Origin of the sequence: Aeromonas sp. (assembly GCF_050252055.1) — a bacterium.
GTDB classification, from domain to species: domain Bacteria; phylum Pseudomonadota; class Gammaproteobacteria; order Enterobacterales; family Aeromonadaceae; genus Aeromonas; species Aeromonas caviae.
This window is the reverse complement of the sequence record NZ_JBFWLQ010000004.1, coordinates 55,138-111,340: the sequence shown is the minus strand read 5'-3', so window position 1 is coordinate 111,340 and position 56,203 is coordinate 55,138. Positions and strand designations below refer to the sequence as shown.

The 56,203-nt window shown below is 62.0% G+C and carries 55 protein-coding genes and 1 tRNA gene (2 of these 56 running past the window's edge); 38 read left to right on the top strand and 18 right to left on the bottom strand.

Going from position 1 to position 56,203, the window contains the following annotated elements:
* Positions 1–285, top strand: partial view of a class II fructose-bisphosphate aldolase gene (gene fbaA / locus AB7E19_RS08645; protein WP_010675658.1) — the 3' end only. 795 nt of this gene lie to the left of the window's left edge; the window shows 285 of its 1,080 coding nt (coding positions 796–1,080); its start codon lies beyond the left edge, outside the window; the stop codon is at positions 283–285.
* Positions 286–438: 153 nt separating this feature from the next.
* A complete protein-coding gene (locus AB7E19_RS08640) occupies positions 439–1,740 on the top strand; it encodes an FAD-binding oxidoreductase (RefSeq protein WP_322131378.1) in 1,302 nt (433 codons plus the stop codon).
* 18 nt (positions 1,741–1,758) lie between these two features.
* On the opposite strand, the gene AB7E19_RS08635 is transcribed toward AB7E19_RS08640, so the two are convergent.
* The 3 genes from AB7E19_RS08635 to cutA all read right to left on the bottom strand — a co-directional run bounded on the left by AB7E19_RS08635 (position 1,759) and on the right by cutA (position 4,401).
* Positions 1,759–2,184 (bottom strand): hypothetical protein, encoded by a 426-nt coding sequence (locus tag AB7E19_RS08635; protein ID WP_039040544.1) that lies wholly within the window; start codon positions 2,182–2,184, stop codon positions 1,759–1,761.
* A 124-nt stretch (positions 2,185–2,308) separates the two neighbouring features.
* Positions 2,309–4,087, bottom strand: a complete 1,779-nt coding sequence (locus AB7E19_RS08630) for a protein-disulfide reductase DsbD (protein ID WP_322131377.1) — start codon at positions 4,085–4,087, stop codon at positions 2,309–2,311.
* Complete coding sequence (cutA, locus tag AB7E19_RS08625; protein WP_322131376.1) at positions 4,084–4,401, bottom strand: divalent-cation tolerance protein CutA; 318 nt, start codon at positions 4,399–4,401, stop codon at positions 4,084–4,086. Before cutA ends, AB7E19_RS08630 begins: the two co-directional genes overlap by 4 nt.
* A gap of 183 nt (positions 4,402–4,584) precedes the next feature.
* Between cutA and AB7E19_RS08620 the strand changes: the two genes are divergently transcribed.
* A complete protein-coding gene (locus AB7E19_RS08620) occupies positions 4,585–4,926 on the top strand; it encodes a hypothetical protein (RefSeq protein ID WP_010675652.1) in 342 nt (113 codons plus the stop codon).
* 70 nt (positions 4,927–4,996) lie between these two features.
* Here AB7E19_RS08620 and AB7E19_RS08615 read toward each other — a convergent pair whose 3' ends face one another.
* Positions 4,997–5,434, bottom strand: a complete 438-nt coding sequence (locus AB7E19_RS08615) for a PACE efflux transporter (protein WP_039040541.1) — start codon at positions 5,432–5,434, stop codon at positions 4,997–4,999.
* A 124-nt stretch (positions 5,435–5,558) separates the two neighbouring features.
* Between AB7E19_RS08615 and AB7E19_RS08610 the strand changes: the two genes are divergently transcribed.
* Positions 5,559–6,440: a LysR family transcriptional regulator gene (locus AB7E19_RS08610; protein ID WP_322131375.1), complete on the top strand. Its 882-nt coding sequence runs from the start codon at positions 5,559–5,561 to the stop codon at positions 6,438–6,440.
* A 7-nt stretch (positions 6,441–6,447) separates the two neighbouring features.
* Here the strand turns inward: AB7E19_RS08610 and ygfZ are convergent, their stop codons facing one another.
* A complete protein-coding gene (ygfZ, locus tag AB7E19_RS08605) occupies positions 6,448–7,359 on the bottom strand; it encodes a tRNA-modifying protein YgfZ (protein ID WP_322131374.1) in 912 nt (303 codons plus the stop codon).
* A 113-nt stretch (positions 7,360–7,472) separates the two neighbouring features.
* Between ygfZ and AB7E19_RS08600 the strand changes: the two genes are divergently transcribed.
* Together AB7E19_RS08600 and AB7E19_RS08595 are read left to right on the top strand one after the other, a co-directional pair.
* Positions 7,473–7,742 carry a succinate dehydrogenase assembly factor 2 gene (locus AB7E19_RS08600; protein WP_010675648.1) on the top strand — a complete coding sequence of 90 codons (270 nt, stop codon included), beginning with the start codon at positions 7,473–7,475 and terminating at the stop codon, positions 7,740–7,742.
* A 58-nt stretch (positions 7,743–7,800) separates the two neighbouring features.
* A complete protein-coding gene (locus tag AB7E19_RS08595) occupies positions 7,801–8,172 on the top strand; it encodes a protein YgfX (RefSeq protein ID WP_043154867.1) in 372 nt (123 codons plus the stop codon).
* A 120-nt stretch (positions 8,173–8,292) separates the two neighbouring features.
* On the opposite strand, the gene nadB is transcribed toward AB7E19_RS08595, so the two are convergent.
* A complete protein-coding gene (gene nadB, locus AB7E19_RS08590; protein ID WP_048208412.1) occupies positions 8,293–9,900 on the bottom strand; it encodes an L-aspartate oxidase in 1,608 nt (535 codons plus the stop codon).
* A gap of 181 nt (positions 9,901–10,081) precedes the next feature.
* Between nadB and rpoE the strand changes: the two genes are divergently transcribed.
* The 10 genes from rpoE to pdxJ all read left to right on the top strand — a co-directional run bounded on the left by rpoE (position 10,082) and on the right by pdxJ (position 18,946).
* Positions 10,082–10,663 carry an RNA polymerase sigma factor RpoE gene (gene rpoE, locus AB7E19_RS08585; RefSeq protein WP_010675645.1) on the top strand — a complete coding sequence of 194 codons (582 nt, stop codon included), beginning with the start codon at positions 10,082–10,084 and terminating at the stop codon, positions 10,661–10,663.
* Between the two features lie 22 nt (positions 10,664–10,685).
* The gene (locus AB7E19_RS08580) at positions 10,686–11,273 is read left to right on the top strand and encodes a sigma-E factor negative regulatory protein (protein WP_041211670.1); all 588 of its coding nucleotides are present in this window, start codon (positions 10,686–10,688) and stop codon (positions 11,271–11,273) included.
* Positions 11,274–11,294: 21 nt separating this feature from the next.
* Entirely contained in the window at positions 11,295–12,275 is a 981-nt protein-coding gene (locus AB7E19_RS08575) for a MucB/RseB C-terminal domain-containing protein (protein ID WP_427934968.1), read from the top strand.
* A gap of 90 nt (positions 12,276–12,365) precedes the next feature.
* The gene (locus AB7E19_RS08570) at positions 12,366–12,827 is read left to right on the top strand and encodes a SoxR reducing system RseC family protein (protein ID WP_039040538.1); all 462 of its coding nucleotides are present in this window, start codon (positions 12,366–12,368) and stop codon (positions 12,825–12,827) included.
* Positions 12,828–12,986: 159 nt separating this feature from the next.
* Positions 12,987–14,780 (top strand): translation elongation factor 4, encoded by a 1,794-nt coding sequence (gene lepA / locus AB7E19_RS08565; protein ID WP_042016225.1) that lies wholly within the window; start codon positions 12,987–12,989, stop codon positions 14,778–14,780.
* A 3-nt stretch (positions 14,781–14,783) separates the two neighbouring features.
* Positions 14,784–15,707, top strand: a complete 924-nt coding sequence (gene lepB / locus AB7E19_RS08560) for a signal peptidase I (RefSeq protein WP_010675640.1) — start codon at positions 14,784–14,786, stop codon at positions 15,705–15,707.
* Positions 15,708–16,379: a ribonuclease III gene (rnc, locus tag AB7E19_RS08555; protein WP_010675639.1), complete on the top strand. Its 672-nt coding sequence runs from the start codon at positions 15,708–15,710 to the stop codon at positions 16,377–16,379.
* Positions 16,380–16,440: 61 nt separating this feature from the next.
* Entirely contained in the window at positions 16,441–17,340 is a 900-nt protein-coding gene (gene era, locus AB7E19_RS08550) for a GTPase Era (protein WP_041211854.1), read from the top strand.
* A complete protein-coding gene (recO, locus tag AB7E19_RS08545) occupies positions 17,341–18,051 on the top strand; it encodes a DNA repair protein RecO (RefSeq protein ID WP_039040537.1) in 711 nt (236 codons plus the stop codon).
* Positions 18,052–18,208: 157 nt separating this feature from the next.
* The gene (gene pdxJ, locus AB7E19_RS08540) at positions 18,209–18,946 is read left to right on the top strand and encodes a pyridoxine 5'-phosphate synthase (RefSeq protein ID WP_043154814.1); all 738 of its coding nucleotides are present in this window, start codon (positions 18,209–18,211) and stop codon (positions 18,944–18,946) included.
* Positions 18,947–19,087: 141 nt separating this feature from the next.
* Here pdxJ and AB7E19_RS08535 read toward each other — a convergent pair whose 3' ends face one another.
* From AB7E19_RS08535 to barA, 3 genes are all read right to left on the bottom strand, one after another.
* Positions 19,088–19,978: an N-acetylmuramoyl-L-alanine amidase gene (locus AB7E19_RS08535; protein ID WP_322131371.1), complete on the bottom strand. Its 891-nt coding sequence runs from the start codon at positions 19,976–19,978 to the stop codon at positions 19,088–19,090.
* A gap of 32 nt (positions 19,979–20,010) precedes the next feature.
* The gene (locus tag AB7E19_RS08530; protein ID WP_010675634.1) at positions 20,011–20,496 is read right to left on the bottom strand and encodes a DUF1456 family protein; all 486 of its coding nucleotides are present in this window, start codon (positions 20,494–20,496) and stop codon (positions 20,011–20,013) included.
* A 64-nt stretch (positions 20,497–20,560) separates the two neighbouring features.
* A complete protein-coding gene (gene barA, locus AB7E19_RS08525) occupies positions 20,561–23,281 on the bottom strand; it encodes a two-component sensor histidine kinase BarA (RefSeq protein WP_045521991.1) in 2,721 nt (906 codons plus the stop codon).
* A 269-nt stretch (positions 23,282–23,550) separates the two neighbouring features.
* Between barA and rlmD the strand changes: the two genes are divergently transcribed.
* The 14 genes from rlmD (at position 23,551) to rpoS (ending at position 38,434) form a co-directional block, all read left to right on the top strand.
* Entirely contained in the window at positions 23,551–24,873 is a 1,323-nt protein-coding gene (gene rlmD, locus AB7E19_RS08520; RefSeq protein ID WP_427934962.1) for a 23S rRNA (uracil(1939)-C(5))-methyltransferase RlmD, read from the top strand.
* Between the two features lie 349 nt (positions 24,874–25,222).
* Positions 25,223–27,433 carry a GTP diphosphokinase gene (gene relA, locus AB7E19_RS08515; protein ID WP_010675631.1) on the top strand — a complete coding sequence of 737 codons (2,211 nt, stop codon included), beginning with the start codon at positions 25,223–25,225 and terminating at the stop codon, positions 27,431–27,433.
* Positions 27,434–27,603: 170 nt separating this feature from the next.
* Positions 27,604–28,401 (top strand): nucleoside triphosphate pyrophosphohydrolase, encoded by a 798-nt coding sequence (mazG, locus tag AB7E19_RS08510; RefSeq protein ID WP_427934960.1) that lies wholly within the window; start codon positions 27,604–27,606, stop codon positions 28,399–28,401.
* A 141-nt stretch (positions 28,402–28,542) separates the two neighbouring features.
* The gene (pyrG, locus tag AB7E19_RS08505) at positions 28,543–30,180 is read left to right on the top strand and encodes a glutamine hydrolyzing CTP synthase (protein ID WP_039041042.1); all 1,638 of its coding nucleotides are present in this window, start codon (positions 28,543–28,545) and stop codon (positions 30,178–30,180) included.
* A gap of 89 nt (positions 30,181–30,269) precedes the next feature.
* Positions 30,270–31,571 (top strand): phosphopyruvate hydratase, encoded by a 1,302-nt coding sequence (eno, locus tag AB7E19_RS08500; protein WP_421260530.1) that lies wholly within the window; start codon positions 30,270–30,272, stop codon positions 31,569–31,571.
* 177 nt (positions 31,572–31,748) lie between these two features.
* On the top strand, positions 31,749–32,066 hold the full coding sequence (ftsB, locus tag AB7E19_RS08495; RefSeq protein WP_010675628.1) for a cell division protein FtsB: 318 nt from the start codon (positions 31,749–31,751) through the stop codon (positions 32,064–32,066).
* Positions 32,059–32,790, top strand: a complete 732-nt coding sequence (gene ispD, locus AB7E19_RS08490; RefSeq protein WP_010675627.1) for a 2-C-methyl-D-erythritol 4-phosphate cytidylyltransferase — start codon at positions 32,059–32,061, stop codon at positions 32,788–32,790. The genes ftsB and ispD overlap by 8 nt, the downstream gene beginning before the upstream one ends.
* Positions 32,791–32,848: 58 nt before the next feature.
* Entirely contained in the window at positions 32,849–33,331 is a 483-nt protein-coding gene (gene ispF, locus AB7E19_RS08485; protein ID WP_143237093.1) for a 2-C-methyl-D-erythritol 2,4-cyclodiphosphate synthase, read from the top strand.
* Positions 33,324–34,382, top strand: coding sequence for a tRNA pseudouridine(13) synthase TruD (gene truD / locus AB7E19_RS08480; protein ID WP_103244682.1), 1,059 nt, complete (start codon positions 33,324–33,326; stop codon positions 34,380–34,382). Before ispF ends, truD begins: the two co-directional genes overlap by 8 nt.
* Positions 34,363–35,124 (top strand): 5'/3'-nucleotidase SurE, encoded by a 762-nt coding sequence (surE, locus tag AB7E19_RS08475; RefSeq protein WP_041211067.1) that lies wholly within the window; start codon positions 34,363–34,365, stop codon positions 35,122–35,124. Before truD ends, surE begins: the two co-directional genes overlap by 20 nt.
* A gap of 4 nt (positions 35,125–35,128) precedes the next feature.
* Complete coding sequence (locus AB7E19_RS08470) at positions 35,129–35,746, top strand: protein-L-isoaspartate(D-aspartate) O-methyltransferase (RefSeq protein ID WP_010675623.1); 618 nt, start codon at positions 35,129–35,131, stop codon at positions 35,744–35,746.
* Positions 35,743–36,324 carry a YqaA family protein gene (locus AB7E19_RS08465; protein ID WP_069651888.1) on the top strand — a complete coding sequence of 194 codons (582 nt, stop codon included), beginning with the start codon at positions 35,743–35,745 and terminating at the stop codon, positions 36,322–36,324. Before AB7E19_RS08470 ends, AB7E19_RS08465 begins: the two co-directional genes overlap by 4 nt.
* A gap of 9 nt (positions 36,325–36,333) precedes the next feature.
* Positions 36,334–37,404: a LysM peptidoglycan-binding domain-containing protein gene (locus tag AB7E19_RS08460; RefSeq protein WP_427934955.1), complete on the top strand. Its 1,071-nt coding sequence runs from the start codon at positions 36,334–36,336 to the stop codon at positions 37,402–37,404.
* A gap of 46 nt (positions 37,405–37,450) precedes the next feature.
* On the top strand, positions 37,451–38,434 hold the full coding sequence (rpoS, locus tag AB7E19_RS08455; RefSeq protein ID WP_010675620.1) for an RNA polymerase sigma factor RpoS: 984 nt from the start codon (positions 37,451–37,453) through the stop codon (positions 38,432–38,434).
* A gap of 73 nt (positions 38,435–38,507) precedes the next feature.
* Here rpoS and tsaD read toward each other — a convergent pair whose 3' ends face one another.
* Positions 38,508–39,521, bottom strand: coding sequence for a tRNA (adenosine(37)-N6)-threonylcarbamoyltransferase complex transferase subunit TsaD (gene tsaD / locus AB7E19_RS08450; RefSeq protein WP_045521978.1), 1,014 nt, complete (start codon positions 39,519–39,521; stop codon positions 38,508–38,510).
* A 179-nt stretch (positions 39,522–39,700) separates the two neighbouring features.
* Between tsaD and rpsU the strand changes: the two genes are divergently transcribed.
* The 5 genes from rpsU (at position 39,701) to AB7E19_RS08425 (ending at position 44,602) form a co-directional block, all read left to right on the top strand.
* Positions 39,701–39,916, top strand: a complete 216-nt coding sequence (rpsU, locus tag AB7E19_RS08445) for a 30S ribosomal protein S21 (RefSeq protein WP_005309452.1) — start codon at positions 39,701–39,703, stop codon at positions 39,914–39,916.
* Between the two features lie 15 nt (positions 39,917–39,931).
* Entirely contained in the window at positions 39,932–40,375 is a 444-nt protein-coding gene (locus AB7E19_RS08440; RefSeq protein WP_010675618.1) for a GatB/YqeY domain-containing protein, read from the top strand.
* An 89-nt stretch (positions 40,376–40,464) separates the two neighbouring features.
* Complete coding sequence (gene dnaG / locus AB7E19_RS08435; protein ID WP_427934952.1) at positions 40,465–42,252, top strand: DNA primase; 1,788 nt, start codon at positions 40,465–40,467, stop codon at positions 42,250–42,252.
* Positions 42,253–42,435: 183 nt separating this feature from the next.
* Positions 42,436–44,331 (top strand): RNA polymerase sigma factor RpoD, encoded by a 1,896-nt coding sequence (gene rpoD, locus AB7E19_RS08430; RefSeq protein WP_263639565.1) that lies wholly within the window; start codon positions 42,436–42,438, stop codon positions 44,329–44,331.
* A 194-nt stretch (positions 44,332–44,525) separates the two neighbouring features.
* A tRNA-Ile gene (locus tag AB7E19_RS08425) sits at positions 44,526–44,602 on the top strand.
* A 47-nt stretch (positions 44,603–44,649) separates the two neighbouring features.
* Here AB7E19_RS08425 and AB7E19_RS08420 read toward each other — a convergent pair.
* The 6 genes from AB7E19_RS08420 to purH all read right to left on the bottom strand — a co-directional run bounded on the left by AB7E19_RS08420 (position 44,650) and on the right by purH (position 52,415).
* On the bottom strand, positions 44,650–45,120 hold the full coding sequence (locus AB7E19_RS08420; RefSeq protein ID WP_427934950.1) for a tetratricopeptide repeat protein: 471 nt from the start codon (positions 45,118–45,120) through the stop codon (positions 44,650–44,652).
* A gap of 147 nt (positions 45,121–45,267) precedes the next feature.
* A complete protein-coding gene (locus tag AB7E19_RS08415) occupies positions 45,268–47,844 on the bottom strand; it encodes an alpha amylase C-terminal domain-containing protein (RefSeq protein ID WP_427934949.1) in 2,577 nt (858 codons plus the stop codon).
* Between the two features lie 266 nt (positions 47,845–48,110).
* Positions 48,111–48,665, bottom strand: a complete 555-nt coding sequence (locus AB7E19_RS08410) for a cytochrome b/b6 domain-containing protein (RefSeq protein ID WP_103243703.1) — start codon at positions 48,663–48,665, stop codon at positions 48,111–48,113.
* On the bottom strand, positions 48,646–49,020 hold the full coding sequence (locus AB7E19_RS08405) for a cytochrome b562 (protein ID WP_010675612.1): 375 nt from the start codon (positions 49,018–49,020) through the stop codon (positions 48,646–48,648). Before AB7E19_RS08405 ends, AB7E19_RS08410 begins: the two co-directional genes overlap by 20 nt.
* Before the next feature lie 406 nt (positions 49,021–49,426).
* Complete coding sequence (gene purD, locus AB7E19_RS08400; RefSeq protein ID WP_275873640.1) at positions 49,427–50,716, bottom strand: phosphoribosylamine--glycine ligase; 1,290 nt, start codon at positions 50,714–50,716, stop codon at positions 49,427–49,429.
* Between the two features lie 106 nt (positions 50,717–50,822).
* Positions 50,823–52,415: a bifunctional phosphoribosylaminoimidazolecarboxamide formyltransferase/IMP cyclohydrolase gene (purH, locus tag AB7E19_RS08395; protein WP_010675610.1), complete on the bottom strand. Its 1,593-nt coding sequence runs from the start codon at positions 52,413–52,415 to the stop codon at positions 50,823–50,825.
* A 432-nt stretch (positions 52,416–52,847) separates the two neighbouring features.
* On the opposite strand from purH, the gene zntR reads away from it, so the two are divergent.
* From zntR to AB7E19_RS08380, 3 genes are all read left to right on the top strand, one after another.
* On the top strand, positions 52,848–53,285 hold the full coding sequence (gene zntR, locus AB7E19_RS08390) for a Zn(2+)-responsive transcriptional regulator (RefSeq protein ID WP_041211075.1): 438 nt from the start codon (positions 52,848–52,850) through the stop codon (positions 53,283–53,285).
* Complete coding sequence (locus tag AB7E19_RS08385; protein WP_010675608.1) at positions 53,275–53,811, top strand: dihydrofolate reductase family protein; 537 nt, start codon at positions 53,275–53,277, stop codon at positions 53,809–53,811. Before zntR ends, AB7E19_RS08385 begins: the two co-directional genes overlap by 11 nt.
* A gap of 107 nt (positions 53,812–53,918) precedes the next feature.
* Positions 53,919–54,137: an alternative ribosome-rescue factor A gene (locus AB7E19_RS08380; RefSeq protein ID WP_042016330.1), complete on the top strand. Its 219-nt coding sequence runs from the start codon at positions 53,919–53,921 to the stop codon at positions 54,135–54,137.
* Between the two features lie 225 nt (positions 54,138–54,362).
* Here AB7E19_RS08380 and hemW read toward each other — a convergent pair whose 3' ends face one another.
* A complete protein-coding gene (gene hemW, locus AB7E19_RS08375; protein WP_427934944.1) occupies positions 54,363–55,508 on the bottom strand; it encodes a radical SAM family heme chaperone HemW in 1,146 nt (381 codons plus the stop codon).
* Between the two features lie 132 nt (positions 55,509–55,640).
* Positions 55,641–56,203, bottom strand: partial view of an RdgB/HAM1 family non-canonical purine NTP pyrophosphatase gene (gene rdgB, locus AB7E19_RS08370; RefSeq protein ID WP_010675605.1) — the 3' portion only. 34 nt of this gene lie beyond the right edge of the window; the window shows 563 of its 597 coding nt (coding positions 35–597); its start codon lies beyond the right edge, outside the window — the gene reads right to left on this strand; its stop codon occupies positions 55,641–55,643.

Genomic DNA, 56,203 nt, shown 5'->3' with positions numbered 1-56,203 from the left:
GGTGGCTCCGGCTCTACCCTGGAAGAGATCCGCGAATCCATCTCCTACGGCGTGGTGAAGATGAACATCGACACCGACACCCAGTGGGCGACCTGGGAAGGCGTGCTGAACTTCTACAAGTCCAACGAAGCCTACCTGCAAGGCCAGCTGGGCAACCCGGAAGGTGCCGACAAGCCGAACAAGAAGTTCTACGATCCGCGCGTATGGCTGCGTGCCGGTCAGACTTCCATGATCGCGCGTCTGGAGAAGGCCTTCTCCGACCTGAACGCCATCGACGTACTGTAATTCGCAGCACCTTGATTGCATGAAAAGGCGCCCTTCGGGGCGCCTTTTGCATTTCTGTGATCCTGACGGGCTGGATTGGGGATGGGGGGCTGGGTATTATCGATGACACCCGTTTAATTTAGTAAACGAATGCAACCAGGCAGGATGCTGAGCATGCAGACAGGAAGACAGGGACATCAGGAACACACGGCCTCCTATTACGCGGCCACTCGCAACGACCATCGGCAGTGGCCCGAGCTCAGTGGTGAGCTGGATGCGGACGTCTGCGTCATCGGTGGCGGTTTCACCGGCCTCAACACCGCCATCAACCTGGCCGATGCCGGTTACAAGGTGGTGCTGCTGGAGGCCAACCGCATCGGTTGGGGAGCGTCGGGGCGCAACGGCGGCCAGCTGATCCGCGGCATCGGCCACGATACCAGCCAGTTTGCCCGCTGGATTGGCGAGGCGGGCGTGCGGGAGCTGGATCTGATGGGGATCGAAGCGGTGCAGCTGGTGCGCGAGCGGGTCGAGCGTTTCAATATCGAGTGCGATCTCACCTGGGGCTATTGCGATCTCGCCACCAAGGCGCGTCACCTGAAGGGGTTCGAGGAGGATGCCGAGCACCTGGCGAGCCTGGGTTATCGGCACGCACTGAAAATGGTGGCGCGGGAGGAGATGCACACCGTGGTCGGGTCGGATCGCTATATCGGCGGGATGATCGACATGGGGTCCGGTCACCTGCATCCTCTCAACCTGGCTCTCGGCGAAGCGCGTGCGGCAGCCAGTCTCGGGGTCTCCCTGTTCGAACACTCAAGGGTGACCCACATCGATTACGGCGAGCGGGTCGAGGTGACCACGGCCCACGGCCGGGTCAGCGCGGACTACCTGGTGATCGGCTGCAACGCTTACCTGGGCGACCTCCAGCCCGATCTCGGGGGCAAGGTGCTTCCGGCGGGCTCCTACATTCTCGCCACCCAGGTGCTGGAGAAGCGCCTGCGCCTGCGCTTGCTGCCACAGAACATGGCGGTGTGCGATCAGAACGTGGCGCTCGACTACTATCGGCTGTCGGCGGACGGTCGCCTGCTGTTTGGCGGGGCCTGCAACTACTCGGGCCGTGACCCTCGCGACATCAAAGCCTTCATGCTGCCCAAGCTGCTGCGGGTCTTCCCCGAGCTCGCGGGTACCGCCATCGAGTTCCAGTGGGGAGGCATGATAGGCATAGGCGCCAACCGGCTGCCCCAGATAGGCCGCCTCGAGCAGCATCCCAACGTCTTCTATGCCCAGGCCTATTCGGGCCATGGCCTCAATGCCACCCACATGGCGGGCAAGCTGGTGGCGGAGGCGATCAAGGGGGAGAGCCGGGGCTTCGATCTCTTCAGCCGCGTCCCTCACATGACCTTCCCGGGTGGCCCGGCGTTGCGCTCTCCGTTGCTGGCGCTCGGGATGCTCTGGTATCGGCTGAAGGATCTGCTCTAAGGGGAGGGGGGCTCGGGATTATCCCTGCTGCGTCGCGTCTGGCTCGGCCAGGCGCCAGCCCTGCTCCGTCTTCATCATCCAGACCTGGGTCTCCTGCGCCAGGGCCTGGCCTGCCTCGAAGTCGCCATATTTGCGCTCGAGCTCCATCAGTCCCATCTCCTGCTGGAAGGGGCCGACCCTGTCATAGACGAGATCCTCGTCGTGCAGCACCTGCAACTGATCCAGTCCCTGCTTGAAGTGGAGCTGGTAGCTCACCTTGACCAGATAGACCCCCTCCATCCGCTCCTCCTTGCCGAGCACGGCGAAGTCGCGGATGTCGAACAGGTCAGCATCCGTGCCCGCCTGCAACCTGGCGGTGACCTGGCTCTGGATGGTCTCTTCACCGGGACCTGCGTTGCAGCCATAAAGCCAGAGGGCCAGCAGGGGGATGAACCACTTTTTCATCAAAACTCCGGACGAACGAGACGGGAAAGCGCAAATATTGCCACGGCGTCGGTCATATACAAGGGATTGCCGGAAAAATGGCGGTCAAACCGGGGGCCCACACGGTTGCACGGGCCACCCGGTATCAGCGCAGCTTGTCCAGCTGGCCGAGAAATTCGGCAGGCCCCATGAAGCCGGTCACCCGCTGGCCGTTCACCTCGTTGCCATCGCGATCGAAGAAGATGAGGGTCGGCAATCCCAGCACGTTGAGGCCGTTGAGCAGATCCACATCGGCGTCGTCGTTGGCGGTGACGTCCGCCTGCAGCAGCACCATCTCGCTGAAGCGCGCCTGCACATCGGGGTCGCTGAAGGTCTTGTGCTCGAACTCCTTGCAGGCCACGCACCAGTCGGCGTAGAGATCCAGCAACACCGGCTTGCCGCGGGCGGCGGCAAGCTGCACCTTGAGATCGTCCAGGGTCTTGATGCGAATGAAGCGGGGGGCCTGGGTCTGGGCGGCGGCATTGGCCCCCTCGGGTGGCAGCAGCAGATCCTTGCCCACCACCACAAGGCCCATCATCGCCAGCAGCAGGGCGAAGCCGCCGAGGCTCTTGCCCACCGAATGGGCGCGATGCTGGTTGTGGTGATAGAGATAACCGCACAGCACCAGCCCCCAGCCGAGCCAGAGCAGGGTGGCGACGAGGTCGCTCAGGAGCCTTGAGAGCAGCAGGATGGGCACAGCCAGCAGCGCAAAACCGAAGAGTTGCTTGATCACATCCATCCAGGCGCCGGCCCTGGGCAGCAGCTTGCCGCCAGAGGTGCCGAGCAAGAGCAGCGGCAGCCCCATGCCCAGGGAGAGGGCATAGAGGGCCGCACCGCCGAGCCAGAGGTCGCCACTCTGGGCCACGTAGATAAGGGCCCCGGAGAGCGGCGCCGTGGTGCAGGGGGAGCAGACCAGTCCCGAGATCATGCCCATGATGGCAACGCCGGCCACGGATCCGCCCTGCTGGCGGTTGGAGAAGCCCGAGAGACGGGTTTGCAGGCTGCTCGGCAGTTGCAGGGTGTAGAGCCCGAACATGGAGAGGGCGAGCAGCACGAACATCACCGAGAGGCTGATGAGCACATAGGGGTGCTGCAGGGCCGCCTGGAACTGCAGGCCCGCCGAGGCGACGACGAGCCCGAGCAGGGTATAGGTGACCGCCATCCCCTGCACATAGACAAAGGAGAGCAGGAAGGCGCGACGGGTGGAGAGGCGATGCCCGGCCCCGGCGATGATCCCGGTCAGGATGGGATACATGGGGAAGACGCAGGGGGTGAAGGCGAGGCCGAGACCAAGGGCGAAGAAGGCGGCGACGCTGATCCAGAACCCCTGGCTGCCGAGGGCGGCCGCCAGCCTGTCCTGCTGGCTGCCCGGCACGTCGGTGCCCTGAAGGCTGGCCACCGCTTCCGCCCGGGCGGGGGCGGCGAGGGGCTCGACGGCGATCCGCTTGTCGGTCGGTGGGTAGCAGAGTCCTTCGGTGCAGCCCTGGTAACTTAGGGTGAGGCTGGCCGCGTCCCCGACCCGGGTCAGTGCCACGGGGATCTGCACCTCCTGGTAATAGACCCGGCTCTTGCCGAAGAAGTCATCCTTGTGCTCGGTGCCGGGGGGCAGGACGGGCTCGTCGAAGGCGAGGTTCTCTCCCTTCACACGGATACTGTGGCGATAGAGGTAGTAGCCGTCGGCGATGCGTATCCGGAGCAGCAGCCGATCACCCTGTTGTTCGCTCTCGAGGGCGAAGGCCTGATCCACCTTGAGGAATCTGGGCTGGGTCTCGATGCCGAGGCTGCCGAGCAGATCCTGGCTGCTGGCCCGGGCGGGGGCCGTCGTCAGGACGCAGAGCAGGCCCAGCAGCATCAGCAGGAAGGAGAGGGGGCGAGAGGCGGTCATGAGGTCTCCTGTGTCAACCAATCGAGATAGGCAGGGTGGCCCTGGCTTGCGGGGAGCGCCAGGATCTCCGGTACCTCGTAGGGATGGTGGGCGAGAATGCACTGGCGCAGGGGTTCGAACAGCGCGGCCCGACTCTTGATGACGAGCTGGATCTCCCAGGTTCGCTCCGTCTTGCCCTGCCAGCGATAGACGGAGGTGACCCCGGGCAGCTGGTTGATGCAGGCGGCGAGGCGCTGATCGAGCAGCTGCTCGCAGAGGCGGTCTGCACTGGTCTCGTCGGGGCAGGTGCAGAGCACCAGAATGGCGTCGGTCATAGGGATGGACGGTCTCGGCAACGGGGCGCACGGGCCCCCTGGATCAGCCGTTACTATACCGGGCCGGGGGGCAAATAGCACCCGGCCCCCCGCGCCCGGAATAAGTCATGCGCCCGAGATGGACGCTGTGAAAAGGACAGGGCAGAATGAGCGGGCTTGTTCCAATTCTACGTAAGGAAATGTATGACCCAACAGAATGAGCAGCAGAGAAACCGCATGTTGAGCCTGTTGCGTGAAGGGGAGCGCCGCATGCTGGTGCAACTGGCCGGTCTGCTGCGTACCAGTGTCGACGAGATCAATGCGGAGCTGGAAAAAGAGGAGCTGTTGTCGGCGTTGGAGCAACCCATCACGGTGGAGTACCTCAACGGCGTGGTGCAGCATCATCTGTTCGAGCGCCTGCACAAGGGGGACATGGTGGCGGCCCAGCGCATGCTGAACCAGTACCAGAGCGACCTCGAAGCCATGATGCGCCAGGAAACCAGGCAGGACGATACCCCGCCGGAAGAGGTCAAGGCCCAGGCCTGACCCCGCGAGGCCCTCTTCAGCACCATCATGCCGTCGCATGATGGTGCCTCGCCCTTACCCCTCGAATCGCTTATCCCAGTGCCTTCTGCACCTGTCCCATGGGAATGGGGAACACCTTGTCGTAACTCCAGTTGTAGACGAAGGCATAGACCAGGTAGAAGAGCACGAAGCCCATATCCAGCACCAGCGCCTCCAGCAGGCCGATGTCGAGCCACCAGGACATCACCGGCAGGGCCACGATCAGCAGGCCCCCCTCGAACCCCAGGGTGTGCAGCACCCGCTGCCACAGCGCCTTGTGGGTGTGGCCCTGATAGCGCAGCAGCAGCTTGTCCACCCCGATGTTGTAGACATAGTTCCAGACGGTGGCGACCACCGAGAAGAACAGGGCCAGGGGGCCCATGTGGTTGAGCCCGACGCCGGTCACCCAGCTGGCCAGCGGAGCGGCGATCAGCAGGCCAATCAATTCGAAGCCGATGGCGTGGCGCAGGCGGTCACGGGTCGTACGCATGGTCTGTCTCTCTCTTTGGTCAGGGAATGGCGGCAATGTATCGCCAAAACCGGATAGATTCACGTTGGTATCTATCGCTAAAATAGATAGATGTGACGACACAACAGCACGGCGGAGCAGGCTCATGACCCCTTCACTGGAACACTTCAAGGCATTGCTGGCGACGGCCGAGACCGGGTCGTTCTCGGCGGCTGCGCGCAGGCTGGGCAAGGCCCAGTCGGTGGTGAGTGCCGCCATCGCCAACCTGGAGATCGATCTCGGCCTTGCGTTGTTCGATCGCAGCGGCCGCTATCCCGTGCTGACCGAGGCGGGTGCCCGCATCTGTCAGGAGGCAGGGGTGCTGCTGGCCCAGAACGAGCGACTGCAGGCCATCGCAGGAGAACTGGCCAACGGCGTCGAGTCGCGCCTCACCCTGGCCATCGACGATGACTCCCACCTGCCCTGGCTTGGTTCCCTGCTGGAGGAGTTCGCCAGCCGTTACCCGGCGGTGGAGCTGGAGCTGCTGTTCCCGCTGATGGAGGACGTGACCGAGCTGCTCAAGAGCGGCCGTGCCCAGCTCGGCATCAGCTATCAGAAGGCGCACCCCGAGCGGGAGCTGGTCTCCCGCTCCCTGGGGACGGTCACCATGCCCCTGGTGGTCTCTCCGGATCACCCCCTGGCCCACAAGACGCCGTTGAAGGAGAGCGACCTGCAAGGGGCTCGCCAGTTGATGGTGACCGGACGGCGGGAGGGGACGGAGCGCCATCGCTTCCGCCTCTCGGCGCAAGTGTGGTGGGTGGAGGGGGATCTCGGGATCCTGGAGCTGGTGAAACTGGGGCTGGGATGGGCGGCGGTGCCCGAGTTTCTGCTGCACCGGCCCCTGGCGCGGGGGGAGCTGGTGGTGCTCAAGCCGGACTTCATCGCCGAGGCGGAACTGGCGCTGGAGTTGCAGTGGTATCGCGCCCGCCCGCTCGGGCAGGCGGGGCGCTGGCTGCAGGAGGCACTGCTGGCGCGGGTGCCTCGTTAGGGGGGATTCAGTCGATCAACGCATAGGGCAGGGGTTGCAGACCGAGGCTGGAGCCCTCTTCCAGCTTGAGGCGGAAACGGGCGTCGGCCTCGGTATCCTTGGGCAGCACGGCAGTGAGCCACACCTGACCCTGCTGCTGCCAGGCGTTGAGCACCAGACCGCTGCGGCGCCAGTTGTCACCGAGCTGGATCTCCAGGGTGTCACCGCTGGCCACCTGCGTTGCGGCAGTGCCGCTCAGCACGAAGAGGGCGCGGTTGTTGGCGCCGCGATACTTGGCGCGTGCCACCGTCTCCTGCCCCATGTAGCAGCCCTTGTTGAAGCTGATGCCATCAAGGGCTTGCAGGTTCAGCATCTGGGGGATGTATTCCCCCTGATGGACCGCTTCCAGATGGGGGAGACCGGCTTTGATCTCCAGCCCCCACCAGAGTCCTTCGTCGCCCACCGGCAGGTTCAGGGCCAGCGGGGATGTGCTCGCCAGCAGCCAGCGGTCCGCCTCCACCCTGACTGCCATGCCGCCCTCCACCAGACCGGTGCCGGTCAGCGCGAAGTGCTGTGCCATCCAGTCGTCCGCCCCCTGACCGGCCAGTCCGGTCAGGCTGCCCTGAAACTCGCCGATCTCGACCTTGGCAAAGATCGCAAACTTCTTGAGCTCCGGCAGCTGGCGGGCCAGCACCGAGGGCTTGGTCAGCATCAGCAGGCTGTCTTCCAGGCAGAGCAGGCGAAAATCGCTCCACAGCTTGCCCTTGGGATCGCAGTGGCCGCCGAGGGTGCTCTGGCCCGGTTGCAGGGCGTTGACGTCGCAGGTGACCTGACCTTGCAGATACTTGGCGCGATCCGGGCCGCCGAGGCGGGTGATGGCCAGATTGGTCAGGGAAAACAGGGTCGGCTCGGCAGGAAGAAGAGGGGTCGGCAGGCTCACGATGGGATTCCAGAGACAGAAAGTATGTGACCTGCATGGTAAAGACGTAAGGAATGTTTGTCAGCCGGAAAATCCTGCTGCTACCATTCCCCGGTCTTTGTAAGGAGAGTTCCATGTTGAACCCAAGTGAGAAGTCCCGCCTGAAGTGGGCCTGCCGTCGCGGCATGCTCGAGCTGGATGTGATCTTTATGCCCTTCTTTGAGCACGAGTTCGATGGCCTCGGCGAGGCCGAACAGCGCACCTTCATCCGCCTGCTGGAGTGCGAGGATCCCGAGCTGTTCCGCTGGTGCATGGGTCACGGCGTGCCCGAGGATCCCGCTTTTGCCGCCATGATCCCCCTGATCCTCGAGCGCAACCAGGCCCGCCACGACAGCCTGCGCTGAGCCCGACTCGCGACCGCCACCCCTCATGGCCAGCCTCGCGTCTCCCCAGCGGGTAGTGATGCCCGTGATCGCCTCCCGCCAGCAGCGTCTGCTGCTGTGCATCCTGTTTCTGTTGCTGCTCTTGCCCGTCGCCAGCCTGATCCAGGGCTGGCAATGGGGGCTGTTCCTCCCTGTCTGGGGGCTGAGTCTGTGGCGCGCGTTGCGCCGCCATCCGGCGGCGAGCGGCGTGCTCGTCTGGGATGGGGAGTGGCTCGAGTGGCAAGGGGCGCGCCATCGGCTGGATCCCCGCAGCCGCATCCTGCCCGGGGTGCTCTGGTTGCGGCTGAAGACGGTGGAGGGCTCCGAGGGGCAGCTCTGGCTCTTCTCCGATGCCCTGGCCCCTGCACACTACCGCGCCCTGGCCCGCGCCATCCACCTCGCTGTTCGCTAGGGGCGTCTCTCTCTACCTGCTACATCTGCCGCTCATAGCAGATGACCCCGCCTGGGCGGGGTCATCTGGGGGAGGGCATACGCCCGAATCGAACACAACGGCCTTATTCCTGATCCGGCATCATTCCCGATCCGGGGTCAGCACGGTCGGCTTGGAGTCCGGCTGCATGTCCGGATAATCCAGGTTGTAGTGCAGACCGCGAGACTCCTTGCGCTCCAGGGCGCAGTTGACGATAAGCTCGGCCACCTGCAACAGGTTGCGCAGCTCCAGCAGGTTGTTGGAGACCCGGAAGTTGGCGTAGTACTCCTGCACCTCCTGCTTGAGCAGATCGATGCGACGCTTGGCCCGGGCCAGGCGCTTGTTGGTGCGCACTATGCCCACGTAGTCCCACATCATCAGCCGCAGCTCGTGCCAGTTGTGCTGGATCACCACCTGCTCGTCCGAGTCATCCACCTGGCTCTCGTCCCAGGCCGGCAGGCTGGGGGGCGCCACGCTGGTGGGCAGCTTGGCCAGGATGTCGGCTCCCGCCTGGTGGGCATAGACCACGCATTCGAGCAGGGAGTTGGAGGCCATGCGATTGGCGCCGTGCAACCCGGTATAGGTCACCTCGCCGATGGCATAGAGGCCGGGGATGTCGGTCTGGCCGTTGTTGTCGATCATCACGCCGCCACAGGTGTAGTGGGCCGCCGGGACGATGGGCATCGCCTCCTTGGTGATGTCGATACCGACCGCGAGGCAGCGCTCATAAATGGTCGGGAAGTGCTTGATGATGAAATCCGCCGGCTTGTGGCTGATGTCCAGATACATGCAATCCGCCCCGAGGCGCTTCATCTCGTGGTCGATGGCGCGGGCGACGATGTCCCGCGGGGCCAGCTCGGCCCGCTCGTCAAACTCCGGCATGAAGCGGCTGCCGTCGGGACGGCGCAGGTAGGCCCCTTCGCCACGCAGCGCTTCGGTCAGCAGGAAGTTGGGGTCGTCCGGGTGGAACAGGCTGGTGGGGTGGAACTGGTTGAATTCCAGGTTCGCCACCCGGCAGCCGGCGCGCCATGCCATGGCGATGCCATCGCCAGAGCTGACGTCCGGGTTGGAGGTGTACTGGTACACCTTGGAGGCCCCGCCGGTGGCCAGTGCCACGAAGCGGGCGCGGATCACCTCGACCTGCTCGGCGTTGCGATTCCAGACATAGGCTCCCAGTACCTTGTTGCCCGGCAGACCCAACTTGCGGGTGGTGATGAGATCGACCGCGTTGAAGCGCTCCATCAGCTGGATGTTGGGGTGGGCGCGCACCTGGTCGATCAGGGTGAGCTGCACCGCCTTGCCGGTGGCGTCGGCCGCGTGGAAGATGCGGCGATGGCTGTGGCCCCCTTCCCGGGTCAGGTGATAGTGGGATTCCCCCTCGGCATCCTCTTCCTGATCGAAGGGGACCCCTTGCTGAATGAGCCACTGGATGGAGTCGCGGGCGTTGCGGGCTGTGAACTCCACCACCGCCGGGTCGCACAACCCGGCGCCGGCGTTGAGCGTGTCGCTCACGTGGGATTCGATGCTGTCGGTCTCGTCGAACACGGCAGCGATGCCTCCTTGCGCATAGAGAGTGGCCCCCTCACTGATGGGCCCCTTGCTCAGAACCAGGACTTTGGCCTGGTCTGCCAATCGCAACGCGAGGGACAGACCGGCGGCACCGCTGCCAATGATGAGTACGTCGCAAAGGTATTCAACACTTGCTTTCATAAGTATCATTGGCCTGGATTAAGAACTGGCCCCATGGTAGCCCAAGGGGGGTTGTGATGCAGCCCGCATCACATTTTTTTCAATGCAAGCGAACTTTCCCTGATTCCTCCTGTCTGAACTTGTGCGCTTAGAAGGGGCCGGAAAAGAAAAACGATAACCTGATGGGGGTTTTACGGCTCTGATGAGCGACCAGAATCTACTGGACGAACAGCTGGTTGAACGGGTCCAGCGTGGCGATAAAAATGCATTCAACCTGTTGGTACGCAAGTACCAGCACAAGGTGGTCAACCTGGTGGCCAGGTATGTCAACAATCCGGGCGATGTACCGGATGTGGCGCAGGAGGCATTCATCAAGGCCTACCGTGCGTTGCCGACATTCCGTGGCGAGAGCGCGTTTTACACCTGGTTGTACCGGATTGCCGTCAACACGGCCAAAAACTACCTGACGTCACAGGGGCGCAGACCGCCCAGCAGTGATGTCGAAGCGGACGAGGCTGAATATTATGGTGGTGGTGAAGCCCTGCAAGAGGTGGCCACCCCGGAAAACCTAGCGCTGACCGACGAGATCAAGCGTACCGTGTTTACCGCCATAGAAGCCTTGCCAGAAGATTTGAGAACGGCGATCACCCTTCGTGAAATGGAAGGGCTGAGCTACGAGGAGATTGCGGAGATCATGGATTGTCCGGTGGGTACGGTGAGATCCCGCATCTTCCGGGCGAGGGAAGCAATCGATAAAAAGCTGCAACCTCTGATCGAGCATTAACTGGGGAAAGACAGGCAAACTTATGGCAAATAAAGAGCAACTTTCAGCCCTGATGGATGGCGACCTTAGCGAAATCGAGGTACTGAACGAGCTGGGAACGGATCCCGCTCTGCAGGATACCTGGTCGCGTTACCATCTGATCGGTGATGCCATGCGGGGTGACCTGCCGGTCAATCTGCAACTGGATCTCAGCGACAGTATCATGCTGGCGCTGGAGGATGAACCCGCCATACTGGCGCCCAAGCCGGCACAGCCTGCTGCGCCCCAGGTGCAGCCCGCCGGCAAGGTGATCCCCTTCGTTCGCCGCTTTGGCCAGCAAGTGGGGCAGTATGCCATTGCCGCCTCCGTGGCTGCCGCCGTCATCTTCGGCGTGCAGCAGTACCAGGGCAAGGATGGTGTACCGACCAGTCCGGTGCTCAATACCATACCCGTGGGTGGCAGTGCTGCGCCGGTGAGCGTGCACTATCCCCAGGATGGCAGCCGGACCGGTGTGCGTCAGCAAGGTCTGAGCGAGCAGCAGATGCAGGAGCAGCGCGAGCGCATCAATGCCTTCCTGCGCGACCATCAACTGCAACAGCGTCTGCTGCAAGACAAGCAGATTCAGGAATAACGCATTTTTAGGGATCAGATCGTGCGCCAGCCCAGCCGTATCCTGCTGGCCTCTCTCCTGTTGATTTGTGCCAAGGCCTCGGCCGACGATCTGTCGGCCGAGGCCTTGTTGCAGCAGATGCAGAGTGCCGTTTCGCAACAAAACTTCGAATTGTCCATGGTCAAGGCCCGCCAGGGGCGCCTCGAGCCTATCCGTTTCAGCCACGGGATCATCGATGGCAAGGAGGTGGCTCACTTGAGCTATCTCGACGGCAAGGCCGTGGAGTTCCTGCAACGGCAGAACGAATACACCTTCTTCGAAAACACCCATGAACCCTACACCCTCAAGGGGGCGCGTTTCCCCGGGGTCTGGTCGAGCCTGGTGAGGATGCCGCTGCCCCGGGTGATGGAGAGTTATGACCCCGTGCTGGCGGGCCGCAGCCGGGTGGCCGGCCTGGTGGCACAAGTGGTACGGCTGGTGCCCAAGGAGGCGGACAAGTACGGCTTCGTGCTCTGGATTGACGAACAGAGCCATCTGCTGCTGCGGGTGGACATGGTGGATCGGGAAGGAAATCTGGTGGAGCAGGTGCTGGGGGTGGATCTGGACAGGCAATCTGCGCCGGCCCCCTGGCTGGTCACCCTGGCACGCAGCAAGCTGCCGGATGCGCTGGCGCTGGAAGATGCCTATCCCGCTCCCCAGCAGACCCTCAACTGGCACCTGACCTGGTTGCCCGATGGCTTCAAGGTGCTCTCTCAGGATCGGCATCAGCTGGTCAGCACCAGTCTGCCGGTGGATTACATGATGCTCTCCGACGGGCTGGTGGATCTCTCCGTCTATGTTTCCCGGGTCGATCCCAAGCAGGCGGTGCGCCAGCAGTTGATTCGCCAGGGGGCCACCTCGCTGGTGAGCTTCGTCAACGAGGTCGGGGTAGAGATCACCGTGGTGGGCGAGGTGCCCGCCGAAACCGCCAAGCGCATCGCCGAGGCCGTGCAGCCGCTGGCCCGCAACGAGGCGGTGCAGTGAGTCTTTGCCGTGAGACTTGCCCTGAGGGTGCCGCCGTGTTGAGATCCGGAGCATCCACCGCCCCCTGTGAGGAGTCATCAGGTGAGTAACATGAGTGAAGAGCTGGCCACAGTAGTGGCCATCGACGGCAATCACGCCTGGGTGGAGTGCGAGCGGCGATCCGCCTGCAGCGGTTGCCACCAACAATCCAGCTGCGGGACCGGCACCGTCGCCAAGGCCTTTCCCATGAAGGCGCAGCGGCTGCGGGTCGCCCTCACCGGCGATGTGGCGGTGGGCCAGCAGATCCGCCTGGGCATCCCTCAGGCCAGCATCCTGCGCGGTGCGGCTCTGGTGTACGTGCTGCCGCTCTTCTGTCTGCTGCTGGGCGCCCTGCTCGGCCAGCTTTGGCTGGTGCCGCTCTTGTCGGCGGGAGAGGGGGTGACCATCCTCTGCTGTCTGCTGGGCGGCGCCATCGGATTTTTACTGGTTCGTTACTTTTCTGACCGGCTCGAGCAGGGGGAATACGGTCCCCGCATGCTCGGGGTGGTGCTCAATACCCGTCATCTCTCTTGAGGGGCCGGGTCTGGCGGAGGGCATCCAGGTGCCCAACGCCCGCCAGACAAGGCGCTATTTGTGGGGCCCGCCGACTAAAGATTGGCCGTCGACCGGGTTATCCCGTAAAATCCTGCCCTCATATCCGACCCTAACTTAATTTTGAGTGATTCTTGCTCGATGAAACACATTCGTAACTTTTCGATTATTGCGCACATCGACCACGGTAAGTCGACCCTGTCGGACCGTCTGATCCAGACTTGCGGCGGCCTGTCCGATCGCGAGATGCAGGCCCAGGTGCTGGACTCCATGGATCTGGAGCGCGAGCGCGGCATTACCATCAAGGCACAGAGTGTGACCCTGAACTACCAGGCACAAGACGGTAACACCTATCAGCTGAACTTTATCGACACCCCGGGCCACGTGGATTTCTCCTACGAGGTTTCTCGCTCCCTGGCTGCCTGTGAAGGGGCACTGCTGGTGGTGGATGCCGGTCAGGGGGTTGAGGCACAGACTCTGGCCAACTGCTACACCGCCATGGAAATGGAGCTGGAAGTGGTGCCGGTGCTGAACAAGATTGACCTGCCGGCCGCAGAGCCCGAGCGGGTTGCCGAGGAGATCGAGGACATCGTCGGCATCGACGCGGTGGACGCGGTGCGCTGCTCCGCCAAGACCGGCCTCGGTGTCGATCTGGTGCTGGAAGAGATCGTCGCCAAGATCCCGTCCCCGGAAGGGGATCCGGAGGCGCCGCTGCAGGCGCTGATCATCGACTCCTGGTTCGACTCCTACCTCGGGGTCGTGTCGCTCGTGCGGATCAAGAACGGTTCCCTGAAGAAGAACGACAAGATCAAGGTGATGAGCACCGGTCAGGTGTGGGGTGTAGATCGTATCGGTATCTTCACCCCCAAGCAGGTGGACACCGACGGCCTGGGTTGTGGCGAGGTAGGTTGGGTCGTCTGCGGCATCAAGGACATCCACGGTGCGCCGGTGGGGGATACCCTGACCCTGGCCAAGCACGGTGCCGAGAAGGCGCTGGCCGGCTTCAAGAAGGTGAAGCCCCAGGTCTATGCGGGCCTGTTCCCCATCTCCAGCGATGACTACGAGTCCTTCCGCGATGCGCTGGAGAAGCTCTCCCTCAACGACGCCTCCCTGTTCTACGAACCGGAGAGCTCCACGGCGCTGGGCTTCGGCTTCCGCTGCGGCTTCCTCGGGATGCTGCACATGGAGATCATCCAGGAGCGTCTGGAGCGTGAATACGATCTGGATCTCATCACCACCGCACCGACCGTGGTCTACGAGATCGAGCTGAACGATGGCTCCACCATCCACATCGACAGCCCGGCCCAGATGCCCGCCATCAACAACATCAAGGAGATGCGCGAGCCCATCGCTGAGTGTCACATCCTGCTGCCGCAGGAGTACATGGGCAACGTCATCACCCTCTGCATCGAGAAGCGCGGCGTACAGACCAACATGGTCTACCACGGCAAGCAGGTGGCGCTGACCTACGAGATCCCGATGGCGGAAGTGGTGCTCGACTTCTTCGACCGTCTGAAGTCCACCAGTCGCGGCTACGCCTCCCTGGACTACGGCTTCAAGCGTTTCGAAACCTCCGACATGGTCCGTTTGGACATCATGATCAACGGCGAGCGGGTCGACGCCCTGGCCATCATCACCCACAAGGAGAACGCCCAGTATCGCGGTCGCCAGGTGGTGGAGAAGATGCGCGAGCTGATCCCGCGCCAGATGTTCGACATCGCCATCCAGGCCGCCATCGGCAACCAGATCATCGCCCGCAGCACCGTCAAGGCATTGCGTAAAGACGTCACCGCCAAGTGCTACGGTGGTGACGTGAGCCGGAAGAAGAAGCTGTTGAACAAGCAGAAAGAAGGCAAGAAGCGGATGAAGTCCCTGGGTCGTGTGGACGTGCCGCAAGAGGCCTTCCTCGCTATTCTCCACGTCGGAAAGGATTAATCGATGGCAAGCACCTTTTCCCTGATCCTCGTCGTCGTCACCCTGCTGACCGGCATCATCTGGACGCTCGACAAGCTGGTCTGGGCCAAGCAGCGGGCAGCCAAAATTGCCGCCGCCCGTGCCAATGCCGGTCCGGATGTGGACGAGAAGACACTGGCCAAGGTGGCCCCCATGCCGGTCTGGATCGAACAGACCGGCGGGGTTTTCCCGGTGATCGCGCTGGTGCTGATCCTGCGCTCCTTCATCTTCGAGCCGTTCCAGATCCCGTCCGGCTCCATGATGCCGACCCTGCTGGTGGGCGACTTCATCCTGGTGGAGAAGTTTGCCTACGGCCTCAAGGACCCGGTGACCAACACCAAGTTCCTCGAGACCGGTGAGCCGAAGCGCGGTGATGTGGTGGTCTTCAAGTATCCGCTGGATACCCGGGTGGACTACATCAAGCGGGTGGTCGGCATGCCCGGCGATCGGGTCATCTATCGCAACAAGGAGCTGATGATCCGGCCCAAGTGCGATGAGCAGGAAGGGAAAACGTGCCCCGGCTTCCAGAAGCTGGACGTCAAGTTCGAGCAGCGCGGTGAGTTCAGCCAGATGGGGATCCCGCTGGATCGCTACACCGAACAGCTGGGCGATGTCTCCCACGAGACCTTGCGCAACCCGCTGATGCCGGACCTGGTGGACCGCTACTATCGCCAGCCCGGCACCTACCCCGACGAGTGGGTAGTGCCGGAAGGCCACTATTTCGTGATGGGTGACAACCGCGACAACAGCACCGACAGCCGTTTCTGGGGTTTCGTGCCCGAGCAGAACCTGGTGGGCAAGGCGGTCGCCATCTGGATCAGTTTCGAATTCGAGCGCGAGGAAGGGTCCAGCTTGCCGAGCTGGGTGCCGACCGGTGTGCGCTTCAACCGCATTGGCGGAATCAAGTAAATGAATATCAAGATGAACAGACTGCAGTCCCGTCTCGGGCATGTCTTTCAGGATCCTGAGCTGCTGACCCGGGCACTGACCCATCGCAGCGCAGGGTCCCGTCACAACGAGCGCCTGGAATTTCTGGGGGACTCCATCCTGAGTCTGGTGATTGCCGATGACCTCTTCCACCGCTTCCCGCAGGCGGCGGAAGGGGATCTCAGCCGGATGCGCGCCACCCTGGTGCGCGAGAAGACGCTGGCCGAGCTGGGCCGGGAATTCGACCTCGGGGATCACCTGATCCTGGGGCCGGGGGAGCTGAAAAGCGGCGGTTTTCGCCGCGAGTCCATCCTGGCCGACACCGTCGAGGCGGTGATCGGCGCCATCTATCTGGACACGGATCTGGAGCGGGTGCGCAGCCTCCTGCTCGGCTGGTATGCCAGCCGCCTTGGCGAGATCAAGCCCGGAATCGAACAGAAGGATCCCAAGACCCGTCTGCAAGAGATCCTGCAGGGCAGCCGCAAATCCCTGCCGACCTACACGGTGACCAACGTCAAGGGCGAGGCCCACAACCAGGAGTTCACCGTCCAGTGCGAAGTGGATGGGCTGGATGGCCCCCTGGTCGGGATCGGCTCCAGCCGCCGCAAGGCCGAACAGGCCGCGGCGCAGCAAGCACTGGAACGGCTGTCATGAGCACCATGACGGATCCGGCACTGTGCGCTCATTTCACTCCATCAGCATTGGGAACGCGGTCATGACAGATACCACCTATTGCGGCTTTGTCGCCATCGTGGGCCGCCCCAACGTGGGCAAGTCCACCCTGCTCAACAAGTTGCTCGGCCAGAAGGTCAGCATCACCTCGAAGAAGCCCCAGACTACCCGTCACCGGATCCTGGGGATCGACACCGAGGAGAACCATCAGACCATCTATGTGGATACCCCTGGTCTGCACATCGAGGAGAAGCGGGCCATCAACCGCCTGATGAACCGCGCCGCCACCAGTTCCCTGGGGGATGTGGCCATGGTGGTGTTCGTGGTGGACGGCACTCACTGGACCAAGGATGACGAGATGGTGCTGGGCAAGCTGCGCCACCTCAAGTGCCCCGTGGTACTGGCGGTCAACAAGATCGACAACGTCAAGGAGAAAGAGGATCTGCTGCCGCACCTCGAGTGGCTGGGTCAGCAGATGAACTTTGCCCACATCCTGCCCATCAGCGCCGAGAAGGGTACCAACGTGGAGAAGATCCGCGAGTGGGCCAAGGATCTGCTGCCGGAGAACGTCCACTTCTTCCCGGAAGATTACGTGACCGACCGCTCTTCCCGCTTCATGGCCTCCGAGATCATCCGCGAGAAGCTGATGCGCTTCACCGGCGAGGAGCTGCCCTATTCGGTGACGGTGGAGATCGAGCGCTTCAAGGTGGAGGAGACCGGTCTCTACCACATCCACGGGCTCATCCTGGTGGAGCGCGAAGGCCAGAAAAAGATGGTCATCGGCAACAAGGGCGAGAAGATCAAGACCATCGGCACAGAGGCGCGCATCGACATGGAACGGCTGTTCCAGAACAAGGTGCATCTCGAGCTGTGGGTCAAGGTCAAGTCCGGCTGGGCCGACGACGAGCGGGCCCTGCGCAGCCTCGGGTATGGCGACGACTGATTGCTGACCCCGGCTTTCGTCATCCACAGTCGGCCCTATCGGGAGACCAGCCAGCTGGTCGAGGTCTTCACCCAGGATAGCGGTCGATTCACCCTGGTGGCTCGCGGTTCCCGCGGGCCACGCTCCTCTCTGAAGGGGCTGCTTCAGCCCTTCACCCTGCTCACCATTGCCTGGCGCGGCAAGGGGGATCTCAAGAACCTCACCCAGGTGGAGTGCCCGGATCACTCGTTGCGCCTCGGGGGGGATCGTCTCTTCTACGGCCTCTATCTCAACGAGCTGGTCTACTACCTACTGGAAGCGCACACCCCCTTCCCCGAGGTGTTCGACGCCTATGCGCGTGCCATCATGGCCCTGGCGGACGGCGAGACCCCGGAGCTGCCCCTGCGCCGCTTCGAGTTCCTGCTGCTGCAGGCCTTGGGCTACGCGGTGGACTTCGAATATGCCGCGGACGACGACTCCCCCATCGACCCTACCCTGCTCTACGGCTTCGAGCGGGAGCTCGGCTTTGTCGCTTGCGAGCGGGCGCCGGATCCCCGTACCCTGTTCCTCGGCGCCCACCTGCTGGCCTTCGCCGAGGGGCGTTTCGACACGCCCCCCTTGCTGCAGGCGGCCAAGCGTTTCAGTCGGCTGGCGCTGCAGCCCTATCTCGGCAAGCGTCAACTGAAGAGCAGGGAGCTCTTTTTGAAGCGAAAAGGCAGTGTTTCAAGCTGATTTTTATTATCTGGTGATGTTTTATGTTTATGGCATCGCCTTTCATGAACAATAATGCTGTCGCCGTGGCCAGAACCGGGCTGCGGCGGCACATGGACAGAGGAGCGGGCTCCACCCGCTCCGGCATTCACAGATGACCTGTATCAAGGAGTAAGCAATGAGCGAGATCTACCTGGGTGTGAACATCGACCATATCGCCACCCTGCGCAACGCCCGCGGCACCCAGTATCCGGATCCGGTACAGGCCGCCTTCGTGGCCGAGCAGGCCGGTGCCGATGGCATCACGGTCCACCTGCGGGAAGATCGCCGCCACATCACCGACCGGGACGTGGAGATCCTGCGCCAGACCATCCAGACCAGGATGAACCTGGAGATGGCGGTGACCGAGGAGATGATCGGCATCGCCTGCCGCATCAAGCCCCACTTCGTCTGCCTGGTGCCGGAGAAGCGCACCGAGGTGACCACCGAGGGTGGTCTGGACGTGGCTGGCCAGCTGGACAAGGTGACCGATGCGGTGACCCGCCTGGCCGCCGTGGGCTCCCAGGTGTCGCTCTTCATCGATGCGGATCCTTTGCAGATCGATGCGGCCGCCGCGAGCGGTGCTCCCTTCATCGAGATCCACACCGGCCGCTACGCCGATGCCACCACGGACGCCGAGCGCAACGCCGAGTTCAAGCGCATCGCCGCCGGTGCTTCCTACGCCGCTGGCAAGGGCTTGAAGGTCAATGCGGGCCACGGTCTGCACTACCACAACGTCAAGGCCATCGCCGCCATCCCCGAGCTCTATGAGCTCAACATCGGTCACGCCATCATCGGTCGCGCCGCCTTCGACGGTCTGGCCAAGGCGGTCAGCGACATGCGTGCGCTGATGCAGGAAGCCCGTCAGGGGATCTGATGCCGCTTCGCAGGTATGAAAACCACAAGGGACGCTTCGGCGTTCCTTGTGGTTTTCAGGAGTGGAAGGCGGGGTGAACCCCGTGCTCATCTGGCATGGGGCCGGGCATCCGTGTGCAGAGGGCGAAAGGGAAGGGGCGTCTCAGCCTGGTTCCGGGAAGTAGCGCTCCAGCAGGGCGGTGAGGATGGCCTGGCACTCGGCATCCGGCTCGCCGGTGACCAGGGCGGGGCGAAAGTGAAGCTGGAAGGCGCGCAGGACGGCGCGGCTCTGCTCATCCCAGGCGCCGTGCTGGGGTAGGCCGTAGCCGTAACGGGCAAGCTGCTGCTGCCATTGCAGCGCATCCCAGGGGATGAGCTGCGTCTGGCGCAGCTCGGCCACCCGGGCCTCGTCGGGCCAGGCGCCGACACCGTAGCGCAGGGCGAGCTCGCGCCAGGGGAACCGGGGGCCGGGATCCTGCTTGCGCTCGGGGGCGACATCGCTGTGGGCCAGCACCTGGGTGGGGGGGATCTGGTAGCGTTCGATCAGATCCCGGGCGAGGGCGCCGAGGGTGGCGATCTGGGCAGAGGGATAGGGTTGCCAGTGTCTCAGATGGGCGGGCAGGGCCGCGTCTTTCTCGTCATACCCGAGATTCACTATCTCGATGCCGAGCGAACTGGCGTTGAGCCCGGCGTAATGATGCCAGCGACTGCGTCCGGCGTGCCAGGCCCGCTGGCTGTCGGGCACCAGCTGGTAGACCGGGAACGGTTGCTCGTCGGTGTCGCGGGGGATCAGGTAGTGGGCGCTCACCTTGTGCTCCGGCTCGGTCAGCAGGCGCAGGGAGCGGGCATCCTCTTCATCCGTGTAGTGCAGGATGAGAAAGGCGATGCGCTCGTTCTGGCTGGCGCTCTGATGATCCTGATTGAGCCGATAGGGTGCAGGCTGGCAGGCGCCGAGCAGCAGGATGAGGGGCAGTGACCAGCGCCAGCGCGCCGCGAACCGGCACGCGCCGCCGCTCGCCGACGGGCTTGGAGCCAGCAGGCGGCGCCAGCCCATGGTCTAGCCTCGCCCCTGGCCGGAGGCGGTCATCAGGGCCCGGGCCTGTATTTGGCGGTGAGGCCAATCAGGAAGTTGCGCAGGATCTGATCCCCGCAATCCTGATAGTGCTTGTGATCCCTGGCGCGGAACAGGGCGCTCAGCTCGGACTTGGAGAGGTTGAAGTTCGCGAGCTTGAGGGTGCCCAGCATCTCCTCTTCCTTGTAGTTGAGGCCGATGCGCAGCTTGCGCAGGATCAGGTTGTTGTTGATCCGGTTCGGGATCACCTGGGGCGGGGCATCTTCCCGCACACCGCGGCGCAGGGCGATGAAGCCGTCGAGGAACTGGCTCAGTGCCGAGTCCGGGCAGGCGGCGAAGCCCGCTTCCTGTGCCTCACCCTCTTCGGCCTCTTTCATCAGCCAGCCGTGCAACTGGGCATGGGTGATGGCCAGATTGCCCTTGGCAAAGATCTCGACCATCTGGTCGTTGCTGATGCTGAGGGCATAGCGCAGGCGGCGCAGAATATCGTTGTTGGTCATGTTGACTCCTGTGGAAACGGCGCAGATGTTACCACCTGCCGCCTGTCCAGTCAGAAAAAGCGCCTCAGTCGGTCAGGGCCAGGTAGCGGGGGGCCTCCTGCCTCACCTGCTCCAGGGCATCCTGCAGCTCCAGCAATTCGGGTTCCAGATCGCTCACGGCGACCCCGTCGCGCAGCTGCTGCTCGAGCTGGGAGAGCAGGCGTTGCAGACCCGGCACCCCGGAGTAGGCGCAGCCACCGTTGAGGCGGTGGAGCTGGGCCAGCACGTCTGCATCGTCGGCACTCCCTTCCAGCGCCGCCGCCAGGATGGGCTCCACCTCGTCGAAGCTGGCCAGCAGCATGGTCAGCATCTCCCGGGCGAGGGCTGGCTTGCCGGCGGCCTGACGCACGGCGAGGGGCCAGTCTATCTGCTGATCCCCGTGATTCTGGTGCCGCCGGTGAGCGAAGTCGGTGATGAGCTGCGCCAGCATCCCCTCGTCGATGGGTTTGGCCAGGTAGTCGTCCATGCCCTGGCGAATGAGGCGCTCCCGCTCACCGGGAATGGCATGGGCGGTGACCGCGACGATGGGGGTCTCGGTGTTGAGGGAGTGGTGGCGGATCGCCTGGGTGGCGCTGATGCCGTCCATGACGGGCATCTGGATATCCATGAAGATGATGTCGAACGGTTGGCTCTGGGCCAGGTTGACCGCCTCCTTGCCGTTCTTGCACACCACCACCTCGGTCACCATCTCCTTGAGCATGGCGGCGATGAGCTTGAGGTTGGCGGCGTTGTCATCCACCGCCAGCACCTTGACCGCCTGCACGCTGCGCGGCGTCGGCGCGGGCAGGGGGGCACGGCGTACCGCCTCGGGGGAGAGCAGGGCGTGCAGCAACTTGCGATGGTTGATGGGCTTGGAGAGGCAGTGGACGGCGCCGTGGGCCAGCATGGCGTCGTAGAGGGCCGGCTCGTGGCTGCTCAGCAGCACTATGGTGTTCTGCTGGCCGTCCAGTCCGTCGAGACGGGCAATCACCTGCTGCGGGCTGTGCAGGGTGCTGCTGCCGATGAGCACCATGTCCTGGCTGCTCATCGGGGGCCACTCCTCGTCCACCGTCAGGGAGTGCACATCCAGGTGCCACTCTCCCAGCAGGGCGAGCAGGGAGGCGTGAGTGAAGGGATCCGGCTCCAGCAGCCAGACCCGCTTGCCCTGGATGCGATCCAGCGGAAGCCGCTCGCTCTGGGGCAGGGGCGAGACATCCAGATCCAGGTGGAACGAGAAGACCGACCCCTTGCCGAGTTCGGATTCGAAGCGGATCTGGCCCCCCATCTGCTGCACCAGCTTCTGGGTGATGACGAGCCCGAGCCCGGTGCCCCCATAGCGGCGGGAGATGGAGGAGTCTGCCTGGTTGAAGGCCTGGAACAACTGGCGCTGCTGCTCTTCCGAGATGCCGATGCCGGTATCGCGAATCAGCACCCGCAGGCGCACCTTGTTGCCGTTCGATTCCCCGGTCTGCTCGACACGCACGTCCACGTTGCCGCGCTCGGTGAACTTGATGGCGTTGCCGGTGAGGTTGGTGAGCACCTGCTGCAGGCGCATGGGGTCGCCGGTGAGGTAGTCCGGCACGGCGGCATCCACCTGGAGGGAGAGTTCGAGCTGCTTGTCGTGGGCGCTCGGCCCCAGCAGGTGCATGGTCTCGTTGAGGGTGTCCCGCAGGCTGAAGGGGATGTGCTCGAGCTGCAGCTTGCCCGCCTCCAGCTTGGAGAAGTCGAGGATGTCGTTGATGATCCCAAGGAGGTTGCGCGCCGACTTCTCGATGGTCTGCATGTAGTCGGTCTGGCTCGGGGTCAGGCTGGTCTTGAGCAGCTGGCGGGTGAAGCCGATGACCCCGTTGAGAGGGGTGCGCAGCTCGTGGGACATGTTGGCGAGGAACTCGGACTTGACCCTGGCTGCCTCCTGGGCGCGCTTCTTCGCCATGTCGAGCTCGACGTTCTGGATCTCGATCTGCTCGAGGGTCTCCCGCAGATCCGACGTCGCCTGATCGATGTTCTGCTGCATCTCCTCGTGATATTCGGAGAGCGCCTTGGCCATGGCGTTGATGCCGTTCTTGAGCATGTCCAGCTCGCCGGTGAGCTGGCCGCTGACCCGGGTATCGAGTCTCCCCTCCCTGATCCGGTGCACCGCCTGCACCATGTCGGTGATGGGCTGGGTCACGCTCTTGACCAGACGGAAGCCGAACAGGGCGCTGATGGCCAGCCCGATGAGCACGATGATGACCGCGAAGAAGGCGTCGCGGTACTGCAGGACGATGGCCCTGTCCGTGGCGAGTTGCATGGAGATGTAGCCAATGACCGGCGGTTCCAGGTCGCTTGGCAGCGGGAAGCCGTCCAGGCTGGTCTCTGCCTGGATGGGGGTGCGCAGTATGATGTCATCGCCGTTGACGGAGACGCTGGTCAGGGCCGGGATGACGCTGCCGTCCGGCAGACGAAGCTGGCTGAAGTCCCTGTGGTAGTTGGACGTCACGAACAGCTGGTTCTCCTGGGTGAAGACGGCGATGGACTTGATGAAGGGCGAGTTTTTGCGATGGGTGAGCCCGATCAGCCGCTTGAGGGATTCGCGGCTGTGCTGTGTCATGCCGTATTCGCTGGCGATGGCCAGGGGCTCGATGATGTTGATGCCCTGATCGATGAGGTTGTTTTCCAGCTGCTGATAGCGGTGGAAGGTGAAATAGCCGGCGATGAGGCCGCCGATGATGAGGGTCGGCAAGATGGTGAAGGCCAGCACCCGGGCCCTGAGACCGTACTTGGTCATGCCGCCGACCCGCCTTTCGCAAGAGAAGCCATGACCCGGGGCGCATGCAGGCACCGGGGTCGGGCAGGCAATACAGTCACTGTCGCTGTACGGGGTCTCAGGCCGTATCCGGTCATATCAATGGGCCACTTTTGGTCAGAATGGACGATGGGGCGGATGCCGCGGCTGGGGCCCTCAGGCCGTATTTGGTCATACGATTATTCTTGTGGGACAATGGTCTGCCGCAGATTCCACAATCATGACATAGCCACCTATAGGCACCAAGTTTTATGGCCCAGTTTTTCAAGCCCCAAAAGAAATCCACCCAGCCCCAACGTATTGAATTTACGGTAGACAGTCTGGATCACCACTGTGTCGGCGTCGGCCGTCATCAGGGCAAGGCCATCTTCGTCGAAGGGGCGCTGCCCGGCGAGGCCATCAAGGCCCGCATCATCGACGACAAGAAGCACTATGCCCACGCCGCCCTGCAACAGGTGGTGACCCCGGCGGTCAACCGGGTTGCCCCCTTCTGCGACCACTATCGCGAGTGTGGCGGTTGCAGTGCCCAGCACCTGGGAGAGGGAGATCAGCTGGCGGCCAAGGAGGCGGGACTGGTCAGCCTGTTCGAGCGCCTTGGCAACATCCAGGCGCCAGCGTTGGCACCTGCGCTGACGGGGGAGTCCCGCGCCTACCGCCGGGTCTGCCGTCTGGCCATCAAGTTTGACAAGAACGGTCGCTGCACCCGGGTGGGCTTTCGTCGTCGCCAGTCGAACGATCTGGTAGAGATTGCCGGCTGTCCTGTGCTGGCCGAGCCCCTCTCCGCCCTTATCGCCCCTCTGCGCGAATGCCTCAACCGGCTGAAGAGCCAGCGCGAACTGGGCCATGCGGAACTCATTCAGGGGGAGCAGGGCATTCTGATGCTGCTGCGCCACACCGGTCGCCCCACCGAGGCGGATCGGGCGCACTTGACCGAGTTTGCCACCGCCCAGGGGATAGACCTCTATCTGCAGGCGGCGGACGAGCAGATCGAACCTCTGCATCAACAGTCTCAGCCAAGTTACACGCTGGATGGCCTGTCTCTTGCATTCGCTCCCGGCGACTTCATCCAGGTCAACGGGCCCGTCAACCAGCGCATGGTGGAGCAGGCATTGAGCTGGCTCGACGCAGGTAAGGATGACAAGGTGCTGGACCTCTTCTGCGGCATCGGCAACTTCACCCTGCCGCTGGCCCGTCAGGCCCGCGAAGTGGTGGGGGTGGAAGGGGAGCTCGCCATGGTGACGCGTGCACAGGAGAATGCTCGCCGCAACGGCATCGACAACGCCCGCTTCTACAAGGCGGACTTGAGCGGCGACATCGTGGGCATGTCCTGGGCCCGGGAAGGGTTCGATCTGGTGCTGCTGGATCCGGCCAGACCCGGGGCGCTGGAGGTGATGAGCCACGTGGTGGCACTTTCCCCCAAACGGGTGGTCTATGTTTCCTGTAACCCGGTCACCCTGGCCCGTGACAGTCAGGTGCTGGTGCAGGGGGGCTACAAGCTGACCCGTCTGGGGATGCTGGACATGTTCCCCCACACTGGTCATCTGGAGTCCATGGCGCTGTTCGAACGGGGCTGAGTCGAGGCGACCGCATTATTCTGGATGAATCAAGATGCGGTCGTGATGATTTTTCGATGTGCATGATGCTGCCAGAGTGAGGTAAAACAGGTGTTTCTCGCTGCCTTCAACGGGCAGGGCAGCATGCGGTTATCTTGGTTTTCCAGCGGCGGCAGCGCTGTTTGAGCGGGAGTGATTAGGGTAATCTAGGTCGTCGATAGTGGATCGGATGCGGGGAAGAGCCCTGTCACCTTGCGCGGTGACATGCCTTGAAAACTCTTTCATGCATCCCCATTTGAGGCAGTCATCAGTTGATGAGGGGATGAGGAGAGCATCGGCTTTCGACCCCACACTTTTAAGGATTGATACCATGGTTGCGGTGCGCGATATTCATTTGAAAGACAATTTCACTCTGGATGAGTGGGTCAGTTCCCTTACCCTGAGTGAAAGTGACAAGAATCAGCTGCGAACCGTCTACCAGTATTGCCTGACCCTGGGTGACGAAGCGCTCACCAACCGCCTGCTGGTGCGCGGGGTCGAGATGGTGGGCATCCTGCTGATGCTCAGCATGGATCTCGCCACCCTCAAGGCCGCCATTCTCTATCCCTTCGTCGAAGCCGGTCTCATCAGCCAGGAAAAGGTGAACGAGGACTTCGGCCCCAAGATCGCCAAGCTGGTGGAAGGGGTGCTGGAGATGGAGGCCATCCGCTCCCTGCAAACCCTTCACCGCAGCGAAACCTCGCCGGAGCAGGTGGACAACGTGCGCCGCATGCTGCTCGCCATGGTCGAGGACGTGCGCGCCGTGGTCATCAAGCTGGCGGAGCGCATCGCCTGCCTGCGTGAAGCGAAGAAGGCGGATGAGGAGACCCGGGTGCTGATGGCCCAGGAGATCACCAACATCTATGCCCCCCTTGCGAACCGCCTCGGTATCGGTCAGCTCAAGTGGGAGCTCGAGGATCTCGCCTTCCGCTACCTGCACCCGGACACCTACAAGCAGATCGCCAAGCAACTGGACGAGAAACGGCTCGACCGCGAGCGCTACATCCGTGAATTCGTGCAGTCTCTGCGCGATGCCCTGGCCGAGGCCGGCGTCGAGGCCGAGGTCTATGGCCGACCGAAACACATCTACAGCATCTGGCGCAAGATGCAGAAGAAGCACCTCGAATTCAACGAGCTGTTCGATGTGCGCGCGGTGCGGGTGATCACCAAGCGGCTGCAGGATTGCTACGCGGCGCTCGGTATCGTTCACACCCATTTCCACCATATTCCCCGCGAATTTGACGACTATGTCGCCAACCCCAAGCCCAATGGCTACCAGTCCATCCACACCGTGGTGGTGGGGGAGGAGGGCAAGACAGTGGAGATCCAGATCCGTACCGAGCAGATGCATCAGGATGCGGAGCTCGGTGTGGCTGCGCACTGGCGCTACAAGGAAGGGGCACAGGCCGCTGCCAAGACCAGCACCTTCGAAGACAAGATCGAATGGCTGCGCAAACTCCTCGCCTGGCAGGAGGACCTCTCGGAGAGCGGCTCCTTGCTGGACGATCTGCGCAGTCAGGTGTTCGAGGACAGGGTTTATGTCTTCACTCCCAAGGGCGATGTCATCGACCTGCCGGCAGGGGCGACGCCGCTCGACTTCGCCTATCACGTGCACAGCATGATCGGTCACCGCTGCATCGGCACCAAGATCGACGGCCGCATCGTGCCCTTCACCTATACGCTGCAAACCGGTGATCAGGTGGAGGTGATCACCCAGAAGGAGCCGAACCCGAGCCGCGACTGGATGAACCCGAACGCCGGCTTCCTGCGCTCCAGCCGGGCGCGGGCCAAGGTGGCCACCTGGTTCAGAAAGCTGGACCGGGACAAGAACATCGCCGCCGGCAAGGAGCTGCTGGAGAAAGAGCTGGACAGACACAACCTCACTCTCTCCAAGGTGGACAAGGTGGTGCTGGAGCGTTTCCATGCGGAGGAGCTGGAAGATTTGCTGGCCGGTATCGGCAGCGGCGACATCCGCATCAACCAGCTGCTCAACTATCTCGACACCCGCTACAACAAGCCGACGGCGGAAGAAGAAGATCGCCGTCTGCTGGAGAAGCTGGAGCAGAAGGCCAATGTGCCCTTCCGCCCCAAACCCAAGGATCACATCGTGGTGGAAGGGGTGGGCAACCTGATGACTCACATCGCACGCTGCTGCCAGCCCATCCCGGGGGACGCCATCCAGGGCTTCATCACCATGGGACGGGGGGTTTCCATCCACCGGGAAGATTGCGAGCAGCTCAAAGAGCTGTCGCGTCGCAACCCGGAGCGCCTGATCGATGCGGTCTGGGGGGAGAACTACTCCGGCGGTTACGGTCTCACCATCCGCATTCTCTCCAACGACAGATCCGGTCTGCTGCGCGACATCACCACCGTGCTCGCCAACGAGAAGATCAACGTGATGGGAGTGCGTTCGCGCTCCAACGTGCGCGAGCAGACCGCCGAAATAGACATGGAGCTGGAGATTTACAACATCAACGCCTTCAACCGGGCGTTGGCCAAGCTCAGTCAGCTCAACGACGTGATCAGCGCCAAGCGGCTGTAATGCTCAACCGACCGGCCCCAGTGGCCGGTCTGCATTTTCTCCCTCCTTGCAGAACATTGAAGACGGATATCACGCGCCCCATCTCCGGCCGCCATGGCTCCACATCATGTGGAGCAGTGGCGTGAGCGGATATTCATGAACCCATTTACCGAATCGAAAGTGAGTTGCCCATGTCCCAACGCTACGACCTTCCCCAACTGCTCGACATCATGGCCAGATTGCGTGACCCGAACGAGGGCTGTCCCTGGGATCTCAAGCAGAGCTTCCAGACCATAGTGCCGCACACCCTGGAGGAGGCCTACGAGGTGGCGGATGCCATTGAGAGCGAAGATTGGCAAGGGCTGAAGGGGGAGCTCGGTGATCTGCTGTTCCAGGTCGTGTTCTATGCCCAGCTCGGCAAGGAGCAGGGATTGTTCGACTTTGCCGACATCGTCGATACCGTGAGCGAGAAGCTCATTCGCCGCCACCCCCATGTCTTCTCCGATGCCGACCTGGGTGACGAGAAGGCGGTCAAAGCGAACTGGGAGGCGGAAAAGGCGAAAGAGCGTGCGGCGCTCGACAAGGAGAGCGTGCTGGACGATATCCCCCTCTCCCTGCCTGCCCTGACCCGGGCAGCCAAGATCCAGAAACGCTGCGCCACCGTCGGTTTCGACTGGAAAACGCTGGGGCCCGTGGTGGACAAGATCCACGAGGAGATCGAGGAGGTGATGGAAGAGGCGCTGATGGTCGACGTGGACGAGGGGCGGGTGAGCGACGAGCTCGGTGATCTGTTGTTTGCCACTGTCAACCTGGTGCGTCATCTGGGCAAGGATCCCGAGCAGGTGCTGCGGGCTGCCAACACCAAGTTTGAGCGTCGTTTTCGTCAGGTTGAACACTTTATTGCCGCAGAAGGTCTGAAAATGACGGATTGCTCCCTGGAGAAGCTGGACGAGGCCTGGAACAGGGCCAAGGAAACCGAGCAAAGTTGATTTGGCGCAAGACGGGGCGGCGGGGAGCCTGATAGATTTTTGTTCATTGTTTGGGAGTGGGGGTTTTGGTATACTGTTTCCCCGTCCTGCTTCATCCCCGAAGCACCCCTTAAAATTCCCTAAACTTCTTTCAGGTTCAGCATGACGACCAAATATATTTTTGTGACTGGTGGCGTTGTTTCATCCCTCGGCAAAGGCATTGCCGCAGCTTCTCTGGCAGCCATTCTGGAAGCCCGTGGTCTGGATGTGACCATCATGAAACTGGACCCGTACATCAACGTGGATCCGGGCACCATGAGCCCGACCCAGCATGGTGAAGTGTTCGTAACCGAGGACGGGGCCGAAACCGATCTGGATTTGGGTCACTACGAGCGTTTCATCCGCACCAAGATGACCCGCCGCAACAACTTCACCACCGGCCGCATCTATGCAGACGTGCTGCGCAAGGAGCGTCGTGGTGACTATCTGGGCGCCACCATCCAGGTGATCCCGCACATCACCAACGCCATCAAGGAGCGGGTGATTGCCGGTGCCGAAGGTCATCAGGTTGCCATCGTCGAAGTGGGCGGTACCGTGGGCGACATCGAGTCCCTGCCGTTCCTTGAAGCCATTCGTCAGCTGGCGGCCATCGTGGGTCGCAACAATGCCATGTTCATGCACCTGACCCTGGTTCCTTACCTGGCCGCCGCCGGCGAGGTGAAGACCAAGCCGACCCAGCACTCCGTGAAGGAGCTGCTCTCCATCGGTATCCAGCCTGATGTGCTGATCTGCCGCTCCGACCGCGCCATTCCGGCCAACGAGCGTGCCAAGATCGCCCTGTTCTGCAACGTGCCCGAGCGCGCCGTCATCTCTATGAAGGATGTCGACTCCATCTACAAGATCCCGGCGCTGCTGAAATCCCAGGGTCTGGACGGCTACATCACCGAGCGCTTCGGCATCGAGTGCAAAGAAGCCGACCTGGCCGAGTGGGAACAGGTCATCTATGAAGAGGCCAACCCGACTGCCGAAGTCACCATCGGCATGGTGGGCAAGTATGTCTCCCTGCCGGATGCCTACAAGTCCGTCAACGAAGCGCTCAAGCACGGTGGCCTGAAGACCCGTCTCTCCGTCAACATCAAGTACATTGACTCCCAGGACATCGAGACCCGTGGCGCCGAGCTGCTGGAAGGTCTGGATGCGATCCTGGTACCGGGTGGCTTCGGCGAACGCGGTGTGGAAGGCAAGATTCTGGCCGCCAAATATGCCCGCGAGAACAAGATCCCGTACCTCGGTATCTGCCTGGGCATGCAGGTTGCCTTGATCGAATACGCCCGCAACGTGGCGGGCATGGAAGGGGCTCACTCCTCCGAGTTCAAGAAAGACAGCCCGTACCCCGTGGTCGGTCTCATCACCGAGTGGGTGGATGACGAAGGCAACGTCGAGACCCGGACCGAGAAGTCCGATCTGGGCGGCACCATGCGTCTGGGCTCCCAGCTCTGCCACCTGGTGGAAGATTCCAAGGTCCGTCAGATGTACGGCAGCCCGACCATTTACGAGCGCCACCGTCACCGTTATGAAGTGAACAACAAGCTGCTGCCGCAGATTGAAGCGGCAGGTCTGAAGGTGACCGGTCTCTCCGCCGACAAGAAGCTGGTGGAAATCATCGAGATCCCGGATCACCCCTGGTTCGTGGCCGCGCAGTTCCACCCGGAGTTCACCTCGACTCCCCGTGATGGCCACGCCCTGTTCGCCGGTTTTGTGAAGGCGGCGGGCGAGTATCAGAAGCGTAATTTGAAGTAATTGAAAATAAATGCGGTTGGGGCTCTGTGCCACAGCCGCTTTTTTTGGCATATTTTTGTTGTTTTTTTACGAAACCTGAGGAAATACACATGTCCAAGATCGTTAAAGTGATCGGTCGTGAAATCATCGACTCCCGTGGTAACCCGACCGTTGAGGCCGAAGTTCACTTGGAAGGTGGTTTTGTTGGTATGGCAGCCGCTCCGTCTGGCGCGTCCACCGGTTCCCGCGAAGCGCTGGAACTGCGTGACGGCGACAAGAGCCGTTTCCTGGGTAAAGGCGTGCTGAAAGCCATCGAAGCCGTCAACGGCCCGATCGCTCAGGCTCTGCTGGGTAAAGATGCCAAGGACCAGGCCACTGTCGACCAGATCATGATCGACCTCGACGGTACCGAGAACAAATCCAAGTTCGGCGCCAACGCCATCCTGGCTGTTTCCCTGGCCAACGCCAAAGCTGCCGCTGCTGCCAAAGGCATGCCGCTGTACGCCCACATCGCCGAGCTGAATGGCACCCCGGGTGTCTACTCCATGCCGCTGCCCATGATGAACATCATCAACGGTGGTGAGCACGCCGACAACAACGTCGACATCCAGGAGTTCATGATCCAGCCGGTTGGCGCCAAGACCCTGAAAGAAGCCGTTCGCATGGGCGCAGAAGTGTTCCACAACCTGGCCAAAGTGCTGAAGTCCAAGGGCTACAACACTGCCGTCGGTGACGAAGGTGGTTTCGCTCCGAACCTGAAATCCAACGCCGAAGCGCTGGAAGTGATCGCTGAAGCCGTTGCCGCTGCCGGTTACAAACTGGGCGCCGACATCACCCTGGCCATGGACTGTGCTGCGTCCGAGTTCTACGACGCAGAGAAGAAAGAGTACAACCTGAAGGGCGAAGGTCGTGTCTTCACCTCCAACGGTTTCTCCGACTTCCTGGCTGACCTGACCACCAAGTTCCCGATCGTCTCCATCGAAGATGGCCTGGACGAATCCGACTGGGAAGGCTTCGCCTACCAGACCGCCGAACTGGGCAAGAAAATCCAGATCGTGGGTGACGACCTGTTCGTAACCAACACCAAGATCCTGAAGCGCGGTATCGACAACGGCATCGCCAACTCCATCCTGATCAAGTTCAACCAGATCGGTTCCCTGACCGAAACGCTGGCTGCCATCAAGATGGCCAAAGACGCTGGCTACACTGCCGTCATCTCCCACCGCTCCGGTGAGACCGAAGACGCGACCATCGCCGACCTGGCTGTGGGTACCGCTGCTGGCCAGATCAAGACCGGTTCCATGAGCCGTTCTGACCGTGTTGCCAAGTACAACCAGCTGATCCGTATCGAAGAAGCCCTGGGTGCCAAGGCTCCGTTCCGTGGTCTGAAAGAAGTGAAGAACCAGGCTTAATTTTCGCCTGCGTTCATGCTTCACAAAGCCCCGCCATCTGGCGGGGCTTTTTCGTTCTGCGCTTATGGGCGTGTGTGACCTGCATTTTTTATTCCGACCAACCCATCCGGCACACAGGCTTTCTTTTGTCTTGCCTGCGAATATGGGAAACTAGGCCGCTTGAAGGAGACTCAGTGCATGCGGCTACTCACTCTTATCCTGCTCCTCCTGTTGGGAGGGCTGCAATATGACCTCTGGCTGGGGAAAAACGGCCTCTCCGACTATCGGGAACTCTCCACCGCCATCGAGCGGCAGCAACAGGACAACCTGGTACTCAAGGATCGCAACAGCCTGATTTACCGGGAAATCGACGATCTTACCTCTGGCCTTGAGGCCATCGAGGAGTTGTCGCGCAACGATCTTGGCTATATCAAGCAGGGCGAGACCTTCTACCGAATCATTCCCAAAGAAAAGGATCAGGTGACGGAGCCTGATGGTGCCCCCTACGATGACTGATAGCCTGAGCGGCCTGACCGCCATCGTCCCGGCTGCCGGTATTGGTAGTCGCATGGGGGCCAGTTGCCCCAAGCAGTACCTGTCCCTGGCAGGGAAATGCATTCTGGAGCACACCCTGGAGCGTTTGCTCTCCCATCCCGCCATCGCCCGTGTGATCGTGGCGCTGGCGCCCCACGACCGCTGGTTTGAGACCTTGACCGTGGCAACCGATCCGCGGGTGCTGCGAGTGGAAGGGGGAAGCGAGCGCGCCTTCTCCGTGCTCAATGCGTTGCACATGGCAGAAGGGGAGTGGGCACTGGTGCATGACGCCGCCCGGCCCTGTCTGACCCACGAGGATCTCGATGCGCTCATTGCTGCCGCCATGGCCTCTGGCGGTGCCATCCTCGGCAGCCGGGTGCGCGATACCATGAAGCGCACCGATGCGGCCGGCAATATCCTCGCCACCGTGGATCGCGAGCAGCTCTGGCATGCCCTGACGCCCCAGATGTTTTTGGTCCGCCCCCTCAAGCGGGCGCTGGAGGAGGGGCTGGCGCTCGGCGCCGCCATCACCGATGAAGCCTCCGCCATGGAACGCGCCGGTTTCCCCGTGCGCATGGTGGAAGGGCGGGCCGACAACATCAAGGTGACCCGGCCGGAAGATCTCTCCCTGGCCGGGCTCTATTTACAGCAACAACGTGCGTGCCGGTCGGCACGACCCGATTCATCCCCAGAGGAGCAGGCATGATCCGCACCGGACATGGTTTTGATGAGACAGATTTCCGTGTATTGAGGAGGGCGCAGGCATGATGCGGATCGGACATGGTTTTGATGTTCACAAGTTTGGCGGGGTCGGTCCCTGCATGCTGGGCGGGGTGGCGGTGCCCTATGAACAGGGCCTGCTGGCCCACTCCGATGGTGACGTGGTGCTGCATGCGGTGAGCGATGCCCTGCTGGGGGCCATCGGCGCTGGCGACATCGGCCGCCACTTCCCCGATACCGCCGCCGAATTCAAGGGCATCGACAGCCGCATCCTGCTGCGGGATGTCTTTGCCCGCGTGCAGCTCGCAGGTTATGCCATCGGCAACCTGGATGTGACCATCATCGCCCAGGCCCCCAAGATGGCCCCCCATATCGACGCCATGTGCGCCGTGCTGGCCGCGGATCTGCAATGTGATTTGAACCGGGTGAACGTCAAGGCGACCACCACCGAACAACTCGGATTCACGGGGCGCAAGGAAGGGATCGCCACCGAAGCCGTCGTCTTGCTGGTGAACAATGATGCTTGAACAACTTGCCTATCTGCACGGGACGCCCACTGCTCGCGGCATCCTCAAGGCCGAGGCCGCCGACTTCGTGGTCAATGAAGATCTCGGGTTCGAACCTTGCGGCGAGGGTGAACACATCTTCGTCCGGGTACGCAAAACCGGCGAGAATACTGCCTGGGTGGCTGGCCTGCTGGCCGATGCGGCCGGGGTTGCCCGCAATGCAGTGACCTGGGCTGGTCTGAAAGATCGCCATGCGGTGACCGAACAGTGGTTCGGCATCCATCTGCCGGGCAAGGGCGAGCCGGATCTCTCGGTCATCGAGAACGACAACATCCGGATCCTTGAGGTGAAGCGCCACAACAAGAAGCTGCGGGTCGGCTATCTCAAGGGCAACCACTTCACCCTGCGTCTCACCGGGCTGGAGCAGGCCGACGGGCTGGAATCCCGTTTGCAGGCGATAGCAACCCAGGGGGTGCCCAACTACTACGGCGAGCAGCGTTTCGGCCGAGGTGGCAACAACCTGGAGGCCGCCAAGGCGATGTTCGCCGGCAAACGGATCAAGGATCGCAACAAGCGCTCCCTCTATCTGTCCGCCGCCCGCAGCATGCTGTTCAATGCAATCGTCAGCGCCCGCATCGAGCAGGGACTGGCCCATCAGCTGCTGGCAGGCGACTGCGTGATGCTCAAGGGCAGCCACTCCATCTTCAGCGAAGAGAGCGTGACTCCCGAGCTGGAGGCTCGCCTTGCCTCCGGAGACGTGCAGCTGACCGCTCCCCAGTGGGGCCGTGGCCGTCTGGCGAGCCAGGGCGCTGCTGCCGAGTTCGAGCAAGAAGTGCTGGCTCCTTATGGTGACTGGTGCGAAGGACTGGAGAAAGCCGGGCTGGATCAGGACAGGCGCCCGTTGCTGCTCAAGCCGGAGCAGATGAGCTGGCAACGGGAGGACGAGGTGCTGACCCTGTCGTTCTTCCTGCCTGCCGGCGCCTTTGCCACCAGCGTGGTACGAGAGTTAATGCAGGCCGAAGAGGCCGATCACGGTTTCAGGAACTCAACCGATGCGAATTCTGGTCAGTAATGACGATGGGGTACACGCCGAGGGTATTCGCGCCCTCAGCGAGGCGTTGCGTGCCTGCGGCGAGGTCGTGGTGGTGGCTCCGGATCGCAACCGCAGCGGTGCCAGCCACTCCCTGACGCTGGAAGTACCGCTGCGGGTCACCCGCCTCGATGCGTCCAGTTTTCACGGCATCAAGAGTTATGCGGTCAAGGGGACGCCGACCGACTGCGTTCATCTGGCGGTCAACGAACTGCTGCGCCCTGAGCCCGACATGGTGGTGGCCGGTATCAATCACGGGGCCAACCTGGGGGATGACGTCATCTACTCGGGGACGGTGGCTGCCGCGACGGAAGGGCGTCATCTGGGTTTCCCCTCCATCGCCGTATCGCTGGTGGGCAAGACTCATTTCGCCAGTGCGGCCCACTACGCCGCCCAGCTGGTGCGGGGGCTGATGGTGCATCCGTTGCCTGCGGATCAGATCCTCAACGTGAATGTGCCGGATCTGCCGCTCGAGCAGATCAAGGGGATCAGGGTGACGCGTCTTGGCAATCGCCACCGGGCGGAGTCGGTGATCCGCACCGAGGATCCCCGTGGTCAGCCCGTTTACTGGATTGGCCCCCCCGGCAACCAGCAGGATGCGGGAGAGGGAACGGACTTTGCCGCCATCGAGCAGGGTTATGTCTCCATCACTCCCCTGACCATCGACATGACGGCCTACGGCAGTCTGTCGACCCTGGGCGCGTGGCTGGATCTGCAGGGATGACGTTGTGATAGTACAGCGCCTGTTGAATCAACTGATTGCCCAGGATGTCCGCGATTTCCGCGTATTGGCGGCGATTGCGAAGGTGCCGCGCCAGCTGTTTGTGGACGAGGCCATGGCCCACAAGGCCTGGGACAATACGGCCCTGCCCATCGGCCATGGGCAGACCATCTCCCAGCCTTACATCGTGGCGCGCATGACCGAGCTGCTGATCCAGAACGATCCGGCCCATGTGCTGGAGATCGGGACGGGATCGGGCTACCAGACGGCGGTACTGGCCCACCTGGTGGAGCATGTCTACACCATGGAGCGGATCAAGTCGCTGCAGTTTCAGGCCCGGCGCAGATTGCGCCAGCTCGATCTGCACAATGTGTCGGCCAAGCACGGCAATGGGTGGCTAGGTTGGCCCAACAAGGGCCCTTTCGACGCCATCCTGGTGACGGCGGCGGCCAGTGAGGTCCCCAAGGCCCTGACCGATCAGCTGGCTGACGGTGGTCGTCTGGTGTTGCCGGTGGGTGATGGCCAGCAGACCCTGCAGCTCATCGAGCGATCGGGCTCCCAGCTCACCAGCCGGATCCTGGAGCCGGTACGTTTCGTTCCCCTGATTGACGGAGATGTCGAGTGAAGTTGTTTTCCCGCCTTTATGTTCTGGTGATGCAGTGGGCACGCCACAAGTATGCCCCCTGGTATCTGGCCATCACCGCCTTTATTGAATCCATCTTCTGGCCCATCCCGGTGGATGTGATGCTGGCGCCCATGGCGCTCGGCAAACCTCATCGCGCCTGGCACTATGCCGCGCTGGCCACACTCTTTTCGGTGCTGGGCGCCCTGTTTGGTTATCTGCTCGGCTATGCCCTGTGGGAGCCAGTGGTGCAGCCGCTGGTGACCTCGGTTGGCTATGAGGGCAAGATTGCCCTGGCCGAGCAGTGGTTCGCGCAGTGGGGCATCTGGGTTATTTTTATTGCCAGCTTCACGCCGATCCCCTACAAGGTGTTTACCGTCACGGCTGGCTTGCTCCACATGGCACTGTTGCCTTTCATCCTGACCTCGCTGATCGGTCGTGGCATGCGCTTCTTCCTGGTTGCAGGTCTGATGCGCTGGGGCGGCGAGAAGATGGAGCGCAAGCTGATGCACTATGTGGATGTGCTGGGCTGGCTCTGTATTGGTTTGGCCGTTGCGGCCTATTTCTGGTTTAGTCGTTAAGGATCCACTATGTGTTCGCGTGTTTGGCAAGGTAGCGGTGTCGTCGTGTTGTCATGGCTGCTGCTTGCCTGTTCCTCCAGCAAGACTGCGGCTCCGGTGCACAGCCTGGGCAATGATCAGGTCGCTTCGACCATCCCCGTGCGTCAAGGTATGACCAAGCCCGGCATTGCAGGCAACGGGTACACCGTGGTCAAAGGAGACACTCTCTACTCCATTGCATTTCGTTCTGGCATGGATGTGGCTTCGCTTATCAGCATCAATGGCATCACTCCCCCCTATAACATTTATCCCGGCCAGCAGCTCAGGCTCGATGGCGCTTCCGCCCCTATGGCGGTGGCAACCGTCGGCAGCCCTGTCAGTCGTGGCAGCGTGACGGGGTCTGGCAGTTACGAGGTGCGCCGTGGCGATACATTGAGCAGCATCGGTCGCCAGTTCGGTCTTTCCAACCAGGCCTTGGCCCAGCGCAACAACCTTCAGGCTCCTTATGCATTGCACGTGGGTCAGGTGCTCAATGTGGGGGGCGCGGGTTCCTCGGGTGGTCAGATGGTGGCAGCAACCACACCGGTTGTGACCAGCACGGGGCCCAAACCCCTGGCCACGGCTCCGGCAGGTACGACCACACCATTTATTGCTCAGAAAACGATTGCTCCTGCCTCGTCAACAGCATTCGCTCAGGCGAAAGAACAAAAAACCGTCAGTTCCTCGTCAACACTCTCCTGGCATTGGCCGACCAAAGGGCGGATCGTTGAAGGCTTCTCCGTTGCGGAACAAGGCAACAAGGGCATCGACATTTCCGGCCAGAAGGGCCAACCCATTTACGCTGCGAGCAGCGGCAAAGTGGTCTATGCGGGCAGTGCACTGCGAGGTTATGGCAAGCTGATAATTCTCAAGCACAACGATGACTACCTCTCCGCCTACGCTCACAACGATGAGTTGAGGGTCAAGGAGGGAGACACCGTGAAGGGCGGAGCGGTTATCGCCAATATGGGTAGCACGGATGCGCCGGATGTGCGCTTGCACTTTGAAATCCGGTACAAAGGCAAGTCGATCAACCCGATGGGCTATTTGCCAAAGCGTTAACTCAGAGAGCTGAGTCTTACTCTGGTGTAGGTCAGGGAGAGATATCATGAGCCAAGAACAACTGGTAATGCAGGATGCAGAGTTAGAGTTCGACGAGGAGCTGGAGGTTCAGGAGGAAGAAGAGGTTCAGGAAGTGGCGGCCGAAGCCGAAGAGACCATTTCTGATGAACTGATGGCGCCAGAGCTGAACAAGGTAATGGACGCCACCCAGCTCTATCTGGGGGAGATAGGCTTCTCCCCCTTGCTCACGGCCGAAGAGGAAGTCTACTACGCCCGCCGTGCCCTGCGTGGCGACAAAGCGGCGCGCAAGCGCATGATCGAATCCAACCTGCGCCTGGTGGTCAAGATTGCCCGGCGCTACAACAACCGCGGCCTGGTGCTGCTGGATCTCATCGAAGAGGGCAACCTCGGCCTTATCCGCGCCGTCGAGAAGTTCGACCCCGAGCGCGGTTTCCGTTTCTCTACCTATGCCACCTGGTGGATCCGCCAGACCATAGAGCGGGCCATCATGAACCAGACCCGTACCATTCGTCTGCCCATCCATGTGGTCAAGGAGCTGAACGTCTATCTGCGCACTGCGCGCGAGCTTTCCCATCGTCTCGACCATGAGCCGACCGCCGAGGATATCGCCTCTGCACTGGATCGCTCTGTGGACGATGTGAATCGCATGCTCAAGCTCAACGAGAAGATCACCTCGGTGGATACTCCCATTGGTGGCGATCGCGACAAGGCGTTGCTGGATGTGCTTTCCGACGAGCGCGGAATGGGGCCCGAGCTGGAGTCCCAGGAAGATGACATGCGCAGCAGCATAGTGCACTGGCTGGAGGAGCTGAATCCCAAGCAGCGCGAAGTGCTGGCCCGCCGTTTCGGTCTGCTCGGCTATGAACCGGCCACCCTGGAAGACGTGGGCGCCGAGATTGGTTTGACCCGCGAGCGGGTGCGCCAGATCCAGGTGGAAGGGTTGCGCCGTCTGCGGGAAATTCTGCTGGGGCAGGGGCTGTCCATTGAGGCGCTGTTCCGCACCAACTAAACGGGTATGAATACCGTCATCAAGATGAAAAAGGGGCCGCAGGCCCCTTTCTTTTTGTCGTGGATCGTCAGGATCACACCGGATCCAGAGTGTCCAGCGGCCAGCGCGGCACGGCCTTGACGACGAGGGGTTCGAAGACTCCCGCCTTCAGGCGTTGCATGCCGGCATAGGCGATCATGGCGCCGTTGTCGGTGCAGTATTCGGTGCGCGGGTAGAAGACTTCACCTTTGAGGCTTTCCATCAGCTCGGCCAGCTGGGCGCGCAGATGACGGTTGGCGCTGACGCCGCCTGCCACGACCAGGCGATTGAGACCGGTCTCTTTCAGGGCACGGCGGCACTTGATGGCCAGGGTGTCGACCACCGCATCCTCAAACGCCCGAGCGATGTCGGCACGGGTCTGCTCGTCGTCGCCATTGGCTGCTATGGTATTGGCGGCAAAGGTCTTGAGGCCGGAGAAGCTCATGTCGAGCCCTGGGCGATCGGTCATGGGACGGGGGAAGTTGAAACGTCCCTTGGTGCCCTTTTCTGCCAGCCGGGAGAGCAGCGGACCACCGGGGTAGTCCAGACCCATCAGCTTGGCGGTCTTGTCGAACGCCTCACCAGCGGCATCGTCGATCGATTCGCCCAGCAGCTGATAGCTGCCGATGCCATCGACCCGAACCAGCATGGAGTGGCCGCCGGAAACCAAGAGCGCCACGAAGGGAAACTCGGGTGCTCGCTCTTCCAGCATGGGGGCCAGCAGGTGGCCTTCCATGTGATGTACGGCGATGGCCGGCTTGTCCCAGGCCATCGCCAACGAGCGGCCTATGGTAGCCCCGACCAGGATGGCACCAACGAGACCTGGCCCCGCGGTATAGGCGATGCCATCGATGTCATCCTTGCCAAGTCCGGCCTCTTTCAAGGCGGCCTGGATCAAGGGGATCGTCTTGCGTACATGGTCCCGGCTGGCGAGCTCGGGAACGACGCCGCCGTAGTCCGCATGCAGCTTGACCTGGCTGTACAACTGGTGGGAAAGGATCCCTTTTTGATCATCGAAGATCGCGATCCCGGTTTCGTCACAGGATGTCTCTATGCCCAATACACGCATTGCTAAAAAATTTCACTGCTAAAATGAGACGGCTATGGTAACCTTCGCGGGTTTTTTAAACCAGAGCGATCTCTGCGGGTTTACTTTCATTCCCTGTCCAGAGTATAATTTCGCACCATTTTAAGACATGCTGATCGATTGAAGGTCAGCTAACAATTTATCACTGAGGTGAAAGGCACATGCCAGTAATCAAAGTCCGTGAAAATGAGCCGTTTGACGTTGCTCTGCGTCGCTTCAAGCGTTCTTGCGAAAAGGCCGGTATCCTGTCCGAAGTTCGTAGCCGTGAGTTCTACGAGAAGCCGACTACCATTCGCAAGCGCGCCAAAGCGTCCGCTGTCAAGCGTCACGCCAAGAAGCTGTCCCGCGAAAACGCACGTCGTATCCGCCTGTACTAATCAAGGGATCATGCCGTGTCTCTGAAGGATCAACTCAAGGATCAGCAAAAGCTCGCCATGCTTGCCAAAGACAAGCCTCGGTTGGGTGCTATCCGCTTGTTGATGGCAGAAATCAAGCAGCGTGAAGTCGATACCCGTGTCGAGCTCAATGATGAAGAGATCCTCGCTGTCGTGACCAAAATGGTCAAACAGCGTCGCGATTCCATCAGCCAGTTTGAAGCTGCCGGTCGCCAGGATCTCGCCGACAAAGAGTCCGCCGAGATCGTTGTGCTGCAGGAGTTCCTGCCACAACAGCTGACCGCAGACGAAATTGCCGCCCTGATCGAGCAAGCCATCACTGAAAGTGGTGCTGCCGTCATGGCTGACATGGGTAAAGTCATGGCTGTCTTGAAGCCAAAAATTCAGGGGCGTGCCGATGTCGGCGCCGTCAGTGCTCAGGTGAAAACCCGCTTGGCGTAACAGGCAACTCTCTTGTTTGGTCGAAGAAGCCGTGCTTCCCATTGGAATGCGCGGCTTTTTTATTTCCTATGCAATGAAACAGGACGGTTATGGCTGGCAGGATCCCGCAATCCTTTATCGATGATCTGCTCGTACGCACGGACATAGTCGAGTTGATCGACTCCCGTGTGCGGTTGAAGAAAGCCGGTAAGAACTACCAGGCTTGCTGCCCTTTTCATAACGAAAAAAGCCCCTCCTTTACCGTCAGCCAGGAGAAGCAGTTCTATCACTGTTTCGGTTGTGGTGCCCACGGCAATGCCATCGGCTTTGTCATGGAGTACGACGGCCTGGAATTCCCCGATGCCATCGAAGAGCTGGCAAGCCTGCACGGTATGCAGGTCCCCCGTGAGCAAACGGCGGGTGGATCAAGCCATAGCCAACCAGCCGTCAGCAAGGATCTGTTCGAGCTGATGAACCAGATTGCGCGCTTCTACGAGAGCAATCTCAAGAACGCGCCTCAGGCGGTGGAGTATCTGAAAGGCCGGGGCCTGACTGGCGAGGTGGTCAAGCGCTTCAACATCGGTTATGCCCCTGGGGACTGGGATCAGGTGCGTCGCCGCTTTGGCGCCAGTAGGGAGCACGAACAACTGCTGATTTCGGGCGGTATGCTGATCCCCCGTGACAGCGGCCCGGGCAGCTACGATCGTTTCCGCGATCGCATCATGTTTCCGATCCGGGACAAACGCGGCCGGGTCATCGGCTTCGGTGGCCGAGTGCTGGGGGATGGCACGCCCAAGTACCTGAACTCCCCCGAAACCCCCATCTTCCACAAGGGGCGAGAGCTGTTCGGCCTTTATGAGGTCAAGCAGGCACACAAGGATCCGCGCCGGATCCTGGTGGTAGAAGGCTACATGGATGTGGTGGCGCTCGGCCAGTACGACATCGACTATGCGGTGGCGGCACTGGGGACTGCGACCACCAGCGATCACATCCACACCCTGTTCCGTACCACGGCAGAGGTGGTCTGTTGCTACGACGGCGACAACGCCGGTCGGGAAGCGGCCTGGCGGGCGCTGGATAACGCGCTCTCCCACCTGCAGGACGGCCGTGAACTCAAGTTCGTCTTTTTGCCGGATGGCGAGGATCCCGACTCGCTGGTACGCCAGATCGGCAAGGAGGGGTTCGAAGCGCTGCTCGACAAGGCCCAGTCGTTTGCGGATTTCATGTTCGAACGCCTCGGGCGCGATGCGGCTCTTTCCGGTGAGGCAGGCAAGTTTGAAGTGGCCAACAAGGCCGCCGAGCTGATTCGTCGGGTACCGGAAGGTTTCACTCGCGAGGGGTTGATTACCCGACTTTCCAGCATGATGCGCTGGGGAGAAAACAAGCAGCGGATTGCCGAGCTGTTTGCCCGCAACAGCCAGCCCAAGGCGGAAGTTAACAAACCCAAGGCGACCAAACTGACGCCGATCCGCAGGGCTCTGGCCCTGATGGTGCAGTATCCGGCGATCACCGCCGAGCTGCCGGCCATGCCCGAGTTGGCCGGGCTGCGCCTGCAGGGGATCCCTTTCCTGCTGCAACTGCACCAGCAGATCCTGATCCAGCCGGGAGTGACAACGGGTATCCTGCTGGAGCATTGGCGCGGCACAAAAGAGGGAGAAATACTTGCCCAGCTGGCGATGCATGACCTGTTTGAAGAGGTAAAGCTCGACCAGGAGCCCGATATTCTGGGAGAATTACAGGATACCTTTGTCGGTTTCATCAACCTTTTCCTGAAGCAACGGATCGAAGAATTGCAGGCCAAGGTGGCGCAGGAAGGGCTAAGCTCTGAGGAAACTCAGGAGCTGATGATGCTGATCAGAGAGGTGCAGATTGAGAAAAGAAATGAGAGTGGGGCTTGATATTTGAGTGAGCAGTCCCAATATGAATAGCGTTGCCCGAATCGACGGGATTGAAAGCAAACACTTTATAACCACCTGGCCCCGACAACACTGCGGGCAGGGGTTTCTCATGACCGACGCCGCAACCAGACATAGCATGTCTGGCGGTTTTCTATTAGAATTGGCTATTTGCGCAGCAGCGCACTGTACGCGCAACCTAGCAACACCAACCGGATGAGTTCTATGGAGCAAACCCCGCAGTCTCAGCTTAAACTCCTCGTTGCCAAAGGTAAAGAACAGGGCTACCTGACCTATGCCGAGGTGAACGATCACCTCCCGCAAGACATTGTCGATTCAGACCAGATCGAAGACATCATCCAGATGATCAACGATATGGGCATTCAAGTGGTTGAAAACGCTCCGGATGCCGATGACCTTATCATGGCTGAAGGTGGTACCGCCGATGAGGACGCTGCCGAAGCAGCGGCCCAGGCTCTGGCATCTGTTGAATCTGAGATTGGTCGCACGACCGATCCCGTCCGCATGTACATGCGGGAAATGGGTACCGTCGAACTGCTGACCCGCGAAGGCGAGATCGACATCGCCAAGCGGATCGAAGACGGTATCAACCAGGTACAAAGCTCCGTCGCCGAGTACCCTGAAGCCATCACCTATCTGCTCGAACAGTACGACAAGTACGAAGCCGAGCAGCTTCGCCTGTCCGACATCATCTCCGGCTTCATCGATCCGAACGAAGTGGATGACGTGGCGCCGACCGCCACTCATATCGGCTCCGAGCTCAGCGAGGACGACCTCGCCGACGAAGACGAAGACGAAGATGAGGACGAAGACGAAGACGGTGACAACTCCGACGATGACGGCGACGGTGGCCCGGATCCGGAAGTCGCTCGCGAGAAATTCGGCGAACTGCGTGCCCAGTACGAGGTGACTCGTCTCTCCATTCAGCAGAATGGTCGTGCCCACGACGACACCCAGAATGCCATCGCCCAGCTGGCCGATGTCTTCCGTCAATTCCGCCTGATGCCCAAGCAGTTCGATCGCCTGGTCAACAATATGCGGGAGATGATGGAGCGTGTCCGCGTGCAGGAACGCATCATCATGAAGCTCTGCGTTGAGCAGGCCAAGATGCCGAAGAAGACCTTCGTCGCGGCCTTCACCAACAACGAGTGCGAAACTGCCTGGTTCGAATACCAGAAGCAGGCCGGCAAGGCGTGGTCTCCCCGCCTGCTCGAGATGGACGAAGAAGTACTGCGTTCGATCGGCAAGCTGCAGCAGATCGAAGAAGAGACCGGTCTGTCCATCGCCCAGATCAAGGACATCAACCGCCGCATGAGCATTGGTGAGGCCAAAGCCCGCCGTGCCAAGAAAGAGATGGTCGAGGCCAATCTGCGTCTGGTTATCTCCATCGCCAAGAAGTACACCAACCGCGGTCTGCAGTTCCTGGATCTGATCCAGGAGGGCAACATCGGTCTGATGAAGGCGGTCGACAAGTTCGAATATCGTCGCGGCTACAAGTTCTCGACCTATGCCACCTGGTGGATCCGTCAGGCCATTACCCGCTCCATCGCGGATCAGGCCCGTACCATCCGTATCCCGGTGCACATGATCGAGACCATCAACAAGCTCAACCGTATCTCCCGCCAGATGCTGCAGGAGATGGGTCGTGAACCGAACCCGGAAGAGCTGGCCATGCGCATGGGCATGCCGGAAGACAAGATCCGCAAGGTACTGAAAATCGCCAAGGAGCCCATCTCCATGGAGACGCCCATCGGTGATGATGAAGACTCCCACTTGGGCGACTTCATCGAAGATACCACCCTGGCTCTGCCAGCGGATGCGGCCACCAGTGAGAGCCTGCGCAACGCGACCCGCGAAGTGCTGGCCGGGCTGACCGCACGGGAAGCCAAGGTACTGCGCATGCGCTTCGGTATCGACATGAACACCGACCACACCCTCGAGGAAGTGGGCAAGCAGTTCGACGTCACCCGTGAGCGTATCCGTCAGATCGAAGCCAAGGCCCTGCGCAAATTGCGCCATCCGAGCCGCTCGGAAGTGCTGCGCAGCTTCCTGGACGAGTAGTCCCGGGTTCTGTCAGCCTGACATAGCAACAAAAAGCCCCGCCATGCGGGGCTTTGTTTTATCCGTGCTGGCATGGGCGTGAAGAGGGGTCATGGAACCGCTTGAATATGGATGAAATCTCGCCAAGTGGTTGATCTGACTATGGACGGGGTATCCGCCATCCCCTATAATCCACGCCGCTAACCAGCATCAATGGCCCCTTAGCTCAGTTGGTCAGAGCAGTCGACTCATAATCGATTGGTCGTGGGTTCAAGTCCCCCAGGGGCCACCATTTTCAGACAAAGCCGCTCTTTTGAGCGGCTTTGTCGTTTCTGGCGCTCACCAGCGCCTGTCCAGATCCTCGGCATAGAGCGCCATGGCGCGCCGGTAGGGGAGCAGGGCGGGATCCGTGGTGGTGGTCGCGAGGATCCCCAGCAGCGTCTCCATCCCCTCCTTGCTGCGCCCCAGGTTGTAGCAGGTCATGGCACGAAACACCTTGAACTCCACGGCATCGGGGAAGCGGGACAGGGCCTCGTCAAAGGTGGCCAGCGCCTCGGCATGGCGGCCCGTGGTGCGATAGGAGCTGCCAAGTCCAAGCAGGGCTCCGCGCAGCGACGACTCGCCAAGCCCCAGCGACACGGCCTTCTGATAGAGGGGAATGGCCTCGGCCTCTCGCCCCAGCATGTCGTGCAGTCCGGCCACTTCGTAATGCAGCTCTGCGTGGGCCGGGTGCACGATGAGTTGCAGCAGACCGTGCTGACGGGCTTCCTCGATCCGTCCCTCTGCCTTGAGGGTGTTCAACTGTTTCATATGCGCTCCTGCATGGGGATGAAGGATCAGTATGCCTGCCGACAGGCTGGCGGGGAACGGGTCATGGGGCCATGAAAAAGGCCTCCCGCCGATGGCGGGAGGCCTGGCTCGGCGCCGGGGCGCAATCGCCCTGGCGTGTGTCCAGCCTTACTGGGCGCTCAGGCTGTAGGCCAGGGTCTGGTCGTTGAAGCGCACCACATAGGCACCGACCACTGCCGTGGTGATGTCTGCCCCGGCCAGCTCGGCCACGCCATCCTTGTTGGTGTCGCCGTAGTTCTGGGTCCAGTCCCCCTTGACGTCGAACTTGAAGCGCTGGCCACCGTTCCCATCACCGCTGCCGGTGAAGGTGACGCTGGCCTGCCAGAGGTGAGCCCCGACCAGGGACATGGGGGTGGTGCCCCAGTTGTTGGTGGTGCCGCGAATGTTGAGGCTGGCGACATTCTTGGCATAGGTGACGCTCACCGGAGTCAGGCTGTATTGCAGGGTCTGATCGTTGAAACGTACCCGGTACTGGCCGATGACCGGGGTCAGGATGTCACTGCCGGTCAGTTCGGCCACGCCGTCCTTGTTGGTGTCGCCGTAGTTCTGGGTCCAGTCCCCCTTGACGTCGAATTTGAAGCGCTGGTTGGTCTGACCGTCGAAGGTGACCAGGGCTTCCCACTGATTGTCGGCGATCAGCGTCATGGCAAGGGATCCCCAGGCATTGGGGGTGCCGCGGAAGTTCAGGGTGGGCAGTACGCTGGCGTAGGTGCCGTTGTCGTCGGTGACGGTCACGGTGGCGCTGGCACTGGCGGTCAACCCTTCCGCATCGGTCACGGTGACCGTCACGGTATGGGTACCCGGGGTATCGAACCGGACTGTCTCCGTGGCGGCGGTGCCCCCGCTGGACCAGCTGTAGCTCACCACGCCGCCGTCATCGCTGGAAGCGGAGGCGTCGAACACCACGCTCTCACCCGCCTTGACGCTGAGGGTTTTGGGGGAGAGGGCGGCGACCGGTGCCTGGTTGCTGGTGAGGGGGGTGACCGTGTAGCGCAGATCGCTCTCGCTCAGGGTGATGCGGTAGGTGCCCGCCCCGCTGACCAGGATATCCTTGCTGCTGCCCTTGTCGGCGATGCCATCCCCTTCGTTGTCGCCGTAGTTCTCGGCCCAGTTGCCGAAGACGTCGAACTTGAAGCGCTGGGCACCGGTGGCGTCACCGTTGCCGGTCAGGGTGAGGGTGGCGGACCAGACACGGTTGGCATCGACGGTCATGGGGGTATTGCCCCAGGCGTTGTGGGTACCGCGCAGGTTCATGCTGCTGAACTTGTTGCCCGGCAGGACGGAACCACCGCAGGGGCTGGCCTTGGTGCAACCGGCGATGATGGCGGCCGCCTTCATGCCGGGGATGTTCAGGCTGGCCTTGCCGCTGCCATCGACGGTGACATAACCGCCGCTGCAGTAGTCATTGCCCCCCAGGAGGTTGCAGTACTCGCCGGCCGGCAGGCCGGTCTGCACCGAGGCCACCAGGCTGCCGCTCTCGTTGTTGATGGCGACGAAGCCCTTGTCACCGCGGCTGAAGGCGATCTGGTTGTTGCCGTTGTCCCACCAGTTGCTGACGGGCTGGCCTTCGGTCCGGTTGTGGAACAGGGCCATGTTCATGATGGTCGGTCGGCGCTGTTCGCAGTTCCACTGGCTGTCCGTGCAGGGCGTGCTGCCCGGCGCCCCCTTGTCGGTTTCATAGGTGCCCATGTTTTCAAAGCGATAGCCCGACATCACCTGCTTCCAGCCATAGGGCCAGGCCATCATGAAGGTGTTGGCCAGATCGTAGCGGGCACCGCTCATGAAGGTGAGCATGCCGCCACCGCCGTGGCCGCGTTCGCGGTCGTGGTTGACCACGAAGACGAAGGCCTTGTTGGAGGGGAGCAGGCCCCAGCTCTCGCCCAGGGTCTTGAGGTTCTTGATCTGGCCGTTGAAGTTGGCGGCGAGATCGGTGCCGTATTTGAAGTCGGTGACGGTGTCGATATAGGTGTAGCGGCCCGGCTGAATGTCGGGGGACTCCCCGCCTGCGCCGATCACCTCCAGGTAGGCCCTGGGGCTGCCCGCCTTGTCGAGGATGGCCTTCACATCGGCCGGCGCCATGTGCTTGGCCGCATCGATGCGAAAGCCCGCCACGCCCCAGCCGAGCAGGGTCTTCATGTAGGTGGCGATCTGATCCTGGACGTAGGATGAGCCGGTATTGAGGTCTGGCATGCCGTAGAGGGCGCCGTTCCAGACGTTGTTGCTGTCACCGTAGTTGGTGATGTCGCCGCTGTGATGGAAGTCGTTGTAGCCGAACTGGGGATATTGGTATTGCCCCGAGTTGTAGCTGCCGCCGCCGGTGGCGGTGCCCGAACCCGATGCCAGCTGGTTGAAGACAGCGTCGGCATAGACCTTGACCCCGGCCGCGTTGCAGCGGGCGATCATGCTTCTGAGCTCTGCCTCGCTACCACCGAAGCTGTTGAAATTCTTGAAGCTGACCGGTTGATAGACGGTCCACCAGACCTGGCTGCCCTGCTTGTGCTCGGCGGGCGGGGTGATCTGGACGCCACCGAACCCCTTGGGCCCGAGCACGGTCTCGCACTCGTTGGCGATGTCGTTGAACTTCCATTGGAACAGGTGAACCATGACTCCTTCGGCGCTGGCAGTGTGGCTGAAAGAGCCGAGTGCCGCCGCCAGCAGGGCGGTTCGAAACAGTGTGTTGTGCATGACGATTTTCCCTTCGATCTTGTTATTGACGTATCACTGTCGTGTAGTCGAACGGACAACAAACAACCTCGTTCAGCTCCGTAGCATTCATGAAATCGACGTGGTTGAAAATCGAACAGGCTGAATTAATTAAGAAATGTGAATGAAAATGCTTTCATGCCATTCGGTGGCAGCAGGAGGATACAGAGGGGAGCAGATCGGTGCGAGATCCCGTCAAGCGGGTAGCGAAGGGGATGAACAGGGGCCCCGCTGGGCCCCGTGAACGTTCAGACGTTGGGTTCCTGCTGCCCGGCACTGGCCCGGGCACGACGCCCTGGCAGCATGCGGGTAACCAGGTTGCTGCGCTGGCGCCAGGAGGTGTAGGCGATGGCGCACAGGTGCAGGGCTATCATGCCCTGGAGTGCCCAGGTGCACCACTCGTGCCAGTCGTCCGCCCCCAGATCGAAGCCGGTCTCGGTGTTCTGGAACCAGCCGGTCCCTGCGGTGGCGAGTACCAGCAGCCAGAGTGCCCAGACCGCCAGCTTGCCGCTACCGTGATGGCCCGGGGTGGGCGGGGTCCGTTCGCGCAGGGCGTCGGCCTGATGGCGAAAATCCTCCCGGCTCGGGATGAGGGCGCGCAGGCGGGCGTGGCCGCGAGCGAAGGTGAGCCCCCACAGCAGGCGTATGCCGATGAGCACCATGACGGCGTATCCCATCCGCTCGTGCCACTCCTCGCCCGCCTCGTTGAGCCAGAGGTTGCCGATACAGATGGCCGCCACACCCCAGTGGGTGAGGCGCACCAGAGCATCCCAGTGGAAGGGATCAGCCTTTCTGCTTGGCATAGTTGTGGTACTCCTTCTTCAGGTCGTTGACCTTGGCCAGGTGCTCGCGCGCCTTGGCTTCGTCACCGGCCTGGAGGGCTGCCAGGCTGGCATCCAGCTCGGTCTGCACTTCGGTCATGCCTTCCAGGAACTTCTCCTTCTTGGCGGCGGGCATGTTCTTGCCCTTGGCGACGTCCAGCTGGGCCTTCATCTCCTTGATGTATTTCTCCATGGTGGCCGCGTCGTCGGCCTTGACGGCCTGCTTGTAGTTGAAGCCGATCTTCTTCATCGGCTGCTCCAGATCGCCGGCCATGGCAGGCAGGGCCATCAGGCCGAACATCAGGGGCAGCAGCAGGGGACGCACAGTTTTCAGCATGGGATTTCCTTATGAGACGACGAGATTGCAGGTTGTTATAGCACTCATTTGAGTGCGGTTTCACGCATCATGATGCCATGAAAGGACGATCATTGTATGAAGAAAGTGCGACCAATTGTGACGAATTGTGCAGGGGATTGCTGTGGGAATGTAGCCGAAAGAGAACGGCCACCGGATCTCGCCTCCGGCAGGGATACAAGGGCGCGCATCTGGCCCGGGAAGGGGCCCACAGGCAGTGAATCATGCTGCCATTTTTTTATCACACATCGGTTTTTTAAAGTCAGGTGAGTTTTTCAGGTGTTTTTGTTTTTGAAAGCCACCACCCATGGACGATTCCACTGCTCGCACAGACGCCGTGCAACAAAAAAAGGGCCCGCAGGCCCTTTGAGTGATCGGGATCCGGCCCTTATTCGGCCTGCTCGCGCTCGATGGCACGCCAGCCGATGTCCTTGCGATAGAAGATGCCGTCCCACTGGATGCGGCCAGCCAGGGCATAGGCCCGCTGCTGGGCTTCCTGCACCGTGTGGCCGAGGGCGGTGGCGCACAGCACGCGGCCACCCTGGGTCAGGCTGGTGTGTCCTTCCAGGCGGGTGCCTGCATGGAACACCTTCTCCCCTGCCACTTCGTCCACCGGCAGGCCACTGATGGGGTGATTGCTGGCGTAGTCGCCGGGATAGCCACCCGCTGCCAGCACCACGCCGATGGCGGCACGGGGGTCATAGACGGCTTCCTTCTGATCCAGCTGGCCGGCACAGGCGGCGAGGCAGAGATCCACCAGATCGGACTGCATCCGCAGCATGATGGGCTGGGTTTCGGGGTCGCCGAAGCGGCAGTTGAACTCGATCACCTTGGGGTTGCCCTCGGCATCGATCATCAGGCCGGCGTAGAGGAAGCCGGTGTAGACGTTGCCCTCGGCCGCCATGCCGCGCACGGTCGGCATGATCACCCGTTCCATCACGCGCTGGTGCACCTCGTCGGTCACCACGGGCGCCGGGGAGTAAGCCCCCATGCCGCCGGTGTTGGGACCGGTGTCACCGTCGAAGGCGCGCTTGTGATCCTGGCTGGTGGCCATGGGCAGCACGTGCTCGCCGTCCACCATGACGATGAAGCTCGCCTCTTCCCCGTCCAGGAACTCCTCGATCACCACCCGGGCGCCGGCATCGCCGAAGGCATTGCCGGAGAGCATGTCACGCACCGCCGCTTCCGCCTCGTCGAGGGTCATGGCGACGATCACCCCTTTGCCGGCGGCCAGACCGTCGGCCTTGATGACGATGGGGGCGCCCTTCTCGCGCAGATAGGCCAGCGCCGGCTCCACCTCGGTGAAGTTCTGGTAATCGGCGGTGGGAATGGCGTGGCGGGCCAGGAAGTCCTTGGTGAAGGCCTTGGAGCCTTCCAGCTGGGCAGCGGCGGCGGTCGGGCCGAAGATGGTCTGATCGGCGGCGCGGAAGGCATCGACCACCCCTTTCACTAGGGGGGCTTCCGGCCCGACGATGGTGAGGCCGACCTGGTTCGCCTTGGCGAAGGCCAGCAGGCCCTCGATGTCGGTGGCCTGGATGGCGACGTTCTCGATGCCCGGCTCAAGCTGGGTGCCCGCATTGCCCGGTGCCACGAAGACCTGGGTCACCAGGGGGGAGTGTTTGGCCTTCCAGGCCAGGGCGTGTTCACGGCCGCCGTTGCCAATGATCAGTACTTTCATCGTCTCGCTCGCTTCTGTCTGAGTTCACTGGCGCTGCGGTGGCAACCTGCCAGTGGAAAGGATCCGGTGCTAAAGAGGCAGGGCCGCCATCGGCGGCCCTGGGCTGTCAGTGACGGAAATGACGCATGTTGGTGAACACCATGCACATGCCGTGTTCGTTGGCGGCGTCGATCACCTCCTGGTCGCGCATCGAGCCACCTGGCTGGATGACGCAGGAGATGCCCGCGGCAGCGGCGGCATCGATGCCGTCGCGGAACGGGAAGAAGGCGTCGGAGGCCATGACGGAGCCCGCCACGGTCAGCCCTTCATCCTCGGCCTTGATGCCGGCGATCTTGGCAGAGTAGACGCGGCTCATCTGGCCGGCGCCCACGCCGATGGTCTGGCCGTTCTTGGCGTAGACGATGGCGTTGGATTTGACGAACTTGGCGACCTTCCAGCAGAACAGCAGATCCTGCAGCTCGGCCTCGGTGGGTTGACGCTGGCTGACCACGGTCAGATCCCCCAGGGTCACCATGCCCAGATCGCGCTCCTGCACCAGCAGGCCGCCGTTGACGCGCTTGAAGTCAAAGCCTTGCGCCGGGGCAGTCCACTGGCCGCACTCCAGCAGGCGCACGTTCTGCTTGGCGGCGACCGCCTCGCGGGCTGCCTGGCTGATGCTGGGGGCGATGATCACTTCCACGAACTGGCGGGCGACGATGGCCGCGGCGGTCTCGCCGTCCAGTTCGCGGTTGAAGGCGATGATGCCGCCAAAGGCCGAGGTGGGGTCGGTCTGGTAGGCGCGATCGTAGGCTGCCAGCAGGTCGTCACCGATGGCGACGCCGCAGGGGTTGGCATGCTTGACGATGACGCAGGCCGGTTCGCTGAACTCCTTCACGCACTCCAGCGCCGCATCGGTGTCGGCGATGTTGTTGTAGGAGAGGGCCTTGCCCTGCAGCTGGATGGCGCTTGCCACCGAGCCCGGCGCGGCTTGCTCTTCGGCGTAGAAGGCGGCAGCCTGGTGGCTGTTCTCGCCGTAGCGCATGTCCTGCTTCTTGATGAACTGGCTGTTGAAGGTGCGGGGGAAGCGGGACTCTTCGTCGCCTTCCTTGTTTTCGCCGTAGGAGGGCACCAGGGTGCCGAAGTAGTTGGCGATCATGCCGTCGTAGGCGGCGGTGTGCTCGAAGGCGGCGATGGCCAGATCGAAGCGGGTGGAGAGGGTCAGGCTGTTGCCGTTGCCATCCATCTCGGCGATGACGCGGTCATAGTCGGAGGCCTTAACGACGATGGTGACGTCCTTGTGGTTCTTGGCAGCGGAGCGGACCATGGTCGGGCCGCCGATGTCGATGTTCTCGACGGCGTCTTCCAGGGTGCAACCGGCTTTGGCCACGGTGGCGGCGAAGGGATAGAGGTTGACGACGACCATGTCGATGGGGGAGATAGCGTGCTCGGCCATGATGGCGTCATCCCGGTCGCGACGGCCGAGAATGCCGCCGTGTACCTTGGGATGCAGGGTCTTGACCCGGCCGTCCATCATCTCGGGGAATCCCGTGTAGTCGGACACCTCGGTCACCGGCAGGCCCGCATCGGCCAGCAGCTTGGCGGTACCACCGGTGGAGAGCAGGGCCACACCACGCGCGTCGAGTGCCTTGGCAAATTCCAGGATGCCAGTCTTGTCAGACACACTCAGCAGTGCACGGCGAATGGGTCGAGCTTGTTCCATCACACTATCGTCCTCAGCATAACGGGGACCGTTCCATGGGAGGCGAGGCTCAACACACAGAGAGTCCCCAAATAAATGGAAGTGGGGGATTTCGCAAACCACTCTCGCCCGGGGCGGCCGTTGGCAAAAGCGTTTTAGGAAATGCCCGCTTGACGCGACGCTCTCTTGTGGGCGCGTATTCTACACAAAAAATGTGACCTGTGGTGGATTTTTTAAAGAGACAAACCCTTGTGGGATGCGGCGTTAAACGTTTTCTGGTGAATTTTTGTGAAACGTTTGTCTTTTCAGTGTTTTGGGGATAAATGGCCGGCAAGTGGGGGGTTAGCTGCTGCTTTCCTGCCTTTGACTGGCAATCGCCGGGCAAAGAGGTGATAGTGGAGGCCGGTTTATATTGAGTACCATGTCGGGAATGTCATGCGGGGGGAGAAGACCATGTATCGGATCGGTGAACTGGCCAAGGCGTGCGGGGTGAAGGCCGACACCCTGCGCTTTTACGAGAAGAACGGCCTCATCTCGCCGGGCATTCGCAACGAATCCGGCTATCGCCTCTACGGGGAGCAGGACAGGCGGCGGCTGGAATTCATCATCCGCGCCAAGTCGGTGGGCTTCTCCCTCGCGGACATCGGCGAGCTGCTCGCCCTGGACACCAACAAGGCCAAGGTCACCTGCCAGGAGGTAAAGGCGGTGGCCGACACCAAGCTCGAACAGGTGGAGCAGAAGCTCCTGGAGCTGACCCGTTTTCGCGAGAACCTCAAGGCTCTCTCCGACATCTGCTGCGGCGGCCCGCGCTCGGCGGAGCACTGCGCCATCCTCGAGACCCTGGAGTCCGGCGCCCCTTCCCGCCACGAGCACCACGACCATGAGCACTGAGCTGCGCCGGCCCCGGGTCTCCGCCTTTCTCGCCCTCTCCCTCGACGGTTTCATCGCCGGGGAGGGGGGCGATCTGGCATGGCTGGCCCCCTATGGTGGCGACGGGCCGGAGGAGACCGGCTACAGCGCCCTGATGGCGAGCGCGGACACCCTGCTGATGGGGCGCAACACCTACGATATCGTGAGCGCCTTTCCCGAGTGGCCCTACGGGGACAAGCCGCTGGTGGTACTGACCCACAGGCCCGCCGACCCCCGTCCTCGGGTCTCCTTCCGGCAGGGGGCGCTGGCGCAGGTGCTGGACGAGTTGTGGCAGGGGGGAAGCCGTCACCTTTATCTGGATGGCGGGGAGCTGGTGAGGCAGGGTCTGCAGGGGGCCCTGGTGGACGAGCTGACCCTGTTCTGGGTGCCGGTCACCCTGGGGGGCGGGATCCCGCTCTTTACCGGGCCTCTCCCCGCAGGGTTGAGACCGGTGTCGAGCGCCGTGCTGCCAAGCGGCCTGGTGCGGGTTATCTATCACCCCGCCTGACAGCTTGCACGGGGGAGGCAAGAGGCGCACAATCGGCGCGTTTTTCGCCACCTGCCCTTCCAGGCAGGGATGATAGGCAAACACGACAACCCCATCAAGGAGCCCATATGGCCAAGAAGAAGGTGACCTGTGTCACCGCCGAACCCGCCTGCGAACATCAGCGCGGCATCATTCAGGACAACCACCTCAAGGCACTGGTGACCTCCCCCCTGTTCCAGGCCCGGGTCGAGCCGAGCAAGAAGGGTAAGGGCAGCTATCAGCGCAAGGCCAAGCACGGCAAGCGGTGGGAGCCCGGCCAACAGCAGATGGTAAGCGTCTGCTGCTGAGCGGGTTCCTGCTTTGGAACCTGTCCACGATCTTGCTGCGAGGCCGTGATCAAGGCTCATGCGCTGCTCGCAATCCTCATGTGTACTTACACACTCCGGTTCCTGCGCTGCTCTTCACCTTGCTGACAGCCTCTCGCGACAGACCGTGAACAGGTTCTTGGAACCAAAACAAGCGGGGCGCTCATGGTGCCCCGCTTGTGTTTCATCTGGTTAAAGGCGGTTACCTCATTCGTCCATAAAGAGTTCGAGCAGCACGTTGAGGTAGCGATGCCCCAGGGACGTGAGCTGCCAGCTGTCGCCAAGATCCTCGATAAGTTCCTTGGTCCGGGCGATGGCGAGCATGGTCTCTACCCGCTCCAGCGGTAGCCCCGTGAAGGCCTCGAACTCCGCCTTGGGGGCCGGTTCAAACAATCTGAACCGGTTCATGAAGTACTCGAGCGGCAGATCGTCCGCACTCACTTGCCATTGCTCGTCCAGATAGGGGCGGCTCGGATCCAGATAACCTTTCGGATGCTTCACCTTGGCGGTACGCAGGATCTGCTGGCTCGCGAGATCCGTCACCTTGCCGTGGGCGCCGCAGCCGATCCCCAGATAGTCGCCAAAGCGCCAGTAGTTGAGGTTGTGGCGGCACTGATACCCCTCTTTGGCATAGGCCGAGATCTCGTACTGCTGATAGCCCCGGGCGGTCAGCATGGCGTGGCCCTGCTCGTAGATGTCCCACAGGGTGTCATCTTCCGGCAACGTGGGGGGCTTGGAGGCGAATGCCGTGTTCGGCTCTATGGTGAGCTGATACCAGGAGAGGTGCGGCGGCGCGCAGTCGATGGCCTGCTGCAGGTCGTAGAGCGCATCGTCCAGGCTCTGATCCGGCAGGCCGTGCATCAGATCCAGGTTGAAGGTGGGAAGCGCGATGGCGTGGGCCAGCTCGGCGGCCTTGCGCGCCTCCTCGGGGCCGTGGATGCGGCCGAGCCGGGTCAATTTCTCCTGCTGGAAGCTCTGCACCCCGATGGAGATGCGGTTGATGCCGGCCCGCTGGAAGCCGGCGAACTTGTCCGCCTCCACCGTGCCCGGGTTGGCCTCCATGGTGATCTCGCAGTCCGGGGTCAGTGCGATGCGTGCGCGCACCCCGTCCAGCAGCGCCTGCATGGCGTCGACGGAGAGCAGGCTCGGCGTGCCGCCACCGATAAAGATGGAAGAGAGGGGGCGCCCCTGGGCCCAGTGCAGATCCTGCTCCAGATCCTCCAGCAGGGCCGCCACGTACTCGAGGTGGGGCAGCTCCCCCTTCTGGGCGTGGGAGTTGAAGTCGCAGTAGGGGCACTTCTGGACGCACCAGGGCACGTGGATATAGAGGGAGAGGGGCGGCAGTTGCAGCATGGGATTTCCAGTATTCAACAATCAAAAGGGGTCGGGTAGCCCTGGTTGCCAGTGACAACGGGCGGGGCGCCGCGAACGAAACGGGGGCCGACGGCCCCCATTGTAGATGACAACGCGGCGGGAGACAGCGCTTTAGTTGACCGCCGCCAGGGCCGCTTTGAGCTTGGCCAGGGCCTGGCCACGGTGGCTGAGCTGGTTCTTGAGCTCCGCCGGCATCTGGGCCGAGGTGCAGTCGTGGTCGGGCACGAAGAACACGGGGTCGTAGCCGAAGCCGTGCTGGCCGCGGGGTTCGTCGATGATCATCCCCTCCCAGCTCGCCTGGCAGATAATGGGGGTGGGATCGTCGGCGTGGCGCATGTAGACCAGCACGCACCAGAAACGGGCGCTTTTCAGGTAATCCGGCGCGCCCTTGAGCTCGGCCAGCAGCTTGTCGATGTTCTCCTTGTCGCTGGCACCGGCACCGGCAAAACGGGCGGAGTAGACGCCGGGGCGGCCGTGCAGCAGATCCACTTCCAGGCCGGAGTCGTCGGCCACGGCGGGCAGGCCGGTGACGCGGGCGGCGTGGCGGGCCTTGATGATGGCATTCTCGACGAAGGTGGTGCCGGTCTCGTCGGCATCGGAGACTGCAAACTCGCTCTGCGGGATCACCTGGATCTTCATATCGGCCAGCATGGCGGCCAATTCCTTCACCTTTT

Bases quoted from the DNA above. Each gene is read 5' to 3' on its own strand.
- AB7E19_RS08640 (WP_322131378.1), top strand. From the start codon at position 439: ATGCAGACAGGAAGACAGGGACATCAGGAACACACGGCCTCCTATTAC.
- AB7E19_RS08635 (WP_039040544.1), bottom strand. From the start codon at position 2,184: ATGAAAAAGTGGTTCATCCCCCTGCTGGCCCTCTGGCTTTATGGCTGC.
- AB7E19_RS08630 (WP_322131377.1), bottom strand. From the start codon at position 4,087: ATGACCGCCTCTCGCCCCCTCTCCTTCCTGCTGATGCTGCTGGGCCTG.
- cutA (WP_322131376.1), bottom strand. From the start codon at position 4,401: ATGACCGACGCCATTCTGGTGCTCTGCACCTGCCCCGACGAGACCAGT.
- AB7E19_RS08620 (WP_010675652.1), top strand. From the start codon at position 4,585: ATGACCCAACAGAATGAGCAGCAGAGAAACCGCATGTTGAGCCTGTTG.
- AB7E19_RS08615 (WP_039040541.1), bottom strand. From the start codon at position 5,434: ATGCGTACGACCCGTGACCGCCTGCGCCACGCCATCGGCTTCGAATTG.
- AB7E19_RS08610 (WP_322131375.1), top strand. From the start codon at position 5,559: ATGACCCCTTCACTGGAACACTTCAAGGCATTGCTGGCGACGGCCGAG.
- AB7E19_RS08600 (WP_010675648.1), top strand. From the start codon at position 7,473: ATGTTGAACCCAAGTGAGAAGTCCCGCCTGAAGTGGGCCTGCCGTCGC.
- AB7E19_RS08595 (WP_043154867.1), top strand. From the start codon at position 7,801: ATGCCCGTGATCGCCTCCCGCCAGCAGCGTCTGCTGCTGTGCATCCTG.
- nadB (WP_048208412.1), bottom strand. From the start codon at position 9,900: ATGAAAGCAAGTGTTGAATACCTTTGCGACGTACTCATCATTGGCAGC.
- rpoE (WP_010675645.1), top strand. From the start codon at position 10,082: ATGAGCGACCAGAATCTACTGGACGAACAGCTGGTTGAACGGGTCCAG.
- AB7E19_RS08580 (WP_041211670.1), top strand. From the start codon at position 10,686: ATGGCAAATAAAGAGCAACTTTCAGCCCTGATGGATGGCGACCTTAGC.
- AB7E19_RS08570 (WP_039040538.1), top strand. From the start codon at position 12,366: ATGAGTGAAGAGCTGGCCACAGTAGTGGCCATCGACGGCAATCACGCC.
- lepA (WP_042016225.1), top strand. From the start codon at position 12,987: ATGAAACACATTCGTAACTTTTCGATTATTGCGCACATCGACCACGGT.
- lepB (WP_010675640.1), top strand. From the start codon at position 14,784: ATGGCAAGCACCTTTTCCCTGATCCTCGTCGTCGTCACCCTGCTGACC.
- rnc (WP_010675639.1), top strand. From the start codon at position 15,708: ATGAATATCAAGATGAACAGACTGCAGTCCCGTCTCGGGCATGTCTTT.
- era (WP_041211854.1), top strand. From the start codon at position 16,441: ATGACAGATACCACCTATTGCGGCTTTGTCGCCATCGTGGGCCGCCCC.
- pdxJ (WP_043154814.1), top strand. From the start codon at position 18,209: ATGAGCGAGATCTACCTGGGTGTGAACATCGACCATATCGCCACCCTG.
- AB7E19_RS08535 (WP_322131371.1), bottom strand. From the start codon at position 19,978: ATGGGCTGGCGCCGCCTGCTGGCTCCAAGCCCGTCGGCGAGCGGCGGC.
- AB7E19_RS08530 (WP_010675634.1), bottom strand. From the start codon at position 20,496: ATGACCAACAACGATATTCTGCGCCGCCTGCGCTATGCCCTCAGCATC.
- barA (WP_045521991.1), bottom strand. From the start codon at position 23,281: ATGACCAAGTACGGTCTCAGGGCCCGGGTGCTGGCCTTCACCATCTTG.
- rlmD (WP_427934962.1), top strand. From the start codon at position 23,551: ATGGCCCAGTTTTTCAAGCCCCAAAAGAAATCCACCCAGCCCCAACGT.
- relA (WP_010675631.1), top strand. From the start codon at position 25,223: ATGGTTGCGGTGCGCGATATTCATTTGAAAGACAATTTCACTCTGGAT.
- mazG (WP_427934960.1), top strand. From the start codon at position 27,604: ATGTCCCAACGCTACGACCTTCCCCAACTGCTCGACATCATGGCCAGA.
- pyrG (WP_039041042.1), top strand. From the start codon at position 28,543: ATGACGACCAAATATATTTTTGTGACTGGTGGCGTTGTTTCATCCCTC.
- eno (WP_421260530.1), top strand. From the start codon at position 30,270: ATGTCCAAGATCGTTAAAGTGATCGGTCGTGAAATCATCGACTCCCGT.
- ftsB (WP_010675628.1), top strand. From the start codon at position 31,749: ATGCGGCTACTCACTCTTATCCTGCTCCTCCTGTTGGGAGGGCTGCAA.
- ispD (WP_010675627.1), top strand. From the start codon at position 32,059: ATGACTGATAGCCTGAGCGGCCTGACCGCCATCGTCCCGGCTGCCGGT.
- ispF (WP_143237093.1), top strand. From the start codon at position 32,849: ATGATGCGGATCGGACATGGTTTTGATGTTCACAAGTTTGGCGGGGTC.
- truD (WP_103244682.1), top strand. From the start codon at position 33,324: ATGCTTGAACAACTTGCCTATCTGCACGGGACGCCCACTGCTCGCGGC.
- surE (WP_041211067.1), top strand. From the start codon at position 34,363: ATGCGAATTCTGGTCAGTAATGACGATGGGGTACACGCCGAGGGTATT.
- AB7E19_RS08460 (WP_427934955.1), top strand. From the start codon at position 36,334: ATGTGTTCGCGTGTTTGGCAAGGTAGCGGTGTCGTCGTGTTGTCATGG.
- rpoS (WP_010675620.1), top strand. From the start codon at position 37,451: ATGAGCCAAGAACAACTGGTAATGCAGGATGCAGAGTTAGAGTTCGAC.
- tsaD (WP_045521978.1), bottom strand. From the start codon at position 39,521: ATGCGTGTATTGGGCATAGAGACATCCTGTGACGAAACCGGGATCGCG.
- rpsU (WP_005309452.1), top strand. From the start codon at position 39,701: ATGCCAGTAATCAAAGTCCGTGAAAATGAGCCGTTTGACGTTGCTCTG.
- dnaG (WP_427934952.1), top strand. From the start codon at position 40,465: ATGGCTGGCAGGATCCCGCAATCCTTTATCGATGATCTGCTCGTACGC.
- AB7E19_RS08420 (WP_427934950.1), bottom strand. From the start codon at position 45,120: ATGAAACAGTTGAACACCCTCAAGGCAGAGGGACGGATCGAGGAAGCC.
- AB7E19_RS08415 (WP_427934949.1), bottom strand. From the start codon at position 47,844: ATGCACAACACACTGTTTCGAACCGCCCTGCTGGCGGCGGCACTCGGC.
- AB7E19_RS08410 (WP_103243703.1), bottom strand. From the start codon at position 48,665: ATGCCAAGCAGAAAGGCTGATCCCTTCCACTGGGATGCTCTGGTGCGC.
- AB7E19_RS08405 (WP_010675612.1), bottom strand. From the start codon at position 49,020: ATGCTGAAAACTGTGCGTCCCCTGCTGCTGCCCCTGATGTTCGGCCTG.
- purD (WP_275873640.1), bottom strand. From the start codon at position 50,716: ATGAAAGTACTGATCATTGGCAACGGCGGCCGTGAACACGCCCTGGCC.
- purH (WP_010675610.1), bottom strand. From the start codon at position 52,415: ATGGAACAAGCTCGACCCATTCGCCGTGCACTGCTGAGTGTGTCTGAC.
- zntR (WP_041211075.1), top strand. From the start codon at position 52,848: ATGTATCGGATCGGTGAACTGGCCAAGGCGTGCGGGGTGAAGGCCGAC.
- AB7E19_RS08385 (WP_010675608.1), top strand. From the start codon at position 53,275: ATGAGCACTGAGCTGCGCCGGCCCCGGGTCTCCGCCTTTCTCGCCCTC.
- AB7E19_RS08380 (WP_042016330.1), top strand. From the start codon at position 53,919: ATGGCCAAGAAGAAGGTGACCTGTGTCACCGCCGAACCCGCCTGCGAA.
- hemW (WP_427934944.1), bottom strand. From the start codon at position 55,508: ATGCTGCAACTGCCGCCCCTCTCCCTCTATATCCACGTGCCCTGGTGC.